This window comes from Nitrosomonas sp. (assembly GCF_019635155.1).
In the GTDB taxonomy this organism is placed as follows: domain Bacteria; phylum Pseudomonadota; class Gammaproteobacteria; order Burkholderiales; family Nitrosomonadaceae; genus Nitrosomonas.
Map to the genome: position 1 here is coordinate 1 of NZ_JAHBZY010000021.1, position 54,458 is coordinate 54,458.

Consider the following 54,458-nt stretch of genomic DNA (forward strand, 5'->3'; position numbering starts at 1 on the left):
TGTTGTTGCCATTTTATTTGCCTCCTATTAAAAAGCTCTGTTAATAGAAATCGATGTTTTGCGAGGAAAATTATTCCCTGCTTGATACATGGTTTTAGACAGGCTTTCAAGTAACGAAAGTTCCCGTCAATTCAACAAAACAATTGTGCAATGAGCAATTAATGATACGAATCATACCCATCGCTTTGATATTTTAAGAATTAATGAGCGTCACTTCAAGCGGTTAATCGATATTTCCAGTCGGTTAGCAACAGAGTTTTGTCACGTTTTTGTAAGAAAAATGTAATTGTCATAAATCTGTAACATTGCTGCCTTATAACGTTCGTCATCTTTATTGATTGTATTTTTTACTACGGATCAGAAACTGATGATGAAACCATACCGATTTATCTTGAAAGCTTTAGTTGCGGCCAATCTAGGCATGGTATCGAATACGCATGCTTTGGATTTATATGTTGATACGACCACCAAGCAAATTTATGCGGAACCGGGGCCGGGGCGTGTGCATATGGGAACTTTCGTGAAAGCCGACGCGCCTGCCAAAACCGAATCATCCAAAGTCGCGGAGACACCATTAAAAGCATCGTCCGATGCCGCGCAATTGGCTGAGGGTCAATCCGAGGAAATGAAAAGAAAATCTACGGAACGTCTTGCCAGAATCTCGGAAAAAGCCGAAAAGGCCCGGCTTGTCAATCAAGTATCAATCCTTGAAGAACGCGTGAAAGAAGTAGAAAAGATTCATGGTACTTTCGATGATCGCGGCTTGCATTGGGAAACCAAGGATGGCAATTTTTCCATGTCACTTAATGGACGAATACAGCCGGCTTCGCAATACAATTTCATTAACGAGCCTGATCCCGCTTTCGGGTCCAATACGCCGAACGAATTGAATAGCGGCATGAATGTTCGCCGCGCTCGTTTAGGTGCGGAAGGTACTTTTTACAAAATCTGGGATTATAAATTCGAGTTTGATTTTAGTCGTGGCAATGGTTCAGTGGCATCCGGAATTACTGATGCCTTCGTACGCCTTAATCACACGGATGCGCTGTCTTATAAAATCGGTTCTTTCAAAGAACCTTTCAGCTTGGAAGAAGCAGCCAGTAACCGCTATCTCACCTTTATCGAACGCCATATGTCGGTCAATTCCTTCGTGGATAACCCTAATACTTATAAAACAGGCATAGGCGTCAATTATGCAGTGAAACGATTCCAGACAGGATTGGCGTTCCAGACGGAACCGATCGGAGCTTGGTCAGCGGCTGCCACTTCGGTAAATGCCAATGGCAATCAAAGCCGTAATAACGGTTCTGGCGATACTGGTTGGGAAGGTATCGGCCGTGTCACAGGAAGACCGTGGATGGAGGATGATACGAAATTCCTGCACGTCGGTATTTCTGCAGGACATACCACTGTCAATACACAGTACCGAGCGGATGGAACAATGGTTGGCGAAGGCTCCAATGGTGGCGGTGGCGGGATGTCGTTCGTTGCATTCCCGGGCACGAATGTGGATCGCACGAATGTTCTCAACACCGGTAATTTAAGTAGCGGAGCGCTTGGTGATCCAAACCGTCGTCAGGTTACCAGTTATGACCGGTACGGTGCGGAAGGATGGTTTGTTTACGGTCCATTCTCTGCGCAAGGCGAATTTTTACGAACCAATATCAATGGCGTTGGTTATGATGGAGAACATCTAACCGGATATTATGGCTTTGCGAGCTACTTTCTAACCGGCGAATCCAAGGCGTATCACGTTAGAAACGGTGCTGCAAACCGGATTAAACCGAATCGTCCGTTTCAGTTTAACGGATCGGGCTGGGGCGCTTGGGAAGTCGCCGTCGGTTATGATTACATCAACATGAATTCGGGCGTTATTGCAGGCGGTAAAGCGGATATGATTAGATTCGGTTTAAACTGGTATCCGCATTCGAACGTGAAATTTCAGGCAAACGTTGTTCATGTGCTCGATATCAATACAGCGGGAACGCCCACCACCAATACCAATGGCTATTCCGGCGGTGCCGGCGCACGTACTCATGGATGGAATAACGCCGATTTCAGCGCATTCCTGACACAATGGACCATCGATTTTTAGTGGGAATTATTTTGAGTATGAATAGCAATCCTTACAAACGGGAGTACGAAATGCCAACGCTATACAATTTTAAGGGATTAATTTTTCTATTTGCATTGAGTATCTGGGGCGGTGTTACCGGCAATGTAAACGCGCAATCGATCATCAAAATCGACGGTTCCAGCACGGTTTATCCAATTACCCAAGCGATAGCCGATCAGTTTCAAGAAGTTAGGAAGGGGGAAGCCCAAGTGACGGTTGCTGTTTCAGGCAGCGGTGGCGGTTTCAGGAAGTTTTGCCGGGGAGAGATCGATATTGTCAATGCTTCTCGCCCGATCCTGAAAAGTGAAATGAAAGAATGCAAAAATGCCGGGGTGCAATATGTAGAAATACCAGTGGCGTTCGATGCGTTGACAGTAGCGATTCATCCCGACAATACCTGGAGCAGAATCATGACGGTTAAGCAGTTGAGAAAAATCTGGGAACCGGTTGCCGAAGGTAAAGTGATGCAGTGGAATCAAATCAACCCGATTTGGCCGGCGGAGACAATCAAGTTGTTTGGTCCGGCAAGGGATTCCGGCACTTACGATTATTTTACCAAGGCGATTGTTGGAAAATCGAAGTCAAGCCGTACAGATTTTACCAAATCCGATGATGATACCGGCTTGATGGAAGCTATAGCGGGCGATAAAAATAGCTTGGGCTTCCTGGGGTTTGCGTATTACATTGAAAACCAGGATAAAGTCACCGCGGTGGCGATTGACAGCGGCAATGGTCAGGGAGCGGTTCTGCCTTCGGTGGAGACTGTCGAAGACGGCAGTTATCAACCGTTATCCCGGCCCATGTTTATCTATGTCAGTCTCAAGGCCGCCGAGAAAACGGAAGTGAAAGGATTTGTCGAGTTTTATCTAAAAAATGCGTTGTTAATGGTGAAGAAAACACATTTTTTTCCATTGCCACCGCGAGCGTACTCAACCATGCTTGGACATTTCAATAAAAAAAGAGAGGGTACGGTTTTCAACGGTCTGCCGGTGATTGGTTTGACGATTGACGAATTGATCCGCCGTGAAGAGCGTTTACAATACGAGAACTATTAGCTTGGGAAATTTGTAATTAGTTTGGGTGTACACAGATCGCCGGAGAATTGTTTGCGTTGTTGTCGCAGTAAAGAAACAGTCGGGAAATATCCATTTATCGGGGATGAATCGAATTTCTCGTCTGTTTTTTTCTTGTACCGATTCACCTCATAATGTTTTTTCAAAAAGTCGTGGCATTCATTTATGATATGAACTGTTTTCGTAATTATTAAATTGATCCCACTGCGTCTTCGGTAATCGTTCAGATCATGCCTTTCAGCCCAATCATTCTATGGACAGACACGCTTATCTATTTGTTTGTCATAACAATATTCTTCTGGGTTTGGTATGTGCGCCGTAACGAGCATTTATTGATGCCGTGGAAGCGGGTTGGACACAGCGCCAGCGGGATGTCGGCGCTCACGGTGTTACTGTTTTTTCTTGTGGTTGGTTTGCTCGATACCGTCCATTTTCGGCCAGCGCTTGAACATAAGAATAATAAAGGCGAGACGATTTACAGCGTAGAGGTATTAAGCTTACTGGATTTAATTTTAACACCGCTTCGAACCAACATTGAGAAAACCTATTCCGCACCGCTCGCAACACATCTCTACGCAAAGGAAACAATCGAGTTGCCGGATGGGGAAAAAGTACGGGCTTTTGCACGCCTGGAATTTGGGGGGGCGCATTTGCGCGATCCTGAGAAAGAACATTTCTCGGATATTCTGGAACGGATTTTCAAAGGCCTGGCCTATGGTTTCTTGGCTTGGTTCGGCATAGCCTTCTTCTTAATAGTCTTTTTGTCTCGCCGCCATCAACAAAATTTCGCTCAAAGCATATCCGCCATTTGGCGGCGCACCGGCGAGATACCATGGTATGCGATCTTGATTACCTTATTGATTTTGCTGCTGCTCATCGGTTGCAGTGCAATGCTGGCAACGCACTATCATGTTTTGGGTACCGACAAAGTCGGTCAGGATGTGTTGTATCAATCGCTTAAAAGCATCCGCATCGCATTGGTGATTGGAACGTTGACCACGCTGATCATGCTGCCGTTTGCATTGCTGCTTGGCATCATGGCCGGGTATTTCCAGGGGTGGGTTGACGATGTCATTCAGTATATCTATACCACGTTGAATTCGATTCCCAGCGTGCTGTTAATTGCAGCGGCGGTGTTGATGATGCAGGTGTATATCGAAACCCATGCGGAGTTGTTTGAAACCGTTGCATCCCGCGCTGATTTGCGCTTATTGTTTTTGTGCATGATTCTCGGCGTGACCAGTTGGACAAGCTTATGCCGGTTGTTGCGCGGGGAGGCGCTGAAATTACGTGAAATGGAATACATTCAGGCGGCACATGCATTCGGGGTGTCACATTGGCGCATCATCAGCCGTCATATCTTGCCGAATGTGATGCATATTGTGTTAATTGCGACAGTCATGGATTTCAGTGGATTGGTGCTGGCCGAAGCGGTGTTGTCGTATGTCGGGGTCGGTGTCGATCCTTCAATGATCAGCTTTGGCACGATGATTAATGCCGCTCGGCTGGAAATGGCCCGGGAACCGATGGTGTGGTGGGCTTTGCTGGCAGCGTTCGGTTTCATGTTTACGCTGGTTCTGAGCGCCAACCTGTTTGCCGATGCGGTGCAAAACGCGTTGGATCCGCGCACCCGGACGCTGAAACTGAGCAGTCGCTTTTTTCAGCGGCATGGTAAAAGTGAAGTTCCTCCAAACAAAACTCCCGACGTCATGACTGCGACAGGTTTTCCTCATTCGAAATGAAAGCCGTGCTGGAAATAGAGAATCTGGCAACGGTACTCCATACCGGTAGCCTGCCGGTTCGGGCCGTCGATGGCCTATCGTTGAATATTTTGCAGGGAGAAACGTTCGCGCTATTAGGGGAATCCGGTTGTGGCAAGTCGATGACTGCTCTGTCGATTATGCGATTACTGCCGGATGTGGGCGAGATCGTTACCGGGCAAATCAAAATTCATGGCGTGGATCTGTTGCAATTACCCGAAGCGGCTATGCGCAAAGTGCGTGGTAAGCAGATCAGCATGATTTTTCAAGAACCCATGTTAAGTCTGAATCCGGTTTTGACGATCGCTGAGCAAATTGGAGAAGTATTAAGACAGCATCTTAGTCTGCCGCCTGCATATCAGCAGGCGCGCATTCAAGAATTGCTCGAGCAAGTCGGTATCCCGGATGCGCAGCGGCGCATGCACGAATATCCGTTTCAATTTTCCGGGGGTATGAAGCAACGCGCCATGATCGCTATGGCGTTAGCCGGTGAACCCGAACTGTTGATCGCCGATGAGCCGACGACTGCCTTGGATGTTACGATTCAAGCGCAAGTGCTCGATTTGATGCGGCAGATCCAGCAACGTACACGCATGTCGATATTGCTGATTACCCATGATCTGGGGGTGGTGGCGGAAATGGCGCAACGCGTGGCGGTCATGTATGCCGGAGAAATCGTCGAGCTGGCACCGCGAGCGGATTTTTTTCAGCAACCGGCGCATCCTTATTCGCAACAATTGTTTGCTTCGTTACCCGGCAAACATAAACGCGACCAAGCGTTGACGGTGATGAATGGCAATGTGCCGTCGTTATCACAGCAATTCAGCGGCTGCCGTTTTGCGGATCGTTGCAATCAAGTGATGGCGATTTGCCGTGATAGGGTTCCGCCATGGCATCGATTCAGTGACGATCATCGAGTACGCTGTCATTTGTATCAACCCGGCACCACGCATGCGATACCGGCAGTTATCGCAATTGGCGAACAAAAGGTGCAATCTGAAGCAAGCCGGACGGATGAGACGTTATTAAACGTGGCGGATCTCAGCGTGCATTTTCCGATTCGTAAGGGCTTGTTCAAACGCGTGGTCGGCCATATTAAAGCGGTCGATGGCGTGTCGTTACGGATCGCCTCTGGAAAAACATTGGCGCTGGTTGGGGAATCCGGTTGCGGTAAAACAACGATCGGCAAGAGTATCCTGCAGTTAATCCAGCCCACTGCGGGTAGCGTGCGGTTTAAAGGACAAGAGCTGGTGGGTTTGAAAAGAAGTCAGTTAAAACCGATACGTTCGCAGTTCCAAATTATTTTCCAAGATCCCTACTCATCATTGAATCCGCGCATGCGTATTAAGGAAATCTTACAGGAAGGCATGAGCGCATTGAAGGTTGGCGCCGTCAGCGGATCATCGAATGACGAATATTCGAACGTTAACTCAAGAGAGCGGGAAATCGATTCGTTATTGCAACGTGTTGGATTGCCTGCTGAGTTAAAATGGCGATATCCGCACGAATTCTCAGGTGGTCAGCGTCAGCGCATTGCCATTGCCCGTGCTTTGGCGGTGAATCCAAAATTATTGATTTGCGATGAGCCGACTAGCGCTTTGGATGTTTCGGTGCAAGCACAAATTCTGAATTTGTTGAAAACGCTGCAAAATGACCTAGGGCTTGCTTTTTTGTTTATTACCCACAATATTGCTGTTGTAGAATATTTAGCCGATGAGGTAGCTGTCATGTATCTCGGAAGGATCGTTGAACGCGGACAAATCGATGAAGTAATGAGGAACCCCAGACATCCCTATACGCAGGCATTGTTGTCGTCGGTTCCACAGATTTCCGCTGATGCCAGCCGGCAATTTGTACCTTTAAAAGGGGACTTGCCGTCACCGGCTACACCACCGGTTGGGTGTCATTTCCATCCGCGTTGCGAAAAAGCGATGGCGGTATGCCGGGAGCGCTACCCGTCGGCCAGTTCTTTTAGTGCAACGCATTCCGCTCATTGTTATCTTTATTCATCCGAACAGATCTCTTGAAATTATGAGTATTCAACACGAAGTGGCGCGTCGCCGCACATTCGCTATTATTTCGCATCCTGATGCCGGGAAAACCACGCTGACCGAGAAGTTGTTGATGTATGCCGGGGCGATTCATATTGCTGGTAGCGTTAAGGCACGTAAAGCCAGTCGTCATGCGACATCCGATTGGATGGAAATCGAAAAGCAGCGTGGGATCTCCGTGGCTAGTTCGGTCATGCAAATGGAATATCGCGATTGCATCATTAATTTGCTGGATACGCCGGGTCACCAGGATTTCTCGGAAGATACTTATCGCGTATTGACAGCGGTTGACGCCGCGCTCATGGTGATCGATGCCGCCAACGGTGTTGAAGCGCAAACCTTGCGGTTGCTGGAAGTTTGCCGCGCTCGCAATACACCGATCGTGACATTTGTTAATAAAATGGATCGCGAAGTGCGAGAACCGCTGGATCTGATCGATGAAATCGAACGTACGCTCGGTATGTCAACGATCCCATTTACCTGGCCGGTTGGTATGGGAAAGAATTTTCAAGGCGTGTGCGATTTGCAAAATAATTGCATGCGCGTTTTTCAGCCGGGATCCGACCGCGTTGACAGTAGCGGTGAGGTGATTGCGCAATTTGACGATCCGCAGATCCAGCAACGTTTTGGTATGGACTTAGATACCGCATTGCAGGAAATTGATTTAATCAAGGGCGCGTCTCCGGCTTTCGATCATGAAGCATTTCTAGCCGGCGAGCAAACACCGGTATTCTTCGGTTCGGCAATCAATAACTTCGGTGTGCGGGAGATTCTTGACGCTTTGGTGGATCTTGCGCCGCCGCCCGAGTCTCGTAACGCTATCCAGCGCGAAGTGCAACCGAATGAGAAAAAATTCTCCGGCATGGTATTCAAAATCCAAGCCAATATGAATCTGGCGCATCGTGATCGTATTGCGTTTGTGCGTGTTTGTTCCGGTCATTTCAAACGCGGCATGAATTTGAAAGTGGCGCGTAATGGCAAGGATATCCGCACCAGCACGGTGGTATCGTTTTTGTCGCAACGCCGCGATATTCTGGAAGAAGCTTATCCCGGTGATATTATCGGTATTCCCAATCATGGCACGCTGCAATTGGGGGACACGCTGACCGAAGGCGAAGTTCTGCAGTTTACGGGTCTGCCGTTCTTCGCTCCGGAGATTTTCCGGACGGTTGAAATTACCGATCCGTTACGCAGTAAGCAACTGAAACTAGGATTGGCGCAGCTTGGAGAAGAAGGTGCGATCCAGGTTTTTCGCCCTCATCTTGGTAATATGCTATTGCTCGGAGCAGTCGGTACGCTGCAGTTTGAGGTGGTCGCACACCGTTTGCAACACGAATACGGGGTCGCAGCTCGTATCGCTTCCGCTAAATACCAATTGGCGCGTTGGGTGACGTGCGATGATTCCCGTGAGCTGCAACGGTTTATTGAGGCCAATGCGCATCGTATTGCATACGATGCGGTTGATGCACCGACCTTTCTGGCTTCATACGGAGCGGAATTGAGTGTGGCTCAGGAAAATTGGCCGGCGATTCGTTTCCATAAACTGCGCGAACATGCTGGTTTGGTCTTCCAGAACCACATGAATGGATAATGCGAACCATGATGGTGTGGCAATGGCTTCTGGTATCGTGTTTGTTTCTGGTTTTGCCGTTGCGTGCAGGCGATGTGTTAATGTCAAGCAGTGCGAAAACCCGATTTGTTGTAATCGGCGACATGCCATACACCGATGCGGAATATGCATTGCTGGAACAGCCCGACGGTGCTCTCGCAAAAGCGATTAGGGCCGTAGATCCACCGGTTCTAATCCATTTAGGTGATTTTAAGAAGGGGCGGTTGAGTTGCAGTGACGAACTGTTGCAGGATCATTATCGCCAAATCGCGTTTCTAAATCCCCACAAAACGGTATACACCCCCGGTGATAACGATTGGACAGATTGTGACCGTTTTACCTTATCGGGCCGCTATGATGAACTGGAACGACTGAGTTTTCTTCGTCAACTTTTCTTTCATCTGGATCCATGGCAATTGACCAAGCATATTTCGGGTTTGACCCGCCAGGAAGGGTTTGTTGAAAATGTTCGCTGGCGCATCAATCAAGTTGTTTTTGTAACGTTGCACATTCCAGGAACTAATAATGGCCGCAGAGAGATTTTGCGGAGCAACTTGGATGATGCGTTAAATGAAGCGGACTTTCGTGATCAATCGAATAAGCAATGGCTAAATCAGTTATTCCTGGCAGCGGATACTGCACAAGCCGTTGTGATAGCATTTCATGCGGATATTTTTGATTTTGATTACGAGAAACCTGCATGTACTCCCGGTAATCGTACCGATTGCGATGGCTATCGCATGTTGCGCGATGAAATCAAGCATCACGCAGCACAGTTTAAAAAACCAGTTCTAGTGGTGCATGGGGATACACCCGCGTATTGCTTTCATCAACCCTATGCTGTAATTCCAAATTTATGGCGACTTAATGCACCTGGCGACTACAAATATATCGATGCCAGCCAAATCATATTTGATCCGGATAATGAAAATATGCCATTCGTTGTAACCGGTTTACTCGACCGTAAATCCGCGCCAGAAGTATGTAATGATGACATTTTTAGTCTTTCGGATTCTTCCGTGTTTACCTTTTTGGGAAATCTTTAACCATGATATTCAGCATGACCGGTTACGCTACTGTCCGCGAAGAAACATCTTACGGATCGTTTAACTTGGAAATTCGTTCGGTCAATAACCGTTTTCTTGATATCCAGCTTCGCTTGCCGGATGATTTCCGCCGATTGGAAACCGCGATGCGGGAGCTGCTGACCGCGCAACTAGGCCGTGGCAAAATCGAATGCCGGATGGTTTTTTCTCATGCGCATGCTGTAGAAATCGATCAGCAATTCGATCACGGCTTGTTGGAGCGATTGATGCGACTGGAGCAGACAATCAGAACACGTTATCCTTCCGCGGCTTCTTTAACTGTCGCAGAAATCTTAAGGTGGCCGGGCATACTTGAAAACGATACAACGCCAAATGAGGAATGGGATGAAGTCGGTATGAGATTGCTGCAAACGGCATTAAAAGATTTAAAAGCTGCAAGGATGCGCGAAGGGGATAAACTGAAATCCGTCTTGTTTGATCGCATTTCTCAAATGCGCCAATTGTTGCAAGCTGCATCACCGCGTATCCCGGCATTGATTGCTGCTTTCGAAGAAAAGCTGCGGATTCGGTTGGAAGAAATTCTCGGCGGCAACGAAGATGAACGTATTCACCAGGAAATTACACTTTTTGCCAGCAAAATTGATGTCGATGAAGAATTGTCGCGCTTGCAAGCGCATCTTGACGAAGTGGAACGTATTCTGAATCAAGGCGGTGCGGTTGGTAAAAGGCTGGATTTTATGATGCAAGAATTGCATCGCGAAGCCAACACGATTGGCTCGAAATCGGTTGATCTGGAAATTTCACGGATTGCCATGGAATTAAAAGTACTTGTCGAGCAGATGCGTGAACAAGTGCAGAATATTGAGTAATCGTTTTACTATATTAGACAAAAAATGAATCACCCCGGATCTTCTGGAGATTGTTTGCATTGAATCAAGTTGCATCAGCAGATTCTTTTAATTGGCGATAATATGCCATTTCAGATTCCGCTGGTGGAAGATTTTCAATCGATTACAACAATCGGTGATTATTAAACCAATCCACCTATTCCAGAGCGACAAGCTTCACTTCACGATCAGGTTAAAGCTGTGGTACTTGCTATGGTGGCAATAACTCGGTCGACGCCCGCCTACCCTCAATTGCTGTCAATGGAATACTTGATGAAGGACAGTTCATAGGCTGGATTTTTAAATCAAACAGGCTGCTGGATATTTGACAAGCTTTTCAACCATGATCTGATCCGGTTTCTCTGCGTAAACTGGTGTCATGATTCAACGGCAACTTTATCTGGTGGCTTACGATATATCCAGCAACCGGCGTTTGCGCAAAGCGCTGCATGTGCTGCGCGGTTATGCATCGGGTGGGCAGAAATCGGTATTCGAGTGTTATCTGACGCATGCCGAAAAATCCTGTTTGCTGAAGAGTATCAGCACGATCATCGATCCGAATGAGGATCGATTCATTGTGCTGAAGTTGAGCGGGGGAAGCCATATTCATACACTTGGCAAAGCAGTGCTTCCTCAGGATGGTTCTTTTTATTATGTCGGGTGATTGATGAACTGTTTGTATCTTGACCGGAAGAATCTGGAAATCAGATTGGATGGCCAGGCATTGGCTTTGTACGAAGAGGGTACAAGGAAAGGATCAGTGCCGCTGCATTTGCTGGAACGCGTCGTCATGCGCGGTAATGTGCAACTGGAAAGCCGGGTGCTCGGTGCGTTATCGGCGCGGAATATCGGCTTGTTGGTGCTTTCCGGGCGCAGTAGCGAGGCGACGGCCATATTGGCGGGAAGACCCCATAACGAGAGTTCCCGTAGGCTGGGACAATATCGCGTGAGCCTGGATGATGATTTGCGTGCTCCGCTGGCGCACTGGCTGGTGCTGGTAAAAGTGCGCGCGCAAAAGCGTCTGCTGCGTGAAGCTTTGCCGGTGCGTGCGGATTTGCGGCATGCGCTGACTATAGCAGTGCAGCGGCTGGACAACATCATGAATCAATTGCGAGCAGATTCCAGCATACCGTCACTATCAAGCCTGCGCGGTTTCGAAGGCGCTGCCGCATCCGCTTATTTCAGCGGTTTTACGCAATTATTTGCGCCATCTTTGGATTTTACAGGACGAAAAAAACGCCCCGCGCCCGATCCTGTAAATGCATGCTTGTCGCTGGGCTATACGCTTTTGCATCATGATGCCGTGTACGCCTGCCATATCGCCGGACTGGACACGATGCTGGGTTTTTATCATGACATCAGTTTTGGACGGGAATCGCTGCCCTGCGATCTTATGGAGCCATTGCGTCCGCTGATCGACCAGTGGGTGTGGTGGTTGTTTCGTGATCGCATCCTGCGGATAGAGCATTTTAGCGATGACAACGGGCGTTGCTTGCTGAATAAAGCCGGGCGCAAGCATTTTTACGGCTTTTACGAAGCGAATAGTGGGCCTGCCAGACGCTTGCTGCGGCGATACAGTCATGCGCTGGCCAAACGTTTCCAGTTAATACATGGCGGCGAATGATGCGGCCGCTGTATATCGATGGCGCTCTCGGCTGCCGGGTAACATGGGATGATCCTGCCCTGCGGATAATTGTGCCGGATCGGGCGGATCAGTTGTTTCCACTGTCGCGGATTTCACGAGTAGTTTGCAAAGGCAGCGTGGAGTGGTCTATGCAAGCGTTACTGGCCTGTGCTGATGCGGGTATTCAATTGCTGTTTCTGGGGAAAGACGGTGAAATTCGCGCGCGCTGGCTGGGTCAAAGTGGCGAACGGCAGCGGCTGACTCAAAGATTGATCGATTTGTTGTCACGCACCGACGGGCCGGTGCTATATGCAAACTGGCTACTGTCAATGGAAAAACTGGCGGCGCGCAGTTGTGGGCGACGAATTGGCCTGTGCGATTGGCGCGAACGTCCTGCGTTGGAACTGCACCGACAGATCAGGCAAACACTGGGTCATCATGGCAGGCATCGCGCAGCATTAATCCAAAACATCCTCTATAGTGAGTTGCTGGTTTGGCTGCCGGAATGCGGTTTTGAACGGGACAATGAAATGTTGCTGTCGATGGAGCTTGATCTAGCGACTGATCTGAGCCGGTTGTTGCTTTGGGATTACTATATCGCGCTCCTGGAACCGGACGCGGCAGAACGCGGCGGAAATGCCTTGCAAGTCATGGCGGAATTGTTTCAGCAGCGTCAAGAACGCTGTTACAAGCTGTTTCGAAGCAGCATCAACAAACTACATCAATTTTTACTGGGAGTGAGCTGATGGCAGACAGTCAGGGCAATTTATATCTGATGGCATACGATATTGCGGATCCCAAACGCCTTGCACGGATTCATCGTCTATTGAAGCAACAAGGATTGCCCGTGCAATATTCGGTGTTCACAGTAGTTCTCAAGCGCAAGGCTTTGCTGCGTCTTCTGGAACGAATCAATGCACTGATCAATCAGCGCGAGGATGACGTGCGCTGTTACCGCCTGCCGGAAAATAGACCCGCCGAGATACTCGGTCAGCAATATTTTCCCGACGATGTCATGCTGTTTACCGGTGGAGTCAATCGCATGTTGACGCGGCATTGATATTCGCAGCGGCGGTTCTGTTTTGACAAACCCAGCGGTATTGAATATAAACAATCAAAGGTAGCGGCGCACGATATCTACCGACTTTGATTGATACATGAAAAAAAGAAAATGACAACAATCAATAACCCTTCCATTCCACTCAACAGCTATCGTTTTTACTTTGATACGGATCATCCGCTACGCCTGCCGGATTATCCCGGTTCTGCCTGGCGCGGTGCATTTGGCCATGCCTTGAAAAAGACAGTCTGCGTCGTGCGCAATACGCCTTGTCAGCAGTGTTTGTTGAAACAGGCTTGCGCCTATAGTTATATTTTCGAGACGCCGCCGCCAGCCGATACCGAAAAAATGCGCAAATACACCGCCACGCCGCATCCGTTTGTTCTTCGCTTTGCCGTAGCAAAATCCGCAACGCAGGAATTGAGTATTGATATGAACCTGTTTGGTCATGGCCAGCGTTTTTTTCCCTATATTATTCACGCCATGCACATGGCGGGGCAGGATGGCGTCGGCGGAAACCGGCAGCCGTTCCGTTTGAACAGAGTCGACGCGATTGATTTTCAGGGTCAGCCTATCACGGTATATCAGGAAGCGGAATTACGCAGCCAGCCGCCGCTGCAAAGCCCGCCGTTGCCTGAAATGCCGGAAAAAATCAATATTACTTTTCATTCGCCGGTGCGTATCAAGCAGGATAATAAAAATCTTGCCGCTGCTCATTTCAGCTTTGGCGCATTGTTTGGTTCCTTACTGCGGCGTATTTCAATGATCTGCTACTTTCACACCGACACGCCATTGGAAACCGATTTTGTCGGACTAACCGCCGCTGCTCGAAACTTTCAATTCAGCGCGCAGAATCTTCATTGGTACGACTGGACGCGCTATTCCTCCCGCCAGCAAACCGAAATGCAAATGGGCGGATTGCTGGGCACTGTCAGCCTGAACATGCAGGGCTTGGAAGATTTCTGGCCCTATCTCTGGCTCGGCCAGTGGACGCATGTCGGCAAGGGCACCAGCATGGGCATGGGCGCATACACGATCGAACCGGCAAGCTTGCCGGATGCTTAATCCACAAGGCAACAGCTATACTGACGCAATGAATGCGCAATCCATTTTATTGGCCGTTACCGGACTGACTCCGCAGATTGTCACCGAAACACTGTTCGCCCTGCATGATCAGGGCGAACAACTGCCTTCAGCTGTTCATATCCTGACCACGGCGGAAGGCTGCCAGCGCGCCAGACTGACGCTGATCAACGATGGCTGGCTGGCGCGTTTCTGCCGCGATTATCATCTGAAGCAGCCGGATTTTACGGAAGCCAGTATTCATGTTCTGCGGCAAGCCAATGGCGAACCGTTGACCGACATTCGCACACAGGCTGACAATCAAGCCATGGCCGATGCCATTACCGAATGGATCAGGACTTTTACCGCCGACCCGTATACCGATTTACATGTATCGATTGCGGGTGGCCGAAAAACCATGGGTTTTTACGCGGGTTACGCCTTGTCACTGTACGGCCGCGCCAGAGACCGGCTCAGTCATGTACTGGTGTCGCCCGATTACGAATCGCACCCGCAGTTTTATTACCCGACGCCCTATTCGCACGTCATCTATGGCAACGACCCCAGCCGCAAGCCGCTGGACACGCAGAATGCAGAAGTCATGCTGGTCGACATCGCCTTCGTGCGCCTGCGGCATGGGCTCGATCAGGCTTTGCTGGAAGGTAAAGCCAGTTTCAGCCAGTCGGTGGCAGCCGCGCAACAGGCGCTTGGGCCGGCGCATCTGACCATCAACTTAAAAAACCGTCAGTGCATCGCGCACGGTAAACCGGTCAGACTCAGTCCCGCTGATTTGGCGTTTTATCTCTGGTTGTTGCAGCGGCAAACCGATGGACAACCATCGCCGCATTGCCCCAGCGACGGCGCACCGGATGACACTTACGCCAGTCAGTTTTTACAGCACTACCGCCGGATCAACGGCGAACTTGGCGGTGCCGACCGCACTATCGATACTTTGAAGGATGGCATGAGTAAAACCTTTTTCGAGCAGCGTAAATCAAGAATCAATAAAACGCTGACACAAACCCTGGCTTATGCGGCGCAACCGTATTTGATAACGCCGGAAGGGAAGCGGCCGAGGACGACATACCGAATCAATTTAAGTATTGAACAGATACAGATTATTCATTAAACCGGAAATATGGCATGAAAAAACACGATCACATTGTTTTAGGTTGCTTATTGCACGACATCGGTAAGTTTTTTGAACGTGCGGAAGTTTTGGATCAGTACCGTAAAAACGAAGAAAAACGCCAGGGCTATTGCCCAAAACACTCAGATGGTTATTACACGCATATTCATGTATTGAATACCTTGGCTTTTTGTGAGTTGCTTGCTGAGAAAGTGCCGCAAATTCAGCCCGAAGAGCATCAGACGACTGTAACTGCGGATCAAAACTGGATCAATCTGGCGGCCTACCATCATGCGCCATCCGAAAGACAGGAGGCTTATTTGGAAAAAGTTGTTCAGGCAGCCGATCATTTTGCAAGTGCGGAACGTGAGCAAGGCAGTTTTTATGAGCAAGGTATTCATAAAAAAACCCGGCTTGAATCTCTTCTTGGACGAATTCAGATTGGTGAAACCGCCAGGCAAAATGAACATTTTTTACCGCTTAATTTTTTGGAATTATCGGGAGAACACGTTTTTCCTAGGCAGGCTGCCACTTTTGGCATGGAAAGGAAAAGTGTCGCATGGCTGAGCCAAAGTAGTTTGGTTTCAGACTACCAAGCAGTGGCAAACCGTTTTCTATCCGAACTGGAGGGGTTGCAACAATTTCAAGCCAATATAGCCAAGGAGAAAATCCTCAAATCCGTCTTTCGCAGCTTGCTAAGTATCATGGAACGCTATTTGAGCCAAATACCGGCGGCAACGAACATACAACACCCGGATATCTCTCTTTTCGACCATCTTCGGATTACTGCGGCAATTGGCGAAGGCTTGTATCTGCATCATGAGGAAGCTGATCAGACCAGCGGATTCAGCGACCAAACAACGGTCAAATGGCAGTTAGTTTGCGGTGACTTCTCGGGCATTCAAAAATTTATTTACAAAATCACCAGTAAAGGTGCCGCCAAAGGCTTGCGAGGCCGTTCGTTTTTTATTCAATTGTTGTGCGACGCCGTTGCCGAGCGAATCATTCGCGATCTGGGACTTTACCCAACCGCGAGAATTTATTCCTCGGGTGGCAAATTTTACTTGCTGATCCCTGCGCACCTGAAAGATCAAGTCAAGCACATTGCCGACTCTGTCAATAAAGCTTTACTTGATGAATTTCAGGGTGAAGTGTTTTTAGGTGTGGGTTTTGCCGACATCTTTGGCGATGACTTCAGGGAAGGTAATATGGGCAAGCGCTGGCAGCAAGTGAACGAAGACTTGCAAAAGCAACGCTTACAACCCTTCAAAAGCCAGGTCAGCGGAGACATCGAATGTTTTTCCCAACAAACTCAACATGAACGCGGCGCGTGTAAGATTTGCGGACGTGATGATGCTCAGGCAGAAATCAACAATCAACAAAACTGCAAGCAATGTCACAACTTGGAACGACTGGGGCAAGTATTGGCTGATGCACGTTATTTGTTTTGGGTATGGGGCGAAAATCGGAAAACGGTGAAAAACAAAATCCAGGGTCACCCATTTTTTATGTCGTTGCCGGGCACCGATTGTGATCTATATTTTTTAAATGATGAACCACAGTTTAGCGAGCTGACCGACTTATCTGAATCACACCTTGAAGCCCTCAATGAATGGATTCCGTTAAGACCTAACCTACAAGGTTATTCGCAAGGCATTCGCTATGTCGGCAAGTGGCAGGATTATAAAGACAACGGAAGTCGCGATTTCAAGGACTTTGCAGATAATGCACTGGGTATCAGCCGCATGGGCGTGTTGAGGATGGACGTGGATAATCTGGGTGAAATATTCATTCGCGGCTTGAATTTCGGTAAAAAAGACGGCGATGGAAAACAAGCCAGTATGGGTTCGTTATCTCGTGTCGCGACGGTATCCAGACAATTACACTTGTTCTTTGCCGGCTATTTACACCGGATTCTCGACGATTACCCGCAATGCCAGATTATTTACGCCGGTGGGGATGACGTATTCATCATTGGCAGTTGGAACGAGTTACCGGATGTTGCGCAAAAAATCCGCAGCGAGTTCAGCCGCTATTGCGGCACTAATCCATGCTTTACCTTGTCCGGCGGCATTGCAATGGTCGGGGGCAGATACCCCATTTCACGCGCCGCAGAATTGGCCGGGCAAGCGGAAGAGCAAGCAAAACATTTACAACGCGGTCAAAAACAAAAAGAAAAAGATGCGTTGAGCTTTCTGGAAACCGCCATTGGCTGGGAAAGCTTTGACGAAGCGGTTCGATTGCGCGATATTTTGTTGAATATTATCAAAGAGACTGAGAGTCAAGCTATCATCGACCGTTTGCGGCAAGTCGTGATTGCCGTCGACGAAATCAAAGCGAGGGAAAAATCGGGTCAGTTTCAAGAAATGATTTATTGGGACAAATGGCGCTGGCGACTGGTTTACAACCTCAAACGAATGCAAAAACGTTACCCGGAAGTTGAGTCCCAACTCGAAAATTTACAGCAACAACTAATCACCCCGCAAACACCTTCAAACAAGCAGCCTGTGATGGAATGGCTGCAATTGCCGGTGCGTTGGGCGGAATTTTTAACGAGGAGCAAAGCAAATGACTGAAAATATCGAATCCTTTATAAGAAGAGATGATGCCGCGAGGGAAATGGTGAAATTCGCTGAAATCTTAGCTAAGAAGATTGTTGGTGATGTGACAACATCCCAAATCCGTAATGCCTATGGAACAGTTAAAAAATTGGAAATGCAAAATACTTTTACTGATAAGTCATATCGTGAGCTTTTGCTTTTAAAACCGAAACTCGCTTATGCCAGAGGTCGAGCTGAATCTAGAAAAAGAGATACTTTCAAACAATTGGAAGATGCTTTGGGTGCTGGAATTGATGCAGTTGATGTAAAGCAACCCGAGACCTTCAAACGATTTTGCAATTTCTTCGAAGCTATTCTGGCTTACCACAAAGCTAACGGCGGCAAATAAAAGGACACGAACATGAGCGAACAAACCAGCCCAAAACTGAAAAGCAAAATTTTCATCAAAGGCAAGATTACCGCATTAACCGGTTTGCATATCGGTGGCAATTCCATAGGCATGGCCATTGGTGGCGCGGATAAAGTCGTAGTCAGAAATCCATTGACCAATGAGCCCTATATTCCCGGTTCTTCATTGCGCGGAAAGATGCGTTCATTGCTGGAACGCGCGCGCGGCGACGAAAAGCATAACCCCGAGGAAGGCGGATTCAGCTTGAAAGAAGGTAAATTGGAAGCCCAAGCCGGCATCAACCCCGAAACCCTGCTCGGCAAACTCTTCGGTGTTTCTGCCGACAAAAATAACGGCCAGCCGACCCGCTTGATGGTGCGCGATGCGCATTTAACCCCAGCCAGTAAAGAACAACTGGAAAATGCGCCCAATACCGACATGCCGATGACCGAGGTCAAAACCGAAGTCAATATCGACCGTATCACCTCGGCGGCCAATCCACGCCAATTCGAACGCGTGCCTGCCGGAGCGGAGTTTAACTTTGAACTGGTTTTAACCCTTCTGGAAGGCGATGGCGAAAAGCAGTTTTTAAACCTGATCCGGGAAGGCCTGGAACTGGTGCAGCACGACAGCCTTGGAGGCCACGGTTCACGGGGTTACGGCGCAGTTGAATTCCGCATCGAAAGCTTGCAAGAGCGCACCATGCAGCACTATCAACAAGGTCAGGCGGCAAGCGATGTTAGCGACCAACTGGTTATACTATTCGCCAATTTACCATCAAATGCCGCCGCTGTCGCCGGAGCGTAATATGGATTGCTATCGGCTTAAGTTTACCGCACCGTTTCACGTCGATAGTCGCGGGAATGCTTTTTACGAGGAAAGCGGCAGTTTCATTCATTCGGATACCCTAAGCTCTGCGATTTTAGCGACATGGGCGTTGATTTGGCCGGAACAAATGAGCCAGCAAGCGCAAACACCCTCATTTCGTCTCAGTTCGGCGTTTCCGTTTTATCGGGATTGTTCTGATCGGTATTATTACTTTTTACCTCGACCTTTTAGGGAGTCGGTTTCTCCTCCGGATGGGTGGGATATGAAAAATAATAAGAAAATAAAAAAAATCCAATGGTTGGATGTTGATCAATGGAGAGCCTTTTGGACTGACAATAATTGGGAATATCGCATCAACCTGAAAGAAGATATTCAACAAGGTATTTTTGCCTGCCGGAATAAATATCTACCAGAAAAACTCTGGCTGGAAGAAGAGCGTCCGCGTCTGGCGATTGACCGGAATGACAACCAGGCCGCCGAAAGCCAAATATTTAATTTCAGTCGAATCTGGTTAGACCCAAACGGTGGTTTATACTTTTTGGCGGTATTCGACGATGAGGCGAGTCGGCAACAATTTGAAACCGCGCTAAGAGTATTGGGCGATAGCGGCATCGGCGCGGATCGCACCAGCGGCAATGGCTGCTTTACCCCGAGCAAAGGACAGATACCGGAATTGCAACTAGCCGAACATGGCCAAGCCGTAGCGTTATCGTTGGTCAATCCAGCCCCCAGCGATTGCCAGACTGGCTGGCTCGAAGGCTCTGCTTATAAGCTGGTATCGCGCGGCGGCTGGATCGGCGGCAGCGGCATACGCAAGCAGCGTGTGCGCATGTTTGCCGAAGGTAGCGTGTTTAACCAGCCATTGACGGGGCGGATGATCGATGTTTCGGTCGATCATCTGCCGCATAAAGTCTTTCGCGACGGACGCGGTTTTTTTGTCAAAGCGGGATGAGGTGAACATGAAAGGTATCAACCACACGGTCAAATTGGGACTTGAAATCATCACGCCGACGCAGTCCGGCTCCGGCACTGAATTGTTTAAAGAACTTGATTACATCGAACGTAACCAAATGGCTTTTATCGTTGATCAACAGGCCAGTTTTCAGGCGATAGCCTCCGGCAATCTGGCATTGGACGCACAGTTGTTGGCAGGTAATCGTTTGAGCGATTGGGTCAATGCGGCAGGACAGGATTTTGGTTATCGTCTGCCTTGGCTCGGCAGTACCGCAAAAGTGCCGGAGAAATTCCGTGAGCAACTCAAGGATGCCATGAACCGGCCGTACCTGCCTGGGTCAGCGATTAAGGGCGCGATTCGGACTGCTTTGATTGCTGACTGGTTGAGGTCGGCGAATAAAGCGAATATCGATTTGAGTCGGCAATTTCCGAAGAGAGATAAAAACGGAAGAGCACCAAATCCCAAATCGGCAGCAAAATATTTGCTCGAAGGACTTACAGGCAAAGACGCCAAACAAGACATCTTCCGTTCCTTTAAAGTCAAAGACACATTGTTCGCTAATTCAGAATTGCGCTTGACTGATATTCGCTGGTTGAACGAAACGCGTTGGCGCAGTATGAGTCAGCGCAAAAGCTTCGAAGGTTGGCAGCAAGCCGACGGCATTTATGCCGAAGTATTGCAACCGGAGGCATTGGGTATGTTGATCTTGCAGTGGGACGGCTTTTTGCTGAGCGATATCAGCACATGGCAACAAAACGGAACGGTTTCTGCAATCGCACCAAAGGATTTTGGCGATTTGAGGCAACGCCTCAATCGACACGCCGAGTACCGTTTACAGCGGGAAATCCAGTTTTACAAAGAACAAGGTAAGCCTGCACCAGAACAGGAATGTCAGCGTATTTTGAACATGATGAAAGCGGATCAGCAATCGGCTTACCTGCAAATATCCTGGGGTAGCGGTTGGCGCGGCATGACCGGCGATTGGGCGTCCGATGAACAAGTAAAAACCTTCAGAGAGCTATTCAATCTTGGCCGTACTGGCAAGCCTTTCCCCAAGACCCGCCGCTTGGTGGTTTCCGGTGAACCGAAACTGCCGATGGGCTGGGTAAGATTCTTGCCATACGAACTGGTCGCAGAAAAGTTGGAAACACAGCAAACCCGGCAACAAGCCAATAACGCACAGTCTGCCTGGGTGAATCAAAAACTCGCGCAAATCGCCCAACAAAATCGCAGCCCGGAAAAAGAGGCGTTGCGCGGCAAAACGCTCGCGGAAGCCTGGCAAGCCCTGCCGGAGGGGGAAGAAAGACAGGTTGCATTGGCGGATATAAAAGCACGCTGGCAAGCGGAAGGTTGGTGGGAGCAGCCTGGTGGTAAATCGGCTAAGCAAGCTAAAGCTATTTATGAGGAGTAGTAACAGCGGGGATTTGGCAATGACTATTCAAAATATCCAGTATCCAAATATCCGTTCAAAAGACATGCACGAATCAACCGACGCCAACGGTTGGCCAACCGGTTTTCTTGAAGAAACCTATGGTTGTTTGCAGAGAGTGCTGCCAGATCGAGAACCGCAAGGCGAATATGAACAGCGGCTGGAATTGAACGACAATCAATCAGAAAGCATGGACTGAAACATTATGCCCCAAATCCTCATCTGTACCGTCGGCGGAAGTCATCAGCCTATCGTTAGCGCGATCAACGATCTGCGACCGGATTTCGTGGTGTTTATCTGTACCGACAAAGACCAGGCGACCAATCAGCCCGGTTCCCGCGTACAAATCGAAGGTAAGGGTAACTGCATTAAAGCGCACAACGGCGATGCCAATCCCACTTTGCCCAACATTCCAACCCAAATCGGCCTTGCGTCAGAACAGTACGAAACGGTGCTGACCCTTTCCGACAATCTTGACCGCATTTATGTGGATTGTATTACCGCGATTGATGCCATCAGCCGCCGCTTTCCGGATGCCCGGATAGTAGCCGATTATACCGGCGGCACCAAGTCGATGAGCGCGGGGCTGGTGATGGCTGTAATGGAAAGTCCCGGCATTGACTTGCAGCTTGTTACCGGCAGCCGCGCTGATTTGATCAAGGTGCAGGATGGTTCACAGTTTTCCGGCAAAGCGGATTGCGAACAGGTGCGTTACCGGCGGTTAACCGAACCTTACCGGCGGGCATGGCAGCGCTATGCCTACAGCGAAGCGGTGGCGGGGCTGGCCGGACTCAAGCCGCCCGGCGGCTTGCGGGATGAATACACGCGCTTTCGTGAATTGAGCCGCGCCTTCGCCGAATGGGATAATTTCAATCATGCGCAGGCATTATCAATCCTGAAAACTTATGCGCCCAGCCTGCCGGATCATTTGAAGAAATATCTCAGCACCGCAAACCAACTGAATGACAACAATCAAGATAAATGCGATGCCGCCCGGTTGCTCGACCTCTATCGCAACGCCGAGCGCCGTGCTGCCCAGGGTCGCTATGACGATGCTGTAGCCCGCATTTACCGGCTTATCGAATGGAGCGCGCAATGGTTATTGAAAGTACAGGCCGGTATCGAGACCGGCGATGTCAGGCCGGAGCAAATTCCCGATCATCTAACCCTGACACAAAACCGTAAAGGCCAGTGGCAAGCGGGGCTGTTCAACGCCTGGCAATTGGTCAAGCATCACACAAAAGGGCCTGCGGCGGCTTTTATCACTGAGCAGGAAAACACCCTGCGCAGCCACATCGAAGCGCGCAATGCCTCGATACTAGCGCATGGTTTTAAGCCCATCCAAAATAGCCAATGGCAACCCATTTATGCATGGTTTGAAAGTCAATTCATTCCAATGCTCCTGGAAGAAACCGCAAAGTCCGGCATCAAAACCTTGCCGGCACAGCTCCCGGATGATTATCCCGGTTAAACCGGCAACCTGTGGAGTACCGCAAATCTGATGAAACTCAATACCCACCTCATCCTCGTCTCCGCCCAGCCCATTCCCAACATCACCCCCATGCTGGACGATGCTGTCAAGCCGAAGAAAGTCATCATGCTGGTCAGTCCGGATATGCAGGAACGGGCGCGGGCGCTGGAGAATATTTTCAAGCCGCGCGGCATCGGTGTTGAATCCCGCGCCATCGCGGACCCGTGGGATGCGGAGCAAGTCAGCGATACAGTGCTCGACATTCTCTGTCATTATCCGGATGGCGATATTGCGCTCAACGCCACCGGCGGCACCAAGCTGATGAGCATTGCCGCGTGCGAAGCGTTTCGCTCGGCGAATGCGCCGGTTTATTATGTGCACCCCCGGCATGACCGGCTGTTGTGGCTGTCGCCGAAACTGCCGCCGCACGAGCTGGCCGATCGTTTGAGACTGAAGGATTATCTGATGGCCTATGGTGCTGATCAGGTCGATATTCCTGCAGAAACGCAAAGCGTGCCGCCAGCGATTCAGGAACTGACACGCCAATTACTGGCCGGTATCGACCGTTACGCGGATGAACTCGGCGCGCTGAATTATCTGGCGTATCAGGCGAATAATCCGCGATTGAGCGCCAGAATCGATCACACCCGTCAGGCCCGGCCGGTGTTATGGGAATTGCTTGAATTATTCGAGAACGCCGGTATCTGCCGCCTCGAACACCGGCTGATCAGTTTCCCCGATGAGCCGGCGCGATTCATCGCAAATGGCGGCTGGCTGGAAATGCACGCGTATGCCGCCTGTTTTCAGTTGAAACAAAAATGCGGCATCCAGGATGTGGCGTGCAACATTACCATTCAGCGTCATCCGGCGGGCAAAACCGCGGTAAAAAATGAAATCGATGTCGGCCTGATTCATGCCAACCACCTGCATCTGATCGAATGTAAAACGAAACACTTTGAAAAGGATGCGGATATGCTGTATAAACTCGACAGCCTGCGCGACCTGATGGGCGGCCTGCAAGGCCGCGCGATGCTGGTCAGTTTCAATAACCTCGATAAAACCAGCCGCGCCCGCGCCAGGGAGCTCAATATTGCGTTATGCTGCCATTCCGATTTGAAACATTTGCAGCAGCATCTGGCCAATTGGCTTATCGCGTCAAGCTAACTTTCAAGAAATGAAATTTTCTGTCAATCCCATTTTTAAGCCTATGAAGATAAATGAGAAAACAGAACGAGCAGTTTGAACTAAAGACCTGATTAATAAGGGATTAAGACCTTTCACGTCAAGCGGATATGTAACGTTGCTCTGTTTGAACTAAAGACCTGATTAATAAGGGATTAAGACTATATCCTTACGACATACTCTTCGTTGTTCCAGGTTTGAACTAAAGACCCGATTAATAAGGGATTAAGACACAGGCAAAGTAAGCGCCTTAGCGATTTCTTCTTGGGTTTGAACTAAAGACCTGATTAATAAGGGGTTAAGATAAGTATCGTCAAGGCAATTGCCAATTATTTCCCGCTTGAATTAAAAACCTGCTCAAAAGGAATTAGCATTCCGGCTGAAGGATGTCCGGTTCACATGGATATTGATGATCAAACTTCAAGTTATAAGTTTATAAACAGGATTGACTGTCAGTGCTGTGCAAGTAGATGTCAGTTCCTGGAAAATACGTCAGCAAACTGTTCGCGAGTTTGATTTGACGTTGCAACGCTATGTTCGTGATGTCAGTTGTTTATTAATAATGCGACCGACCACTACTCGATGGAGTTCCTGTAAGATGATTTTGTAGAAACGCTCGCAAATTCGTTGGTTTGTGTAATGATTGGCTCGTTTTGGAATGCGCATTGTCATCGAACGTCAAATAGGGCTGGTAATCGTAACTTTCCGGCTTGTTGCAATATTCACAGTATCGCGGTTGATGGGATTCGGATGATATTTATACTTTTTGATTGATTCGGTTTTGCAATATCGCAACCCTCAGATGCTTGTTCCAATCGAATTAATAATGTGAATTAACATTTCCAGAATACCACTGACATTCAATCTCATTCTAATTAAATAAAATTCTCAATAGATAAGCTATCAGAGAGTTTTAGGTTTGTAGGATATATCCTAAGTAATTACATTACTTATTCCTTCTTTATAAGAAGAATAAGCCGACATAATATATTGCCTAATATTCCGTAATAGTTGTTTCATTCTTACATGTGATTTTCAATAATAAGACTGTAAAAAGTAAGAAAATCTCAGTAATCCAGTAATCAATCGCCTCGTGCAACGATTCCAATCGGAGTTAAAATTTTTTTTTATGATGCCTTTATGATTAGAAAAGGAGTGTAATCCATGTCGTTAGAACAGATGACTTCGGTAGTAGTCGGTTCGGGTCATTCAAAAATTGGTGGGATTTCAGATGAATTCCTTACTTTTCGTTTAGGGAAAGAGGAGTATGGGATAGAGATTCTGAAGGTTCAGGAGATTCGTGGTTATGAGGCCATCACGCAAATAGCCAATGCTCCGGACTTTATAAAAGGCGTAGTGAATTTGCGCGGGATCATAGTGCCGATCATTGACATGCGGATCAAGTTTCACATGGAGAATGTTGACTATGATCAATTTACCGTGGTGATTATTTTAAATGTTGCGGGCAGGGTGATGGGTATCGTCGTGGATGGAGTATCGGACGTGATCAATCTGACGTCCGAACAACTGAGACCGGCGCCTGGACTGGGATCGGTCATAGATACGGAATACATCATGGGACTGGGAACCATAGATAATCGCATGCTGATATTAATTGACATTGAAAAGATGATGAGCAGCAGTGATATGGGATTGATCGAGCAGAACCTGAATTAATTGATTGTTTTCTTGAATATGAAGCCATAAGGAGGATTTAATGTTTAATAACATGACGATAAAGTCGAGTTTAGCGCTGGTGATAGGTCTGCTATCGATATTGCTATTGGGTATAGGCAGTTTGGGGATGATGGGTCTGAATCAAACGAATGACTCATTCAAAGGCGTATACGAAGACCGCGCCGTTCCGTTGGGAGATCTTGCATTAGTATTGGACCGCATGCAGCGGGCGCGTCTCAATGCGGCAATCTCCGCATATTCCAAGAACGCGGAAACGGTAAAAGAACGCCAAACGATGACGGTTCAGCGAGACGCGGAAATCGCCGAAATGTGGAAAAAATATATGGCGACCAATCTCACCCCTGAAGAAGCTGCGTTAGCTGATAATTTTAACCAGCAATGGCAAACCTATGCGGAATCGCGCAATCGCACAATGAGTTTGGCGATTGCAGGGAATTTTGATGCCTCCGTTGATAACATGGTAAATGACGCCGGTCCGAAATTTGATGCAGTACATGGAACCATGATAAAGCTACTCGAACTGCAGCGTGATGAAGCGATGAAAGAATATACTGCCGCGCAAAGTAATTATGAAACGATATTTATGGTTACCATAACGACGGTTGCACTTGGAATTCTATTTGCGGGCATTATTGGATTACTGCTGATTCGTGCCGTGATAGGTCCGCTCAATGAAGCGGTAGCGGTTGCCAATGCAGTCGCATCCGGCGATCTGACCAGCCGCATTGAAGTGAGCTCGAATAATGAAACAGGCCGCTTGCTGCAAGCACTGAAAGCCATGAATGACAATCTGGTGGACCTGGTTGGCAAGGTACGGATGGGTACCGACCAGATAACGACGGCATCGGGTGAGATAGCCTCCGGCAACTCGGATTTGAGTCAGCGGACCGAAGAACAAGCATCGAGCCTGGAAGAGACAGCCTCCTCGATGGAAGAACTGACATCGACAGTGAAGCAGAATGCCGATAATGCGCGCCAAGCGAATCAACTGGCGGCGGGTGCATCGGAAGTCGCGGTCAAGGGTGGCGCGGTAGTAGGTCAAGTGGTGCAGACCATGAGTTCGATCAATGAAAGCTCCAAGAAGATTGTCGACATCATCAGCGTCATAGACGGGATCGCGTTCCAGACCAACATTTTGGCATTGAATGCGGCAGTGGAAGCGGCGCGTGCTGGAGAACAAGGACGTGGATTTGCGGTTGTGGCAACGGAAGTTCGAACCCTGGCGCAACGTTCAGCGGCGGCGGCGAAAGAAATCAAGGAACTGATCAGCGACTCGGTGGCGAAAGTGGAAGATGGGACGCGCCTGGTTGACGAAGCGGGGACGACGATGGACGAGATCGTAAGTGCGGTGAAACGCGTTACGGACATCATGAGTGAAATATCGGCGGCATCGCAAGAGCAAAGCTCGGGAATTGAACAGGTAAACCAAGCGGTCACGCAGATGGACGAAGTGACGCAGCAAAACGCGGCGTTGGTGGAAGAATCGGCGGCTGCGGCTGAATCGATGCAAGAACAAGCGCAATCGCTATCGCAAGCGGTCAGCATATTCAAGTTATCGGGTGGTGGTTATGGATCGTCCACACCGGTTAAGAGAAGTAATCGTCCGACGGCGGTAGCCAAGTTACCGAACCGCGGCCCGGCGACCAAGAAAGCGCTTGCAAGACCTGAAGCGGGATCATCGAGTGTACCGGCACAGCCTCGCAAGATTGCATCCGGTGGCGGTGGCGATGAGTGGGAAGAGTTTTAAGCAAAAATAACGTGACGTGAAAAAGCCCGAGTTCCACCTGGAACTCGGGCTTTTGTGTTTTAAAAAATAATAAATCAGGATCTTATATGTCTTTATGAATTTTTTTGTGGCTATGTAGTTACTTGAAAAAATTAAGTTGATTTGTAAATCGTTACAGCAGAAAAATAGTCGCTAATCCCAAGAAAATAAAGAAACCGCCACTATCGGTTACAGCGGTAATCATGACACTGGAACCAAGCGCGGGATCACGGCCGAATTTACGCAAAGTAAGTGGAATTAATACACCCAACGACGCTGCCAATAGCAGGTTGAGCATCATGGCCAAAGTCATTACCAATCCCAATTCCACATTATGATAAATGGCGAATGTAAATAAACCGACGATGGTGCCCCATACAAGACCGTTGACCAAACTAACGCCAATTTCTTTACTCAGTAATTTCCAAGTGCTGCTCGTGTTAATTTGATCAAGCGCCAGCGCACGAACGATCATGGTAATCGTTTGATTGCCTGAATTGCCGCCTATACCTGCAACAATCGGCATCAAAGCGGCCAACGCCACCAATTTTTCAATGGAGTCTTCAAATAATCCAATAACCCGGGATGCGATAAAAGCGGTAATCAGATTAATTGCCAGCCATCCCCAGCGGTTTTTGACACTTTTAAGAATGGGGGCAAAAAGATCTTCGTCTTCGCTTAGCCCGGCTAAGTTTAAAGCTTCGTTTTCGGCCTTGTCGCGAATAAAATCAATGACAGTGTCGACGGTAACGCGTCCGAGTAATTTGTCGCTTTCATCAACTACCGATGCAGAGACCAAATCATAGCGTTCAAATGCATTGGCAGCTTGTTGAGCGACGTCGCCGGGCTGCAGCTTAATTATTTCTTTGGTCATCACGTCAGCGACCAAGGTGTCCAGGTCGCTAACCAGCAAGCGATTGATTAATAAAACGCCCTTTAGGTTTTCATTCCTGTCGACAACGAACAATTGATCGGTGTGATCCGGCATTTCTTCAAGCCGACGTAAGTAACGTAATACAACTTCCAGGCGCACATCTTCACGAATGGTGATGATGTCAAAATCCATCAGCGCACCTACAGAGTCCTCCGGATAGGACATGGCTGCACGCAACTGTTCGCGTTCTTCAATCGGCAAGGAACGAAAAACATCTTCCATGACTTCTTGAGGTAAGTTGGGCGCGAGGTCGGCAATTTCGTCAGCGTCCAGATATTCTGTTGCGGCGACCAGTTCTTGAGTACCCATGTCAGTGATCAGTGTTGCTCTGACCGCTTCGGAAGTTTCGAGCAATATTTCACCGTCTCGATCGGATTTGATCATGCTCCAGATTAGTAATCTGTCTTCCAGCGGCAGTGCTTCAAGGATATGCGCAATATCCGCGGGATGCAGTTGGTCTAAAAGAGTTTGTAACTCGGAGAGGTTGTTTTTCTGAACTACAGATTCGCCCAACGATAGATCTGGAGAGTCCTGTAAATTCACCAAGCCTTCGACTAATTTGTATTTCCGCAATAAGAATGTGATCTGTTGGAGCGGGGTTTGTAAGTTTTCTTGGTCGTTATTATTGGTTTCGGTCATGGTTGGTTGGTGCCAGCAAGCCAGCTTGATTTTAGATATGTTTGCGTGATCTATACTCTAAACAGTTTGCAGTTGGATGACAGAAAAGTATAACCTTCAGCGCTGTATCGATACCAATACTATTTAGCAATACCGATCAATTGGATCGGTGAGTGTATCTATTCATTCTTGATGCACGGCGCCGCTCTGTGATTGTAAATTTTATAAGCTGTCATCTTGAATGAAATGCAGCTATTAGATCTTCATCTGCAAGATGCTTGGTTTGAAGACTCGAATTCAACGAACGTAATTTTAAAGTTCGCGATGAAAATATTTGTAAGTTAACCGATCGCCCAATAAGCTAAATTTTATTGGTTGATTTCAGCATCGCAATGACCGGTTTTGTTAGAGGTTTTACATTGCGCCAAACAAAAAAAGATTCGGCTGCTTGTTCGACCAACATGCCAATGCCATCCGCGAGTTGTCGTGCGCCGTGTTGCTGAGCGAATTTAAGGAAAGGCGTGAGTGCTTCTTGATTATACATCATGTCATAGGCCAGTTCGGCATGGGTGAAGATGTGTGGGGGCAGATCGGGTAATTCGTTGTGAAGACTGGCGGAGGTGGCATTGATGATGATGTCGAATTTTTCTTCGGAGAATTGCCTAAAATCGCCTGCAACAATCTTACCATACGGTATGAATTGTTCTTGAAGGATCTCGGCTTTATTAATCGTACGGTTTGCAATAGCCAGAAGTGCCGGTTCCTTTTGCAGCAGCGGCAAAATAACGCCCCGCGCGGCACCTCCGGCGCCGAGTAGCAAAACTCGTTTCGCTGCGATCGGGATCAGGAGGTTTGATTCGATATCACGAACCAATCCGGCGCCATCCGTGTTGTCCCCCGATATCTCATTGCCTTCAAATTTAAGAGTATTAACGGCCTGTGCAATCCTTGCTCGTTCCGTCAGGCGGGTCGACAATTGATAGGCTTCCAGCTTGAAAGGCACCGTCACATTTAATCCCCGGCCACCCTGTTGCCGGAAATTTTCTACAGCGGCTTTAAAACCGTCGATAGGAGCCAGGAGGGTGGTGTACTCCATGGTTTGATTGGTTTGTAGAGCAAAAGCGGAATGTATTGCCGGTGATTTACTATGTGAAACGGGGTTGCCAATTACTGCATACAAGTCAAGCATAAGCGGGCACGTGTTAATTTTTTTAAAAAATATTTGTTGATTTGAATAGAGTGACCTATTGACTTAGCAGCATATCCGTTGAGGCAAAGACCCAAGTGCGCGTAATGTGCAGGATGTCGGTATCCTGACTGATGTCAGGAGGAAAAGGCGCAAATCCGTTCTGACCGGCAAGTTTAACGATATTGATGGCAGCTTCATCGAGAACCTTTTGGCCGGAAGACCGGTTGATTTCGATCGATTCCAAGCTGCCGTCAGCACGGATTCCGACGGTTAGTTGCAGATTGCCATAAAGCTTTTCTTTTCTGGCGACTTCCGGATAATTTAAATTACCAATGCGTTCGACCTTCAAGCGCCAGTCTTCTACATAGCGTGCAAAACGGTATTCTTTGGTGCGGGCGCCGACAAATTTTCGTTTAGGGCGTTTCTGATAAGTCTCGTGGTCTTGATCGATTTGCGCTCTTAGCCGAACGATGTCAAGGCTTCGTAGCAATAGTTCGGTTGTATCCGATGGATTAATCGGTTTTGCTTCATCTTCATTACGCGATTCGCTTGAGAGTTCGATTTGCGGTGTTTCGCTCACAGCAGCCATCAATTTCTTCGCTTGCTGCTCCAATTCTTTGATTTTTTGTTGTGCAATCTTGTCATCAATAATCGGCTTGCTTTTTGGTAGGACCGGGAAAGGTGTTTTTGCCTTGCGGTTATCATCCGTGTTGCCTCCGCCGTCGAGATTGTCCTGTGCGAGCAACTTGCTTTCTCTGGGGACTGTTGGTGTTTTACTGTTAACCAGCACCACCTCAATCGAGGATGCAATTTTGTCGAATTTAGGTTGCGGAAACTGAAAAGTAATTCCAAAAAAGATAATACCGTGCAACAGCAAAGACACAGCCATCGCAATGGATAGACGATTGGTCTGCAGGGATTGATAGCTATCCTGATTTAAGGGTGAAGCTCCAAGTGTTTGAGTGATCACAGCTATTCGGTTTTACCTTGAAAGTTGAATCTAACCTGTAAATAAAGATGCGTTATTGTAGGCAACTACTTTTTTCTTGTCACATATTCCTGTCAGAGTGTGTCAGCGGCGTTTTTATATCTCTTGTTTTTGTAAGAATTCCGCATGGAATGTGCGATCCAGCAGGTCGATTCCGGATAATTTAAGTCTGACATAAGTGCCAGGTGCTATTTCCGGCAACGATGGAACTCTTGTGACAAGTGGAATTCGATCCAGTTTAACTAAATTTTCCTTGATAACTTGCGCATCGGTTACCTGAATTTTCTCTTGCAACAGCCAACGAAGGCACCAATAACGTTCCATGGATCGCTGAAATTCGCCGTAAACACCATAGGCAGTTTCAAAGTCGCGCATCGCAATGAACAAACTGTTGCTGTCTTTGGTATAAGGCGGGGATTCATTGCGAAGCAGCGCGATAATTTGCCGTTGATTAATCAGATCAACATAACGTCTCATCGGGGAACTGCTCCAAGCGTACTGAGAAACGCCGAGCCCTTGGTGAGGGGCGGGTGAAGTGCTCATTTTCACCTTACCATTCGCTTGGCTGCGGAAGATGCCGGTGATGCCTCCGTCGGTTAATTGTTTGCCCCATTCCGTGTTGACGTAAATCATTAGTTCTGAAACGACTTTATCGATTGGCGAACCTCGGCGGCGTTCAATTATTGAGACATGTTCACCGTTGATTTCGAAGCTGTAATCGACTTTGTCATTGTTGGCGTCATTTGACTTTCCACGTAGACTTTCCAGCTTACAAGCAAAATTCCATAAAAAAGTTAACTCCTGACTGAGAGGGTGCGGGAAGTGACCCTTACATAAAGTATCCTCATTAAAATGTTGCTCCAATTCTTTATTGCGCAAGTTCGCTGTAATTTTTATTTGCTCTATTTTGCTTTCTGTTTTGGTAACGGTGTAGTCGTCCGATACATCAAGGTACAGAGAAACTACCGGGCAGATTGTTTGTTCGGCCAGAGTAAAACGATTGATCACGCCGGTGGGCAGCATGGTAATCTTGTTACCAGGTAAATAGACTGTAGATAAACGAGAAGCAGCAGATTGATCGAGTGCTGATTCGAAGGGGATTCCTAAAGCAGGCGCGGCGATATGGATGCCGATGCGAAAACTTCCGAAAGATAACGGTGTGACAGAAAATGCATCATCAATTTCGGTGGTGGATGCGTCATCAATGCTGAAGGCGGCAACATCCGCATACGGCAGATCAGAAAAGTTGTCAGGGATCGGTTGTGATTCCAGTTCACCAAACCCGATACCGGACGGGAAAAATTCCCAGATAAATTGATTGAGATGATAATCGTGCGAGGATGGAATGGCACCGCACTTTTCCATTAGTTTCACAGTGGAAAGCTTCTTATCGGTACAGACGGCTTCAAGTGCTTTCCATTCAGTGGAATTTTTATCCGGTTTGTAGAGTAACTGCGAAAGATGTGGCTTAAACTCTTCGGGTAGCATGAATTGGTTCAACTGCTCGACATAGCGGGCTTGTTGTTCGGCCTGCAGTCGTTTCTTTTCCTGACTTGCCAATGCTGCTTTGAGTGCATCGGGAGGGGCGGCTTTGTAGCGGCCTTGTCCCTTTTTATAAAAATACATAGGCGCATTTTGCAAGAGCAACAAAGTCGCAGCAGCTTCTACCGGGCTCGGTGAGTGTCCAAAATAATCGGTTGCAAGCGCATCACTCGCGAATTCGGATTCCTGCGTGCAGCATTCCCAGAGGAAATTTGGATCCAGTTCTTCAGTAATTTTTTGTACATGGCCCATAAATTCGGCCAATGGTGGCGTATCGAACCGGAACAGCACCGAAGATGCCTTGATCTTTGATCGCTTGCCATGCACCGCTTCGATCTGCAATGAAGTATTGTTGTCAGCCAGAATGGAGCCTATTTTAAAGGCTCCGGCTTCTTCGTAAAAAACATTCATGTCGGTTTTTAGGTCGGTCGGATAAATCAGAATCAAGGATATGAGCGAGGATGAAGAATCGTCCATGCATAGATATTATTAGCATACAATTAATTAGGAATGATTGTCCTAAAAATTCAGCATATGGCTTTGTATTATATACCGAGGTGCTAAATGAAAATAAGAATGGAGCGAATATCTGTTAGCATGAATAGTGCCGGTACGGGCTAAATAACGTGCGTTTGTTGGTTGCTATCAAACATTCGAACTGGAACTGCAAATGGAATAATAAAAATTTGCGGGGATGGGATACGCCAGGATCATTTTAGCGATTGTAATGGTTTTTTATGGTTGCTTGCTCGTCTGCAAGAAGTTCTGCAATTTTGGAATCAAACGATATGATCGAGAGAGGATTGCTGGCTGATTTAGGTGGGTATCATCAAATAATCACTACATGGAATCCATTGGTACACAATAATATTCTGTGGACGGGATGATGATTTTTTATTCGATAGGCGTTTAAAAAAATGATGAAAAAATTGATGCGTGGCGTAATTTTTTTCTGCTTGATTTTAGTAACTCAGGGATGTGAATCCAATGGGGCGATCAAGCCCGTAAGTTGCGGCGGGATACAAGGCAAACAGTGTCCAAACGTCAATCAATACTGTGATTTCGATGTAGGGCAATGCAATGCTCCGGATAGTGAAGGGGTGTGCAGAGATAAACCTAAAGTTTGTACCAGACAATATGCGCCGGTTTGTGGCTGCGATGGTAAGACGTATGGTAATGCTTGTGATGCTGCATCTGCGGGAGTTTCGCTTAAATATAAAGGGGAATGCAATCCATCATAGTGCTTCGTTTGTGTTGATGATTCGAAAATCACATAACTTCTGATCTCGATTTATGCCGAATTGTTCGGGAATATGTAAGATCTTATTACAGATAAAGCATCAAGCGTTTTGTAGATAGCGATTGGGCGCTTTATGTGATTTCTTGCTTTTTTAGAAGTGAATGAATGGCGTCTCTTAATTCAGAGTCTGGCAAAGTGGCGGCCAATTGATTGAAACACTCTTTTCCAGTTACACTTAGTTTTGGTTTTGTTTTATCTCTATGTTTTTCATAATATTTTGAGTTTGTGGCCGAGTTTTGCGCTTGCACCAATATTTGAAATGAAGTAACTTCCCATCCATATTGTTGCAGTTTGCAAAGCAGCGATGGTGATAGTTGCTTAAGCTTTGCTGCAATAGCGCCATTTTCAGCCAATATGGTTAATTTGCCATTCGTAATCCGACTAAGGCTGCAGTATTGAGTCAACTGGACCGGAATTAGTTTGTGGAAGATTGACTGGTCTATAGATAATTGACGAGCTGTTGATAGTAAGCTTTCATATTCAGGTGCTTTGCCTAGAAGATTAAGATAAGAATCGACTTTATGAGGAGGCATGGTTATTTAATAAATACCCAACGAAAAGAAGTATGAATATTATTTTGATAGCGAATAATTCTGAGCGCGCGCGCAAGCTGGCATTAACCAGAACGAATATCATTTTAGCAATGGCTGTATTTTCAGTCATTATCATAACATTGGCTTTAGTCCTCAATTTCGTTTCTTTGCGGTATGCTGACCGTATAGATGCACCTTTCTTAAGAGCAATACTGGTCAATCCCCAGGAAGAAAGGCATCAGAAAATTCAAATGCATTTGCAAGATAACTTAAACATCATGGCCAGCAAGTTGGGGCAAATGCAAGCGCAGTTGTTGCGATTGGATGCATTGGGAGAACGCTTGGCGGAGTCTACCGGGATTCAAAGCAGAGGTTTATTATTCAAAGATATTCCGGGGCAAGGCGGCGCACTGAGTGATGCTTTGTCCGAAGAGTTAACTTTTGGTGAGTTTAATCAGAAACTTCAGGAGTTATCCAACATATTGGATGAAAGAGCGGACAAGCTCGGTGCGCTCGATTCTTTGCTTCGTTATGGCAGAGTGACCAAATTTGTTTTGCCTTCTGAAATGCCGGTTGAAACCGATTGGTATTCTTCCGGTTTTGGATACCGCATTGATCCGTTTACTGGCAGGAAAGCTTTTCATGAAGGGGTGGATTTTGTAGCGGAAACCGGAACGTCGATAAAAGCGGCGGCGGGGGGTGTGGTGATCTATTCAGATCGTCATCCTGAATATGGTAATATGGTCGAGATCGATCATGGAGATGATCTCGTAAGCCGGTATGCACATGCTTCAAAATTAATGGTGGGGCTTGGTGAAGTTGTATTGCAAGGTCAGAAAATCGGCGAGGTCGGTAGTACCGGCCGCTCAACGGGACCGCATTTACATTTTGAAATTCGGCATAAAGATAAACCACAGAATCCATCTAAATTTTTAAAAAAACCGAGTTAAATTGAATTCACATAGAACATACAACTTATCAGGGGTGAGCGCTTGACTCACCCTTTGTTTTTTTTATAAATTATTCAAACATACATAATCATTAAGGACTTATGCTAGGCAATTTACTCAAGAAAATTTTTGGTAGCCGCAATGATCGGATGATCAAACAATATTCTGAAATCGTGCGCGCCATTAATGAGATGGAACCGGCAATTGGGGCTTTATCGGATGCTGATTTGCGCGCTAAGACGGATGAATTTAAGCAACGTGTGCAGCAGGGAGAAACGCTGGATGCAATCCTACCAGATGCGTTTGCCGTAGTGCGTGAAACAGGTAAGCGAATATTGCAGATGCGTCATTTTGACGTGCAGCTCATCGGGGGCATGGTACTGCACGAGGGTAAGATTGCCGAAATGCGGACTGGCGAAGGTAAAACCTTGATGGCAACTTTACCGGCTTATCTGAATGCGCTATCGGGCCATGGTGTGCATGTTGTTACGGTGAACGATTATTTGGCCAAGCGTGATGCGGAATGGATGGGGAAAATTTATCGTGCGCTCGGAATGGAGGTGGGCGTTATTTATGCCCACATGCCGCATGATGAAAAACAAGCTGCATATGCAGCTGATATTACCTATGGCACCAATAACGAATACGGTTTTGATTATTTGCGTGACAATATGGTGACACATGCAAATGAGCGTGTTCAACGGGTGCTGAATTTTGCGATTGTGGACGAAGTTGACTCAATCCTGATTGACGAAGCGCGGACGCCACTGATTATTTCAGGGCAGGCTGAGGGCGATACTGAGATCTATGTGCGTATTAATGTATTGGTTCCAAAGCTGACGAAACAGGAAACCGAAGAGAGCCCCGGTGATTATAGTGTTGACGAGAAATCTCATCAAGTGACTATGAGCGAGGCCGGTTTTGAGCATGCCGAAAAATTGCTGGCATCGGCCGGCCTGTTGGCATCAGGCACCAGTCTTTATGATCCCGCTAACATCAATCTGATTCATCATTTAAATGCGGGTTTGCGTGCGCATAATTTATTCTTTAAGGATCAGCATTACGTTGTCCAGAACGGTGAAGTCATCATTGTCGATGAATTTACCGGGCGGCTAATGGCTGGTCGGCGTTGGTCCGATGGGTTGCATCAAGCGGTTGAGGCGAAAGAAGGCGTTGCCATTCAGAAAGAGAATCAGACACTTGCTTCGATTACCTTTCAGAATTACTTTCGTATGTATCACAAATTGTCCGGTATGACGGGTACTGCTGATACGGAAGCTGCTGAATTTCAGCAGATCTACGGTTTGGAAACAATTATTATTCCAACACATAGACCTATGATCCGCGAAGATCGCATGGACTTGGTTTATCGCACCACTAAAGAAAAGAATGATGCCATCATTCAGGAAATCAAGCAGTGTTACGAACATGGCCAGCCGGTTCTGGTGGGTACGACTTCTATAGAAAATAATGAATTGCTATCCAAGTTGCTTGATCGAGAAAAATTACCGCACCAAGTTTTGAATGCTAAGCAGCATGCGAGCGAAGCATTGATTGTTACGCAAGCAGGGCGGCCTAAAATGATTACGATCGCAACCAATATGGCAGGCCGAGGCACTGATATCGTATTGGGCGGTAATCCGGAACCGGAAATTGAGCGGATACGTCATGATGAGAAATTGAGCGAAGCAGAGAAAGAAAAACGTATACAGGAAGTGAGTGCACAATGGAAGGTTGTGCACGAAGAGGTTTTAGCAAAAGGCGGTTTGCATATTGTGGGTACGGAACGTCACGAATCTCGTCGCGTAGACAACCAGTTACGCGGGCGTTCCGGTAGGCAGGGTGACCCCGGTTCCAGTCGTTTTTTTCTTTCACTGGAAGATCCGCTGTTACGCATTTTTGCTTCTGATCGTGTAGCCAATATCATGACTCGACTGAAAATGCCGGAAGGGGAAGCAATTGAGCACCCTTGGGTTACCCGGGCAATAGAGAATGCACAACGTAAAGTTGAAGCACGAAATTTTGATATGCGTAAGCAGTTGTTGGAATACGATGATGTGGCCAATGATCAACGCAATGTTATCTACCAGCAGCGAAACGAATTGCTTGAAGCAAGCCATGATATCTCGGAAACCATTGCAGCAATTCGAGAAAGTGTTTTAAGCAATTTATTTTATTCCCATATTCCGCCACAAAGCGTCGAAGAGCAATGGGATGTGGCAGGATTGGAAAAAGCGCTTGCAGCCGATTATCAATTACATTATCCGATACAACAGTGGCTTGAAAAAGAACCCGAATTGCATGATGAGAATTTGCTTGAGCGTATTCTCAGCTCGACCGAGGAAATTTATCAAACCAAAATGCAGCTCGTTGGCGCCGAAATTTTGCATCATTATGAGCGAGTGGTAATGCTGCAAATACTTGATTCGCATTGGCGAGAGCACCTGGCCGCATTGGATCATTTACGTCAAGGCATCCATTTACGTGGCTACGCGCAGAAGAATCCGAAACAGGAGTATAAACGGGAAGCTTTCGAGCTCTTTACCAATATGCTTGAAGAGGTCAAGAATGAGGTTACAAGAATACTGCTTACTGTTCAGATAAAAAATGAGCAACAAGTTGATGCCGCAACAGAAACATTGCGTTCTCCTGAGAAAATTGAACTTCACCATGGTACTGCCGGATCTTTTGATGAGGACTCGACGGATGAGAAAATTGAGAATGATAAAGCTCAGCCGTTTGTACGCTCAAACGAAAAAGTGGGTCGCAATCAACCTTGTCCATGCGGATCGGGTAAGAAATATAAACAATGCCACGGGAAGATTAAATAATTGCCGCAATGTGCGGAGGACGATGTAAGGAAAAGAAGATTCTTTTTGTCCTTGAAGCGATTATGGTATACTGCGCGCTTTTGTGGTTGGCGCGTAAAAATAGTTAGCGAGAGCAGTCGGATATTTTCTAATAATATCCTTTGTTTTTAGATAGTTACCTGAGATAATTACTGATGGAATGATTTAATATGATGGCAGATAGTTTCAGCATCAATGATAAGATGAGCGGCAGGAGAAAATTTTTAGTCGCTGCAACTTCTGTAGCGGGTGGTATAGCAGGCGCTGCGATTGCAACGCCTTTTTTATTAAGTATGATGCCAAGCGAAAGAGCAAAAGCAGCGGGAGCACCGGTGGAAGTGGATATCTCTAAACTTGAGCCGGGTATGCTTATGATGGTTGAGTGGCGCGGGAGAGTCGTGTGGGTATTGAATCGCACACCAGAAATGCTTGAGACCCTTCCAAAATTGGAAGACCAATTAGCTGATCCGAATTCGGAAAAAAATCAACAGCCTGAGTATGCGAAAAATCTTACACGTTCTATTAAACCGGCGATACTCGTTATCGAAGGCGTTTGTACACACCTGGGTTGTTCGCCCGTATTCAGAAAAGATGTGGCGCCGGAGGATTTGGGCCCTGATTGGTTGGGTGGGTTTTTCTGCCCTTGTCATGGCTCCAAATTTGATTTGGCAGGGCGAGTATATAAGAGTGTACCGGCTCCGACGAATATGGTTGTGCCACCGCATGTTTATCTGAGTGATAGTCGTCTTTTAATTGGATCTGAAAGTGAGGGATCTGCGTAAATGAGTAATATGTTTAATTCCATGATTGAATGGATTGATAAGCGTTTCCCATTAACATCGAATTGGAAAGCGCATCTTTCCGAATACTACGCACCAAAGAATTTTAATTTCTGGTATTTCTTTGGTTCTCTGGCCTTATTGGTCTTGGTTAATCAGCTGATAACCGGTATTTTTCTGACGATGAATTATAAACCTGATGCTAGCCAGGCTTTTGCATCGGTTGAATATATCATGCGGGATGTTGATTACGGCTGGTTGATAAGATATATGCACTCAACAGGTGCATCCATGTTTTTTGTGGTTGTTTATCTGCATATGTTCCGGGGGATGATGTATGGTTCATACCGGAAACCACGAGAACTTTTGTGGTTGGTTGGAATGTGCATATTCTTCGTTCTGATGAGCTTGGCTTTTACTGGCTATATTTTGCCGTGGGGGCAAATGTCATATTGGGGAGCACAGGTAATTGTGAGCATGTTCGGAGCGATACCGGCTGTCGGCGATACACTCCAACAATGGCTTCTAGGTGATTTCACCCTATCGGATGCGGCGCTTAATCGTTTCTTCGCTTATCACGTGGTGACATTACCGCTGGTATTACTAGTGCTGGTATTTGTACACATCTTAGCTTTACATGAAACCGGGTCAAATAATCCGGATGGTATTGAGATAAAAGAGAATAAGAACCCAACGACGGGTATTCCGGTAGATGGCATCCCATTTCATCCCTATTACTCAGTTAAAGATATTGTCGGGGTGGTGGTTTTCTTGATTGTATTCTGCGGGATTATTTTCTTCGCTCCTGAAATGGGTGGATATTTCCTGGAGTACAACAATTTCATTCCTGCAAACACATTACAAACTCCTGATCATATTGCGCCTGTTTGGTATTTCACACCTTATTATTCAATGTTGAGGGCTGTAACTGTTAACTTCCTTGGAATCGATGCAAAACTGTGGGGGGTCATACTGATGGCAGGATCGGTAGTTATTTTCTGCTTCTTGCCATGGCTGGATAGGAGTCCTGTTAAATCGATACGCTATAAAGGACCTTATTTTAAGATCGCGTTAACGTTATTTGTTATTAGCTTTTTCGTATTGGGTTGGCTTGGAACAAAATCGCCTACACCTATGTATACGCTGCTAGCGCAGATCTTTACCGTGATATATTTTGCATTCTTTATCTTGATGCCGTGGTATAGCAAAATAGATAAAACAAAACCAGAGCCCAAAAGACTACAAGAGTAAAAAAATGATGAAATTAACGATCGCTTTATTAATTTTATGTATGGCTCCATTTAGTAATGCTTTTGCTGCCGAATCGAGTGTACCGTTAGATCGCGCACCGGTAGACATTACTGATAATGCTTCTCTACAACGTGGAGCGGAAAGCTTTGTGAATTATTGCTTGACGTGTCATGGTGCAAGTTATATGCGCTATAACCGTCACCGTGATATTGGACTTACGAATGAAGAAATCCTTGGGAAATTAGTTTTCACTGGGCAGAAAGTGGGTGATTTAATGCAATCCGCTATGCGCAAGAAAGAAGGACAGGAATGGTTTGGTATGGTGCCGCCTGATTTGTCTGTTATAGCGCGTTCTAGAGGAGCAGACTGGTTGTATACATATTTGCGGACATTCTATCGTGATGACGATACCGCGACAGGATGGAATAACTTGGTATTTGATCGTGTCGCGATGCCGCATGTTCTGTATCAACTACAAGGTGAGCAAAGATTGGTGGCGAAAGGCGACCAGAAGAGCCTAGTGCTTGATAAACCAGGTCAAATGTCTGGAGCTGATTTTGATAAATTTGCTGGTGATCTAGTTAATTATTTGGTTTATTTAGGTGAACCACATGCTAATGCCCGAAAAGAATTAGGAATTCAGGTGATGATCTTTTTACTGGGCATGTTAGCTTTATCATATGCGTTGAAGAAAGAGTATTGGAAAGATATTCATTAAGGCTTCGAACTTGCTGATTATGCAGGTGGTTTAGTCAGAGATTGAAGTTATGATGACGCTATATTCAACAATTACATGTCCATTCAGTCATCGGTGCAGAATTGTACTGCACGAGAAGGATATGGACTTTCAAGTAATTGATGTTGATCCTAATAATAAATCAGAAGACTTGGCGGTAATGAGTCCGTATGGTAAGGCTCCTGTACTTGTGGAACGCGACCTCGTTTTATATGAATCGAATATTATTAATGAATATATCGATGATCGTTTTCCACATCCGCAGTTGATGCCCGCGGACCCCGTAATGCGTGCACGTGCCAGACTATTGCTATTTCGCTTTGAACAGGAATTATTCTGTCACATTGATGCCTTTGATGAAGCTGATCAAAAAGCGATAGACAAGGCTCGTACTGTAATTGCAGAGAATTTAACGATGATCTCTCCCGTTTTTGAGAAACAGAAATTTATGTTGGGGGATGAGTTTTCGATGCTCGATGTTGCTATCGCACCATTATTATGGCGTTTAGAGTATTTTGGAATTAAACTTCCCAAGCAAGCAGCCCCCTTGTTGAAGTATTCCGAAAGACTATTTAGTCGACCATTGTTCATTGATGCATTATCGGCGTCGGAAAAAGTGATGCGCAAATGATTACTCAATCGACGAAGCCTTATTTAATTCGTTCTATCTATGATTGGTGCAGCGATAGCGGTCTTACCCCTTATATTTCTGTAGCAGTCTTTAATGGGTTGGATATTCCAAAAGAATATGTGAAAAATAACGAGATAATACTCAATATCGGTGCGACTGCCGTGCAAGAACTGAACATTGGTAATGATTGTTTGAGTTTCACGGCTAGGTTTAACGGCATTGCTAAAAAGCTAAATATCCCTCTAGATGCAATCAAAGGAATATTTGCTAAAGAAGTTAACCAAGGAATTACTTTTTCTTCAGATAACATCGAAAATAGAAACGATATAGATAATTCAGAAAATAGTGGTTTCAATGAGAGCATTCAAATCTCTGAAGAAAAGAAAACGCGAAAACCCAAACTTAGAATAATCAAATAAATATATCAGATTATTCTTGTCAAATTGCCGGCATAGCTCAGATGGTAGAGCAGCTGATTTGTAATCAGAAGGTCCCGAGTTCGATTCTTGGTGTCGGCACCATAAAATTAATGGCTTGCAATTTTCATCCAAGCCATTTTTGTTTCAGGGGTTACGCTGGGGTTACATTGCGGCAATCTAGCAACCATTTCTAGGACACTCTTTTACTTTCTTTCCAAGCGATCAAATCAGATATTTTGTACCTGACCTTGCTACCTATTTTGTAGAAAGGGATAGTTTCTTTCTTTGTGCAGCGCCATGAAGCAAGCGTATTTATTTTTACTCCGATAATTTGTGCGGCCACCACTGGATCAACCTCTTCCGTGTTTTTGCTGGACTCAATTATTTTGCTTAGGGTTAAGTTTTTTTCGTTCATCTATCTAGCTCCAATACTTTTCAAATTTACGTGAACTCTTTCCGCTCAATTAATGGCTTCGTTGTTACATACTTTGCGCGCTCGAACTATATTGTTTTTTTAAATTAAAATTTTTGTTGTTAACTCAAGATCACTAGAATCAATACCGCCGAAACCAATACCAGAGCTGCAGCAAATAAATTCATAATGGCCGCCTGTCTGGAAATTCTGACCAGTTCACGGATATCATGATTAATAGCGATTATGAATTTTTCACTGATTAACTGCATGCTTTGGTCTATTAATTGATCGTTGTTTTTGCTGAAATTGTTTTGTTGTGCATTAATCAGTGCATTGGCTTTTTTGCTGGCGACTGTTTGCCACTGATTAAAACTCTCTTCCAACATCGCCTGATAATTGCTTAGCAGTTCAGCATGGGCTTCTTTATTTTGCTCCAGCAATACTTCGTTGAGCGTATGCATCATCAATACGGGATCATCCTGTGACAGAACAATGCCGTGTTCTGACGCTACTCTTTTAATGAGCGCATCTAATTTGTCATTACTCATGTTAAAACAGCAGCTACATTTTCGATGTTGGTGAAGAGCTGCCTGCGGATAATCGCTAACCTTTGGCGTACCATCACCGGCAAAGAACTATTCTTCAGCGCTTCATCGAAGGTAAATTTTGATTGCAGGATTTCGCTCAAATCCTTGCCGAAAGTCTCGGGCTTATAGTGCGGAATTCGGATAATGGCGGATACCCGTGCTTTGTTATCCACATACGCTTTCATTTCCTCAAACTGCTTGCCATTCATGCTGATTTCTCCCCAGTAAGGATTCAACCAAACGACAAACAATGCTTCCTTAGGAAACTGTTTAATCAGATGTACAAAACCATTGAGCGTATCGAGCAAAGCTTGACTACCCGTGATGACAGTATGCACAACCAGTTCATGCCCCATATCCAGAAGTAAGGCGGGTATCTGGTTGCTGATGAGATAATGCGACATCGGTACAAAGGTACTGGCACCATTGTCAATAATGACGTCATTTTCAGCTTTGGCGATGAATTCAATCAAATCATCAAACTTTCTCGGATCAATCTCATCATTGTTCATCACATTAATCTGCTTAACATTGAGCTTTTTAAAACCATAAAAAGTGGCATTAACCGGATCTGTATCAATGCATAAAGGATTGCCGCCTTTGGCAACCTTATGTTGCGCAAGCGTGGATGATATGAATGACTTCCCAACCCCACCCTTTCCTTGCAAAATCATATGTATCTTAGCCATCAAATTAACTCCTCTTTTTCAGTTGCAGAATTAAAACGAAATCCTTCATGATTACTCCCAGCTGACTTTTCTTGATCAATGCGCGGATGCTGCTTTCTGTCCTCACCAATATGTCGATTGACCAATGTTCGGAACCATTGATATGAACATTTGATTTTTTCTTCCTGGTGCAAAATGTTCCAGATCTGCCGAATCGTCCAGCCATCCTTGAGTGCCTGCTCAATATCAGGCTTCAATGCGATGAACGCCGGTAAAAATTGCTTACCGGTACTTTTGTTTTTATCCGCATAAAGTGCGATTCGATCTGATAAGGATTTAGTCATCACACAATTCCCACAAAAATATGTATCTTGGCGTCCAAACAATTCCTTTGTTTCTATTGCTTTCTTTTTTGTTGTTTTCGACTTTTTCTAATTGCTTATCCTTTATTTTTGTTTCTAAGAGACTGTTATTTAGTTGAATAAAGCTTGTTTTAAGTATTTTTATACTGTTTGAAATTATGATATAACGAAAATAAACTATTTGCAAACATCGATTATAGTGTTAGTATATTTCTTAAAACTCACACAACCGGGCAAGATATGTGGAGATGGCCATCTCCACCACAACTTATTCGCACAGTGTGCTCAACGTTGATCTTGCTCTTCGAGGAAAACTGAAATGATTGACAAAAATAACCTTAAGACAATCAAAAAAGAAAGAAGAGAGAAGAAGCTCAGGGTGCCTGTTTTGCCAATCGAGGAAGCTGAAATAAAGAGTAAAGCAATGGATACCGGATTAACCGTTGCCGAGTACCTGCGCAATCTGGGCCTGGGTTATCAAGTGCCCAGTGTTATAGATAATCGGAAAGTGGATGCCTTGTTAAAAATCAATGCGGATCTTGGCAGATTGGGTGGGTTGATCAAACTTTGGCTTACCAACGACAAGCGCACAAAATTAATTGGCAAGTCACAATTGCATATGACCTTGGACAGTATCCGGAATACGCAAAGCATCATGCTCAATGAAATTATGAAGCTTAAAAAATAACTTTCGGAATAGTCCTATTAGACTTAAGCAGCTTAAATACGATGATCGCTAAAATCATACCCATCAAAACAGTGCGCAAAAGCAACTATTCTGCGCTGATACAGTACCTGACCGATCCTCAAGGCAAAAGTGAGCGTATCAGTCAGATCAAGGTTTCGAACTGTTATTCAGACGATCAGACAGCAGCACTGATAGAAATACAAAACACACAGGAAATGAACACTCGCGCCAAATCAGATAAAACCTGTCATTTGGTACTGAGCTTCCCTGAAGGGGAACGTTTATCCTTTTCTGACCTGAATGCCATTGAAGAGCGATTTTGCGAGGCTCTGGGTTTTGGTGGCCATCAACGCATCAGCGTTGTGCATGATGATACCAATAACCTACATGTGCATATTGCACTCAATAAGATTCACCCCAGAGCCCTCACAATCCATAGCCCCTACTATGACTACAAAAAAGTAGCCAATCTTTGCGAGCTAATCGAACAGGAATATGGTTTAACACAGATTAATCATGAAACCGTGAGCGATAAAGCCTCCAGAGTAGCGCAGGAAATTGAAACCAGAACCGGTGTGGAGAGCTTGCTGGGCTGGATCAGGCGTGAGTGCTTGGATGAATTGAAGCAGTCGGACAACTGGCAGGATTTGCATCAGGTTCTAGCTAGACATGGCCTTGAAATCAAGGAGCGCGGCAATGGTTTTGTGTTGCTTGCCAACAATGGCGTGGCCGTTAAAGCCAGTTCAGTGGATCGATCTTTATCCAAAGGCAATTTGACCCAAAGACTGGGTGCTTTTGTACAGAATGAACATTCTACACAATCGTCACAACAGAGCACTAAAGAATACCAGCCAAGGCCATTGCAGAATCGAATCGATACTTCAGAGCTTTATGCGCGATACCAGCAAGAGCAAGCGAATAGCGTCAGACAGCGTTCAAGCCAGTGGGCAATATTGCGACAAAGCAGAGATCAACTCATTGAACGCGCCAAGCTAGAAGCAAAACTCAAGCGCAACCTCATTAAAAGCATCAAAGCCGGGAGATTAGCTAAAAAAGCGCTGTATGCAACCGCTCATCAGCAATTCAAAACGACTATCGAAGTCATTAAAAGCGATTACCAGAAAGACTATCAAAGTTCTAAAAACCGTCATTCCAGAATGGGGTGGCTGGATTGGTTAGCAAAAGAAGCAAAAAATGGCAATTCTGAAGCATTGGCTGTTTTGCGATCCAGAAGAGTGGGTCAATTTAAGGGCAATCAGATAACGACTAAGCAGAGCAATGTTGGTTTCAGCACTAATAGTCACTTTAAGGATGGCTTGGTGGAATCTATCACCAGAATCGGCACAGTTACTTATCAAGCAGGATCAACCACCATCCGCGATGACGGTAAACGGCTCATCGTCCTGCCGGATACATCGCGCGAAGCCTTGGCGGATATTTTGCAAGTGGCCATGAAGAAGTACGGCAGCCACCTGGCGATCAATGGAACTGAATCGTTTCGTCTTGAGATAGCACAGGTTGCAGCACAAAACCAAATGCACATCACTTTTGATGACAGGCGACTTGAACAGTACCGTCAGCAGTTGATGAAACAGTACAAAGTATCCAGAGCACAATCGGCAGGTGGAATACGATCCACAACATAAACTCCCAGAAGGAGTCTTTAATGAATAAGAACAGTTTTTTATCTCAAAACAATAGGAATTCTAAGAAGGATACACTCATCATTAGGCTATTGTCTGTTGTGTGTCTTGTTGGCGGATTCCAAGTCGCAACCCAGTATTTTGCGCAACAATTCAACTATCAGCCGCAATTAGGCACGCACTTCTTTAACATCTATGAACCCTGGGCAATTCTGATATGGGCAAATAAATGGTATGACGAATATTCGGGCAACTTCGATCTGGCGGCAGGTTTTGGTATTTTATTTTCTAGCATCGGTTTGATACTGGTGCTGGTCATTAAAATGGTACTGGCTAATTCATCCCGGACCAATCAAGGATTGCATGGCTCGGCCAGATGGGCGGATAAGCAGGACATTGTAGCCGCAGGACTGCTTTCAACAGGCAAGAATAATCATAATGATGCAGTTTATGTCGGCGGCTGGCGGGATAATTCCGGCAAAACCCACTATCTGAAACACAGTGGCCCGGAACATGTATTGTGTTATGCCCCAACCCGCTCTGGCAAGGGTGTCAGTCTCGTCATACCGACTCTGCTTTCCTGGACTCAGAGTGCAGTCATTACTGATCTCAAAGGCGAGTTATGGGCATTGACCTCCGGTTGGAGAAAACATCATGCCAAAAACAAGGTGCTGCGCTTTGACCCGGCATCAACCAGTAGCGCACACTGGAATCCTCTGGATGAAATCCAGATTGGCAGCGGTATGGAAGTCGCCGATGTGCAAAACCTGACCACCTTAATCGTCGATCCGGATGGCAAGGGATTGCAAACGCATTGGCAGAAAACCAGCCAGGCATTGCTGGTAGGTGTCATTTTGCATGTTTTGTACAAATCGCAGCGAGAAGGAACTCCTGCCACATTATCGACTGTCGATGCAATGCTCTCTGATCCAGATCGCGATATCAGGGAATTGTGGATGGAAATGGCCATGCAGGATTATTTGGATGGTAAATGTCATCCCGTGATTGCAGCAAGTGCGCGCGACATGCTGGATCGTCCTGAAGAAGAAGCCGGTTCTGTACTATCAACCGCGAAATCCTATTTATCCCTGTATCGCGATCCGATAGTCACGAGCAATATCAGCGCATCGGATTTTAAAATACGCGACCTCATGCACCATGAGAATCCAGTCAGTTTGTATATTGTTTCGCACCCCAATGATAAATCCCGGTTGCGTCCTTTAATCCGCATTCTGATCAATATGATCATCAGAAAGCTGGCCGATAGAATAACGTTTAAAGGCGGCCAACCGAGCGCGCATTACAAACACAAATTGCTATTAATGCTGGATGAATTCCCAAGCTTAGGAAAACTCGAAATCTTTCAGGAATCCCTAGCATTTATCGCAGGCTATGGCATGAAAGCCTATCTGATCTGCCAGGATTTAAATCAACTCAAAAGTCGCGAGACCGGCTACGGGCATGATGAAGCGATCACCTCCAACTGTCATATCCAGACCGCATTTGCACCCAATCGTATTGAAACAGCGGAACACTTATCCAAACTGACCGGACAGACCACGGTCATCAAAGAGCAAATTACCACCAGCGGGCGCAGGTCATCGATGATGCATGGGCATGTGACACGTACCCTGCAAGAGACGCAGCGCGCATTATTAACACCGGATGAATGTATGCGACTGCCCGGCCCGATGAAAGATACTGATGGCAAGATCACCAAGCCAGGCGACATGATTATTTATGTGGCCGGGTTCCCGGCCATTTATGGCACGCAGCCTTTGTATTTCCAGGATGAAACCTTTACGGCACGGGCACAAGTAAATCCCCCGAGCTTCAGCGATAAATTAACCGGATTGTGAGATACCTCGAACGCATGAAAGTCAACCTCATGAAAAAAACCATCAAAATCCTGATTGTTTTGATTCTGATTATGAGCGCTAGCCTATTTGTACTGAGTATTGGTGCACGAATCAGCGGGATTTATATCAATACCACACCCAGCTTGCCGGTGGGTTTTTACAAAGTTGTTGATGAACCGATTGTAAACGACGCTTATGTCGCTTTCTGCCCGCCACAGAATGCGGTTTTTGATATGGCCAGGGATCGATCCTACATCAATCGAGGGAATTGTCTGGGCGGTTATGGTTTGTTGTTAAAACGAGTGTTTGCACAATCCGGAGATACGGTTTCCATCGATCAGGCTGGCATCTTTGTGAATGGCAAACACTTACCCAACAGCGCTCAGCTCACAGCCGATGCTGAAGGTCAACCATTGCCGCAATATCGGCTTCAAGCTGTGGTGAATGATTCTGAATACCTACTGCTATCCGATGTGAACCCACAATCCTTTGATGCGCGCTATTTCGGATTGATTGTGCGTGATCAGATTCAACAGGTTGTACGTCCGGTTTTTACCTGGAGTCATTAATTAAAAGGAGGCAAAACCATGCATAGACCACCGATTGATGCTGAAACCAATAATCCTGACATAACAGAAATCATTCAGGAAAAGCTACTCGATGCTGAGATACCGGGCTTCCAGGCTGAATTTGATCCCTTGGAGGCGGAAAGGCTGGGCGCATTCAAAGAAGATGCTTTGAGTGAGGAAGATGCGCTGGATAGCACAATTGATCATACAGCGGAGGTTCAAGATGAAAGAGGCTAAGAAGGCTTTTCATGAACAAGTCGCCGAGAATCTGATTGAGCAACTCAAAAAAGGTGTTGCGCCCTGGCAAAAGCCGTGGAAACCCGGTGATCTGCTTACCATATTACCCATGAATCCCACATCCGGTAAACGTTACCGTGGCATTAATAGCTTGAACCTGATGGGCCGTGCGTATACGGATCCGCGTTGGCTGACGTACAAGCAAGCGGTAAGTCTTGGCGCACAGGTGCGCAAAGGTGAAAAAAGCACGCTCGTGCAATACTGGAAATTTACCGAGGAGCACATCAAAAAAGACGATAGCGGGAATCCTGTACTAAATAGCGAAGGTAAACCCATTAAAGAACAGGTCAGGCTTGAGCGCCCCAGAGTGTTTTATGCCGCCGTATTTAATGCTGAACAAGTGGATAATCTGCCAGAACTTGACATTAAAGCCCCCGACTGGGACCCGCTGGAACGGGCTGAACAGATATTACAGGCATCCAATGCCGTGATTCGTCATGGCGAGGCAGACAATGCGTTTTACCGGCCATCAACCGACAGTATCCACTTGCCCCACAAGCACCAGTTTCCGACACCCGATCGCTATTACGCAACAGCCCTGCATGAACTGGGTCACTGGACAGGCCATGAGTCGCGCTTAAGTCGTGACCTATCGCATCCATTCGGTAGCGAGGGCTACGGCCGCGAAGAATTGCGCGCTGAGATAGCCAGCATGCTGCTCAGCGGCGAGCTCGGGATTGGTCATGACCCAGGACAGCATGTGGCTTATGTGAATTCATGGATCAAAGCACTACAGGAAGACCCAACCGAAATTTTTCGTGCTGCTGCGGATGCTGAAAAGATCCAGGATTATGTACTGGCGTTGTCACAACAACAGGAAATTGGACAGAAAATTGCACAGGAAGTTAATGCGCAGGAGGTAATCAAGATGGATCAAATCAAGCAAAACACCGCTACTTATTTACAGAATCTCTCCCCTGATCTGGCAACCATCGCGTCCCACAACATCAAACTGTTGAATGATCTAACTCAGGACATGCCTAACAAGGATCAAGATGCCATCATTCTGGTAGCCGATGCACTCAAATTTTTGAGGGGCGGCGGCATTGACAATCTGGAGTTTGAAGAGATCGCAGAGGGTAAATTGGGTTTTCGAATTCCGGCTGACTGGAATGGACAGATCCAGGTACAGGGTAATGCGATTCAAACCGATGAAAATGGTATTGAGTCTGTGGTATCCGCTCATTCACAGAATACCGAGCCGCAATTTTGGGGCGTGTATATGCAGCGTGATAATCAGACTTTTCAATGGGTGAAAGACTGTGAATCCAAACAAGAAGCGCAAGATTTAACCAATCTGCTTGTACTCATAGATGTCGCTGCAGAAAAGAATGAACATGAAAAGGCCGCCAAGCTTGCCCACATCCATGAAAATCGCATTCGAAATGATCCAAATACCACTGATGTATCGATATTAGGAGCCAAGACCGAGCAAAACGATGAAAATGCTCGTGAATATTTGATTGTTCCTTATACGGAAAAAGATTTGGCAAAGGCTGCTGGAGCTCGTTGGGACAAAACCGCCCGTGCCTGGTACGTAGGTTCAGAAGCAGATATTCAAACATTACAGCGTTGGCTACCGGAGAATGTTGCCAATCAACAGGAACCTGCGATAGATCCTCACGTGGAATTTGCTGAATTGCTGCGCGCAAATAGTTGTCTGGTTGATGGCAATCATCCGGTGATGGATGGCAGCAAACACAGAATTAAAGTTATCGGTGACAAATCCGGTGAGAAGTCAGGTTTTTATGTGGCGCACCTGGATGGTCATCCAGCTGGATATTTCAAGAATAATCGAACCGGTATAGAGACTCGCTGGAAAGCCAAAGGGTATTCATTAACGGATGAGCAAAAAGCAGAATTGATCGCCCATGCCGCTATCAAGCAGCAAAACAGAAAAGCCGAACAACATGCGCAGCAAATTAAAGTTGCTGATGCCCTTCAAGAATTGCTGGCGATCGCACCGGTTGCCGGTCCAGATCATCCTTACTTACTGGATAAGCATGCCCGACCAGGCGATTTGAGAATAGTGCCGCAGAATGTGCATGATTTGCCAACCGATTCAATCATCAAAATTGGTCAGAACTGGCAGGAAGTCAGGCTACTACGTGAGGAAAATCCAGACAGTATTGTACTGACTGCCGGTGATTTATTGCTGGCTGTACAAGATATTCATGGTCAGATCTGGAGTGCGCAAACGATACAACCCAGTGGTGCAAAGCTTTTTGCAGCGGGTAGCAAGAAAGAGAATAACTTTCATGTGGCGGGTAATGCAGGTCAGGGATTGGATGCAGCAATTAACAAATTACCTGCCATTGTAATTGCTGAAGGTTATGCCACCGCAGATACATTATCTCAGGGGCTGAATTATCCTGTCATAGCTGCATTTGATTCAGGTAACTTGCCCACAGTTGCGCAGGATTTACATCATAAATACCCGCACAAGCCAATCGTTATCGCAGGCGACGATGATTATCATCTGGAATCCACCCTTGGCAAAAATCCCGGCAAGGAAAAAGCGCTGGAAGCAGCAAGTTTAGTTGATGGTGTGGCAGTATTTCCAGTTTTTGCGCCGGGTGAGCGAGACTCAAAGAAATTAAATGATTTTAATGATCTCGCCAATAAAAGCGCGCTAGGTATTGAGGCGGTTAAACGTCAGGTCGGATCGGTTGTTGAAAAAGTATCTCAGCTGGCTAAACAGGACAGCTTATTGAAGTTACAAGTCCCTATTGAACCTAAGCAGCGGGAAATCAAGCAAAAACGGGCATTGGTCAAGTAATCTTATAAAGGAGGCCGCAAGATGCGCGATACTATGCGGAAGATTCCAGGAATCCCATCCAGTTCTGATGAAGGTGATCTTTATGAAAAAATTGAGACTCGTCCCGGTACAACCGATAAGCAAAAGGAAGCGGGGCGATGCGCCTATACAGAACTGCTTGAGGCTCATGCTCGATGGGCAGGTGGCACCTTACTGGGTTGTAATTTCCCGAAAGACTTCCGAGAAAAGGGAGGAACCACCTTCCTGAATCAGTCTGTCAAATCAGGTCATGATCTGGCAGTGATGGCGCAAATACTGCGTGATCCGCGTTATGAGACGCTAAGAATCTTCTATACCCGTATGAATCGCATCATTCATCATACAGCTGTGAGTTCCAGGCTGCCGGGTGCGATTTACTTGGAGAAGATCGGACATGCCAATCATGATCTGGGTATTTTGGTAGAAAAAACAAAACGCCAGGTTAAGGCAGATGGTTACTGGTTATTGCATAACCATCCATCGGGTAATGCTACGCCATCGAGTCAGGATGTCAGACTCACAGAGATACTGGCATCAACTGTTCCGAGTTTCAAAGGCCATGTGGTAATCAATACCAGTCAATACAGTGTCATTGATAAAGACGGTCATGTCGATTTTGTGGCTTGGATGGGTGATCAGGCAGGAGGTTATCAGAATAATCATTATAAAAGTCATGAGCTGCTTTTGGAGAAAATAGCCTCACCGGAGGATCTGGCAAAGATAGGTCATGCTTTAAAAAAGCGGGATCAGTTTTTTAACTTCATAGGACTCAGTGCAACAGGTTTTGTATTGTCGTTAAGTGAGTTACCCCTATCTGTATTGGAGCGTCCTCAAAATCTGCTTCTGGCACGACTACAAAATTTTGCACGCAATTCTGGCGTCAATACGGTATTTGCCATCACGAACACCAATGATTACAGACACCCGGTATTATCCAAAGCCTGTGAAGCTGGCATCTTAAAAGATGTGCTAACCGTAGAGGGCTCTGATTATCGTTCATTGCGGGAAGAAGGATTATTTGCGTCAATGCCCGGTGAAATAAGCGCCATTCTTAGAAAGCCCAGATCCTTTGTGAAGGAAGATGGCGGATTAACCAAGTTAAGGGGCAAAGGACGCAATAGGTAGCGGACTGGATGACTATTTGTGGCGGTATTGAATTCAATTAGAAAAGCTTTAGTTGTGTTTGCTGTGCAAAAACTGAAAGTGATATTTCTAGATCCCCTTTTTTTCTAATTGTGGTGATTTCCGCACTTATGGTTTTATCTCCAATAAAAAATTGCGGTGTTTCGCTCTTCCATGAGTCAAGTACAATTGGTGCTGTAACTTTTAATAAAATTTCCTTAGTTGCCGCATGTTCTCTTTTATCAGTCCATTTATTTATTCTAGTTTCGGAACGACGATAAGGTGCATAATTAGAGACACTCTGAAATTCGTTTAGAGGCAGTGAATTTTGAGAAGAATCTAAATTGTATTTTGTAGAAGGCAATGGATTTGTGGTTTTTACGAGAACAACACCATCCTTAAATCCACCAACTTTATTTAGTTTTCTTTCCTTTGCTTTTGTGACTTCGGACATGTCTGCTTTTAAACTATTTAATATCCCATCTATAACTTCTTGGACATCTGATAATTCTTCGATTATTGAGTCATGATCTTTCGCATCTAAAACTTCAAGAGATTCTTCTACCAGTTTTTCACATAAAGCTCTTAATAGGTCATCACCTATTAAACGTTCAGCTTTTACAAGTTCTCCACCCGATTCAATTTTTTGAGGGATCTTGTCTCTAACTAACTTATTAAATACCTGCTGCTCATTATCACCTTTAAATGTAGTACCTGCTTCTACATTTGCGCCCGTTTGAAGAAGTTGATAATAAGCATGAGAAAGAGTAGCCCCTTCTAGAAAAATAACAGCATCAATTTTTTTAACTAGCCCACCAATTTTTTGTAATGCATTTCTATCACGTAACAATATTTCATCTTGAGGTTTTACAAGCACTCTTCTAATACTCTTGTCATTCGAATCTACAAGTGCTTCTAGTTTTGCAATATCTTCAAAATTTTTAATTTCAAATATTTTATCAAAATGCGTTTTATTTCTATGACCATGACTTCTTTGTATTTTTTTTAAGTCATATTCTTCATGATACCAAGGTAAAA

48 protein-coding genes and 1 tRNA gene are annotated in these 54,458 nt (G+C 46.2%); 39 read left to right on the forward strand and 10 right to left on the reverse strand.

The window, feature by feature from the left end; translation table 11 throughout:
* The first annotated feature begins 370 nt into the window (after window positions 1-370).
* The 23 genes from KF839_RS12870 (at window position 371) to KF839_RS12980 (ending at window position 27,676) form a co-directional block, all read left to right on the forward strand.
* Complete coding sequence (locus KF839_RS12870) at window positions 371-2,095, forward strand: OprO/OprP family phosphate-selective porin (protein ID WP_416362372.1); 1,725 nt, start codon at window positions 371-373, stop codon at window positions 2,093-2,095.
* A gap of 50 nt (window positions 2,096-2,145) precedes the next feature.
* Window positions 2,146-3,171, forward strand: coding sequence for a PstS family phosphate ABC transporter substrate-binding protein (locus tag KF839_RS12875; protein WP_292918251.1), 1,026 nt, complete (start codon window positions 2,146-2,148; stop codon window positions 3,169-3,171).
* Between the two features lie 248 nt (window positions 3,172-3,419).
* Complete coding sequence (locus KF839_RS12880) at window positions 3,420-4,931, forward strand: ABC transporter permease (protein ID WP_292918252.1); 1,512 nt, start codon at window positions 3,420-3,422, stop codon at window positions 4,929-4,931.
* Window positions 4,928-6,976 (forward strand): ABC transporter ATP-binding protein, encoded by a 2,049-nt coding sequence (locus KF839_RS12885; protein WP_292918253.1) that lies wholly within the window; start codon window positions 4,928-4,930, stop codon window positions 6,974-6,976. Before KF839_RS12880 ends, KF839_RS12885 begins: the two co-directional genes overlap by 4 nt.
* A 4-nt stretch (window positions 6,977-6,980) precedes the next feature.
* Window positions 6,981-8,591: a peptide chain release factor 3 gene (locus KF839_RS12890; protein WP_292918254.1), complete on the forward strand. Its 1,611-nt coding sequence runs from the start codon at window positions 6,981-6,983 to the stop codon at window positions 8,589-8,591.
* Between the two features lie 8 nt (window positions 8,592-8,599).
* Window positions 8,600-9,655 carry a metallophosphoesterase gene (locus KF839_RS12895; protein ID WP_292918255.1) on the forward strand — a complete coding sequence of 352 codons (1,056 nt, stop codon included), beginning with the start codon at window positions 8,600-8,602 and terminating at the stop codon, window positions 9,653-9,655.
* A gap of 2 nt (window positions 9,656-9,657) precedes the next feature.
* Window positions 9,658-10,524, forward strand: a complete 867-nt coding sequence (locus KF839_RS12900; RefSeq protein ID WP_292918256.1) for a YicC/YloC family endoribonuclease — start codon at window positions 9,658-9,660, stop codon at window positions 10,522-10,524.
* Window positions 10,525-10,921: 397 nt separating this feature from the next.
* On the forward strand, window positions 10,922-11,206 hold the full coding sequence (gene cas2 / locus KF839_RS12905; RefSeq protein WP_292918257.1) for a CRISPR-associated endonuclease Cas2: 285 nt from the start codon (window positions 10,922-10,924) through the stop codon (window positions 11,204-11,206).
* Window positions 11,207-11,209: 3 nt separating this feature from the next.
* Entirely contained in the window at window positions 11,210-12,166 is a 957-nt protein-coding gene (cas1, locus tag KF839_RS12910) for a CRISPR-associated endonuclease Cas1 (RefSeq protein WP_292918258.1), read from the forward strand.
* Entirely contained in the window at window positions 12,166-12,912 is a 747-nt protein-coding gene (locus KF839_RS12915) for a CRISPR-associated endonuclease Cas1 (RefSeq protein ID WP_292918259.1), read from the forward strand. Before cas1 ends, KF839_RS12915 begins: the two co-directional genes overlap by 1 nt.
* Complete coding sequence (cas2, locus tag KF839_RS12920) at window positions 12,912-13,226, forward strand: CRISPR-associated endonuclease Cas2 (protein WP_292918260.1); 315 nt, start codon at window positions 12,912-12,914, stop codon at window positions 13,224-13,226. Before KF839_RS12915 ends, cas2 (KF839_RS12920) begins: the two co-directional genes overlap by 1 nt.
* A 111-nt stretch (window positions 13,227-13,337) precedes the next feature.
* Window positions 13,338-14,291, forward strand: a complete 954-nt coding sequence (cas6, locus tag KF839_RS12925) for a CRISPR system precrRNA processing endoribonuclease RAMP protein Cas6 (RefSeq protein ID WP_292918261.1) — start codon at window positions 13,338-13,340, stop codon at window positions 14,289-14,291.
* Complete coding sequence (csm6, locus tag KF839_RS12930; RefSeq protein WP_292918262.1) at window positions 14,284-15,417, forward strand: CRISPR-associated ring nuclease Csm6; 1,134 nt, start codon at window positions 14,284-14,286, stop codon at window positions 15,415-15,417. Before cas6 ends, csm6 begins: the two co-directional genes overlap by 8 nt.
* Before the next feature lie 14 nt (window positions 15,418-15,431).
* Window positions 15,432-17,993 carry a type III-A CRISPR-associated protein Cas10/Csm1 gene (gene cas10 / locus KF839_RS12935; protein WP_292918263.1) on the forward strand — a complete coding sequence of 854 codons (2,562 nt, stop codon included), beginning with the start codon at window positions 15,432-15,434 and terminating at the stop codon, window positions 17,991-17,993.
* Entirely contained in the window at window positions 17,986-18,366 is a 381-nt protein-coding gene (gene csm2, locus KF839_RS12940; protein WP_292918264.1) for a type III-A CRISPR-associated protein Csm2, read from the forward strand. The genes cas10 and csm2 overlap by 8 nt, the downstream gene beginning before the upstream one ends.
* A 12-nt stretch (window positions 18,367-18,378) precedes the next feature.
* Window positions 18,379-19,173 (forward strand): type III-A CRISPR-associated RAMP protein Csm3, encoded by a 795-nt coding sequence (gene csm3, locus KF839_RS12945; RefSeq protein ID WP_292918265.1) that lies wholly within the window; start codon window positions 18,379-18,381, stop codon window positions 19,171-19,173.
* Window positions 19,103-20,146, forward strand: a complete 1,044-nt coding sequence (csm4, locus tag KF839_RS12950) for a type III-A CRISPR-associated RAMP protein Csm4 (RefSeq protein ID WP_292918266.1) — start codon at window positions 19,103-19,105, stop codon at window positions 20,144-20,146. The genes csm3 and csm4 overlap by 71 nt, the downstream gene beginning before the upstream one ends.
* 7 nt (window positions 20,147-20,153) lie before the next feature.
* Window positions 20,154-21,560: a type III-A CRISPR-associated RAMP protein Csm5 gene (gene csm5 / locus KF839_RS12955; protein ID WP_292918267.1), complete on the forward strand. Its 1,407-nt coding sequence runs from the start codon at window positions 20,154-20,156 to the stop codon at window positions 21,558-21,560.
* A 19-nt stretch (window positions 21,561-21,579) separates the two neighbouring features.
* Window positions 21,580-21,777 (forward strand): hypothetical protein, encoded by a 198-nt coding sequence (locus KF839_RS12960; protein ID WP_292918268.1) that lies wholly within the window; start codon window positions 21,580-21,582, stop codon window positions 21,775-21,777.
* Window positions 21,778-21,783: 6 nt separating this feature from the next.
* Entirely contained in the window at window positions 21,784-23,049 is a 1,266-nt protein-coding gene (locus KF839_RS12965) for a TIGR02710 family CRISPR-associated CARF protein (RefSeq protein WP_292918269.1), read from the forward strand.
* A gap of 30 nt (window positions 23,050-23,079) precedes the next feature.
* Window positions 23,080-24,213, forward strand: a complete 1,134-nt coding sequence (locus KF839_RS12970; protein ID WP_292918270.1) for a Card1-like endonuclease domain-containing protein — start codon at window positions 23,080-23,082, stop codon at window positions 24,211-24,213.
* Window positions 24,214-25,395: 1,182 nt separating this feature from the next.
* On the forward strand, window positions 25,396-25,908 hold the full coding sequence (locus KF839_RS12975) for a chemotaxis protein CheW (protein WP_416362371.1): 513 nt from the start codon (window positions 25,396-25,398) through the stop codon (window positions 25,906-25,908).
* Between the two features lie 40 nt (window positions 25,909-25,948).
* A complete protein-coding gene (locus KF839_RS12980; protein WP_292918271.1) occupies window positions 25,949-27,676 on the forward strand; it encodes a methyl-accepting chemotaxis protein in 1,728 nt (575 codons plus the stop codon).
* Between the two features lie 151 nt (window positions 27,677-27,827).
* On the opposite strand, the gene mgtE is transcribed toward KF839_RS12980, so the two are convergent.
* The 4 genes from mgtE to KF839_RS13000 all read right to left on the reverse strand — a co-directional run bounded on the left by mgtE (window position 27,828) and on the right by KF839_RS13000 (window position 33,376).
* Window positions 27,828-29,267: a magnesium transporter gene (gene mgtE / locus KF839_RS12985; protein ID WP_292918272.1), complete on the reverse strand. Its 1,440-nt coding sequence runs from the start codon at window positions 29,265-29,267 to the stop codon at window positions 27,828-27,830.
* 340 nt (window positions 29,268-29,607) lie between these two features.
* On the reverse strand, window positions 29,608-30,435 hold the full coding sequence (gene aroE / locus KF839_RS12990) for a shikimate dehydrogenase (RefSeq protein WP_292918273.1): 828 nt from the start codon (window positions 30,433-30,435) through the stop codon (window positions 29,608-29,610).
* A 55-nt stretch (window positions 30,436-30,490) separates the two neighbouring features.
* Window positions 30,491-31,405 (reverse strand): energy transducer TonB, encoded by a 915-nt coding sequence (locus tag KF839_RS12995; protein WP_292918274.1) that lies wholly within the window; start codon window positions 31,403-31,405, stop codon window positions 30,491-30,493.
* Between the two features lie 114 nt (window positions 31,406-31,519).
* Window positions 31,520-33,376 carry a ribonuclease catalytic domain-containing protein gene (locus KF839_RS13000; protein WP_292918296.1) on the reverse strand — a complete coding sequence of 619 codons (1,857 nt, stop codon included), beginning with the start codon at window positions 33,374-33,376 and terminating at the stop codon, window positions 31,520-31,522.
* 506 nt (window positions 33,377-33,882) lie between these two features.
* Here KF839_RS13000 and KF839_RS13005 point away from each other — a divergent pair.
* Window positions 33,883-34,206 carry a Kazal-type serine protease inhibitor family protein gene (locus KF839_RS13005; protein WP_292918275.1) on the forward strand — a complete coding sequence of 108 codons (324 nt, stop codon included), beginning with the start codon at window positions 33,883-33,885 and terminating at the stop codon, window positions 34,204-34,206.
* A gap of 130 nt (window positions 34,207-34,336) precedes the next feature.
* On the opposite strand, the gene KF839_RS13010 is transcribed toward KF839_RS13005, so the two are convergent.
* On the reverse strand, window positions 34,337-34,798 hold the full coding sequence (locus tag KF839_RS13010) for a DciA family protein (RefSeq protein ID WP_292918276.1): 462 nt from the start codon (window positions 34,796-34,798) through the stop codon (window positions 34,337-34,339).
* A 32-nt stretch (window positions 34,799-34,830) separates the two neighbouring features.
* On the opposite strand from KF839_RS13010, the gene KF839_RS13015 reads away from it, so the two are divergent.
* The 8 genes from KF839_RS13015 to KF839_RS13050 all read left to right on the forward strand — a co-directional run bounded on the left by KF839_RS13015 (window position 34,831) and on the right by KF839_RS13050 (window position 42,515).
* Entirely contained in the window at window positions 34,831-35,748 is a 918-nt protein-coding gene (locus KF839_RS13015; RefSeq protein WP_292918277.1) for a M23 family metallopeptidase, read from the forward strand.
* 101 nt (window positions 35,749-35,849) lie between these two features.
* A complete protein-coding gene (secA, locus tag KF839_RS13020) occupies window positions 35,850-38,579 on the forward strand; it encodes a preprotein translocase subunit SecA (RefSeq protein WP_292918278.1) in 2,730 nt (909 codons plus the stop codon).
* A 191-nt stretch (window positions 38,580-38,770) separates the two neighbouring features.
* A complete protein-coding gene (gene petA, locus KF839_RS13025; RefSeq protein ID WP_416362373.1) occupies window positions 38,771-39,379 on the forward strand; it encodes a ubiquinol-cytochrome c reductase iron-sulfur subunit in 609 nt (202 codons plus the stop codon).
* Window positions 39,380-40,627, forward strand: a complete 1,248-nt coding sequence (locus KF839_RS13030; protein ID WP_292918280.1) for a cytochrome b — start codon at window positions 39,380-39,382, stop codon at window positions 40,625-40,627.
* Window positions 40,628-40,631: 4 nt separating this feature from the next.
* Window positions 40,632-41,345 carry a cytochrome c1 gene (locus KF839_RS13035; protein WP_292918281.1) on the forward strand — a complete coding sequence of 238 codons (714 nt, stop codon included), beginning with the start codon at window positions 40,632-40,634 and terminating at the stop codon, window positions 41,343-41,345.
* Window positions 41,346-41,394: 49 nt separating this feature from the next.
* Window positions 41,395-41,994, forward strand: a complete 600-nt coding sequence (locus KF839_RS13040; protein ID WP_292918282.1) for a glutathione S-transferase N-terminal domain-containing protein — start codon at window positions 41,395-41,397, stop codon at window positions 41,992-41,994.
* Entirely contained in the window at window positions 41,991-42,413 is a 423-nt protein-coding gene (locus KF839_RS13045; RefSeq protein WP_292918283.1) for a ClpXP protease specificity-enhancing factor, read from the forward strand. The genes KF839_RS13040 and KF839_RS13045 overlap by 4 nt, the downstream gene beginning before the upstream one ends.
* A 26-nt stretch (window positions 42,414-42,439) precedes the next feature.
* Window positions 42,440-42,515, forward strand: a tRNA-Thr gene (locus KF839_RS13050).
* Between the two features lie 88 nt (window positions 42,516-42,603).
* Here KF839_RS13050 and KF839_RS13055 read toward each other — a convergent pair.
* The 4 genes from KF839_RS13055 to KF839_RS13070 form a co-directional block, all read right to left on the reverse strand.
* The gene (locus tag KF839_RS13055) at window positions 42,604-42,828 is read right to left on the reverse strand and encodes a helix-turn-helix domain-containing protein (protein ID WP_292918284.1); all 225 of its coding nucleotides are present in this window, start codon (window positions 42,826-42,828) and stop codon (window positions 42,604-42,606) included.
* 119 nt (window positions 42,829-42,947) lie between these two features.
* Window positions 42,948-43,376: a conjugal transfer protein TraM gene (locus tag KF839_RS13060; RefSeq protein WP_292918285.1), complete on the reverse strand. Its 429-nt coding sequence runs from the start codon at window positions 43,374-43,376 to the stop codon at window positions 42,948-42,950.
* Window positions 43,373-44,104: a nucleotide-binding protein gene (locus KF839_RS13065; protein WP_292918286.1), complete on the reverse strand. Its 732-nt coding sequence runs from the start codon at window positions 44,102-44,104 to the stop codon at window positions 43,373-43,375. The genes KF839_RS13060 and KF839_RS13065 overlap by 4 nt, the downstream gene beginning before the upstream one ends.
* Window positions 44,104-44,427 carry a TraK family protein gene (locus KF839_RS13070; protein WP_292918287.1) on the reverse strand — a complete coding sequence of 108 codons (324 nt, stop codon included), beginning with the start codon at window positions 44,425-44,427 and terminating at the stop codon, window positions 44,104-44,106. The genes KF839_RS13065 and KF839_RS13070 overlap by 1 nt, the downstream gene beginning before the upstream one ends.
* A gap of 337 nt (window positions 44,428-44,764) precedes the next feature.
* Between KF839_RS13070 and KF839_RS13075 the strand changes: the two genes are divergently transcribed.
* From KF839_RS13075 to KF839_RS13105, 7 genes are read left to right on the forward strand one after another with little or no spacing between them, the layout of a single operon-like run.
* Window positions 44,765-45,133: a plasmid mobilization protein gene (locus KF839_RS13075; protein ID WP_292918288.1), complete on the forward strand. Its 369-nt coding sequence runs from the start codon at window positions 44,765-44,767 to the stop codon at window positions 45,131-45,133.
* A gap of 41 nt (window positions 45,134-45,174) precedes the next feature.
* On the forward strand, window positions 45,175-46,779 hold the full coding sequence (traI, locus tag KF839_RS13080; protein WP_292918289.1) for a TraI/MobA(P) family conjugative relaxase: 1,605 nt from the start codon (window positions 45,175-45,177) through the stop codon (window positions 46,777-46,779).
* A 20-nt stretch (window positions 46,780-46,799) separates the two neighbouring features.
* Window positions 46,800-48,635 (forward strand): type IV secretory system conjugative DNA transfer family protein, encoded by a 1,836-nt coding sequence (locus KF839_RS13085; protein ID WP_292918290.1) that lies wholly within the window; start codon window positions 46,800-46,802, stop codon window positions 48,633-48,635.
* Window positions 48,636-48,664: 29 nt separating this feature from the next.
* Window positions 48,665-49,204, forward strand: a complete 540-nt coding sequence (traF, locus tag KF839_RS13090; protein WP_292918291.1) for a conjugative transfer signal peptidase TraF — start codon at window positions 48,665-48,667, stop codon at window positions 49,202-49,204.
* A gap of 18 nt (window positions 49,205-49,222) precedes the next feature.
* The gene (locus KF839_RS13095; RefSeq protein WP_108697957.1) at window positions 49,223-49,441 is read left to right on the forward strand and encodes a conjugal transfer protein TraD; all 219 of its coding nucleotides are present in this window, start codon (window positions 49,223-49,225) and stop codon (window positions 49,439-49,441) included.
* Window positions 49,428-52,280, forward strand: a complete 2,853-nt coding sequence (locus tag KF839_RS13100) for a zincin-like metallopeptidase domain-containing protein (RefSeq protein WP_292918292.1) — start codon at window positions 49,428-49,430, stop codon at window positions 52,278-52,280. Before KF839_RS13095 ends, KF839_RS13100 begins: the two co-directional genes overlap by 14 nt.
* Window positions 52,281-52,301: 21 nt before the next feature.
* Complete coding sequence (locus KF839_RS13105; protein ID WP_292918293.1) at window positions 52,302-53,423, forward strand: JAB domain-containing protein; 1,122 nt, start codon at window positions 52,302-52,304, stop codon at window positions 53,421-53,423.
* Between the two features lie 37 nt (window positions 53,424-53,460).
* Here KF839_RS13105 and KF839_RS13110 read toward each other — a convergent pair.
* A partial coding sequence (locus KF839_RS13110; RefSeq protein ID WP_292918294.1) for a nucleoside triphosphate pyrophosphohydrolase occupies window positions 53,461-54,458 on the reverse strand: 998 nt, incomplete at its 5' end.

Excerpts from the sequence above, each read along its gene's own strand:
- KF839_RS12870 (WP_416362372.1), top strand. The coding sequence starts at position 371 with ATGAAACCATACCGATTTATCTTGAAAGCTTTAGTTGCGGCCAATCTA.
- KF839_RS12875 (WP_292918251.1), top strand. The coding sequence starts at position 2,146 with ATGCCAACGCTATACAATTTTAAGGGATTAATTTTTCTATTTGCATTG.
- KF839_RS12880 (WP_292918252.1), top strand. The coding sequence starts at position 3,420 with ATGCCTTTCAGCCCAATCATTCTATGGACAGACACGCTTATCTATTTG.
- KF839_RS12885 (WP_292918253.1), top strand. The coding sequence starts at position 4,928 with ATGAAAGCCGTGCTGGAAATAGAGAATCTGGCAACGGTACTCCATACC.
- KF839_RS12890 (WP_292918254.1), top strand. The coding sequence starts at position 6,981 with ATGAGTATTCAACACGAAGTGGCGCGTCGCCGCACATTCGCTATTATT.
- KF839_RS12895 (WP_292918255.1), top strand. The coding sequence starts at position 8,600 with ATGATGGTGTGGCAATGGCTTCTGGTATCGTGTTTGTTTCTGGTTTTG.
- KF839_RS12900 (WP_292918256.1), top strand. The coding sequence starts at position 9,658 with ATGATATTCAGCATGACCGGTTACGCTACTGTCCGCGAAGAAACATCT.
- cas2 (WP_292918257.1), top strand. The coding sequence starts at position 10,922 with ATGATTCAACGGCAACTTTATCTGGTGGCTTACGATATATCCAGCAAC.
- cas1 (WP_292918258.1), top strand. The coding sequence starts at position 11,210 with ATGAACTGTTTGTATCTTGACCGGAAGAATCTGGAAATCAGATTGGAT.
- KF839_RS12915 (WP_292918259.1), top strand. The coding sequence starts at position 12,166 with ATGCGGCCGCTGTATATCGATGGCGCTCTCGGCTGCCGGGTAACATGG.
- cas2 (WP_292918260.1), top strand. The coding sequence starts at position 12,912 with ATGGCAGACAGTCAGGGCAATTTATATCTGATGGCATACGATATTGCG.
- cas6 (WP_292918261.1), top strand. The coding sequence starts at position 13,338 with ATGACAACAATCAATAACCCTTCCATTCCACTCAACAGCTATCGTTTT.
- csm6 (WP_292918262.1), top strand. The coding sequence starts at position 14,284 with ATGCTTAATCCACAAGGCAACAGCTATACTGACGCAATGAATGCGCAA.
- cas10 (WP_292918263.1), top strand. The coding sequence starts at position 15,432 with ATGAAAAAACACGATCACATTGTTTTAGGTTGCTTATTGCACGACATC.
- csm2 (WP_292918264.1), top strand. The coding sequence starts at position 17,986 with ATGACTGAAAATATCGAATCCTTTATAAGAAGAGATGATGCCGCGAGG.
- csm3 (WP_292918265.1), top strand. The coding sequence starts at position 18,379 with ATGAGCGAACAAACCAGCCCAAAACTGAAAAGCAAAATTTTCATCAAA.
- csm4 (WP_292918266.1), top strand. The coding sequence starts at position 19,103 with ATGTTAGCGACCAACTGGTTATACTATTCGCCAATTTACCATCAAATG.
- csm5 (WP_292918267.1), top strand. The coding sequence starts at position 20,154 with ATGAAAGGTATCAACCACACGGTCAAATTGGGACTTGAAATCATCACG.
- KF839_RS12960 (WP_292918268.1), top strand. The coding sequence starts at position 21,580 with ATGACTATTCAAAATATCCAGTATCCAAATATCCGTTCAAAAGACATG.
- KF839_RS12965 (WP_292918269.1), top strand. The coding sequence starts at position 21,784 with ATGCCCCAAATCCTCATCTGTACCGTCGGCGGAAGTCATCAGCCTATC.
- KF839_RS12970 (WP_292918270.1), top strand. The coding sequence starts at position 23,080 with ATGAAACTCAATACCCACCTCATCCTCGTCTCCGCCCAGCCCATTCCC.
- KF839_RS12975 (WP_416362371.1), top strand. The coding sequence starts at position 25,396 with ATGTCGTTAGAACAGATGACTTCGGTAGTAGTCGGTTCGGGTCATTCA.
- KF839_RS12980 (WP_292918271.1), top strand. The coding sequence starts at position 25,949 with ATGTTTAATAACATGACGATAAAGTCGAGTTTAGCGCTGGTGATAGGT.
- mgtE (WP_292918272.1), bottom strand. The coding sequence starts at position 29,267 with ATGACCGAAACCAATAATAACGACCAAGAAAACTTACAAACCCCGCTC.
- aroE (WP_292918273.1), bottom strand. The coding sequence starts at position 30,435 with ATGCTTGACTTGTATGCAGTAATTGGCAACCCCGTTTCACATAGTAAA.
- KF839_RS13000 (WP_292918296.1), bottom strand. The coding sequence starts at position 33,376 with ATGAATGTTTTTTACGAAGAAGCCGGAGCCTTTAAAATAGGCTCCATT.
- KF839_RS13005 (WP_292918275.1), top strand. The coding sequence starts at position 33,883 with ATGATGAAAAAATTGATGCGTGGCGTAATTTTTTTCTGCTTGATTTTA.
- KF839_RS13010 (WP_292918276.1), bottom strand. The coding sequence starts at position 34,798 with ATGCCTCCTCATAAAGTCGATTCTTATCTTAATCTTCTAGGCAAAGCA.
- KF839_RS13015 (WP_292918277.1), top strand. The coding sequence starts at position 34,831 with ATGAATATTATTTTGATAGCGAATAATTCTGAGCGCGCGCGCAAGCTG.
- secA (WP_292918278.1), top strand. The coding sequence starts at position 35,850 with ATGCTAGGCAATTTACTCAAGAAAATTTTTGGTAGCCGCAATGATCGG.
- petA (WP_416362373.1), top strand. The coding sequence starts at position 38,771 with ATGGCAGATAGTTTCAGCATCAATGATAAGATGAGCGGCAGGAGAAAA.
- KF839_RS13030 (WP_292918280.1), top strand. The coding sequence starts at position 39,380 with ATGAGTAATATGTTTAATTCCATGATTGAATGGATTGATAAGCGTTTC.
- KF839_RS13035 (WP_292918281.1), top strand. The coding sequence starts at position 40,632 with ATGATGAAATTAACGATCGCTTTATTAATTTTATGTATGGCTCCATTT.
- KF839_RS13040 (WP_292918282.1), top strand. The coding sequence starts at position 41,395 with ATGATGACGCTATATTCAACAATTACATGTCCATTCAGTCATCGGTGC.
- KF839_RS13045 (WP_292918283.1), top strand. The coding sequence starts at position 41,991 with ATGATTACTCAATCGACGAAGCCTTATTTAATTCGTTCTATCTATGAT.
- KF839_RS13055 (WP_292918284.1), bottom strand. The coding sequence starts at position 42,828 with ATGAACGAAAAAAACTTAACCCTAAGCAAAATAATTGAGTCCAGCAAA.
- KF839_RS13060 (WP_292918285.1), bottom strand. The coding sequence starts at position 43,376 with ATGAGTAATGACAAATTAGATGCGCTCATTAAAAGAGTAGCGTCAGAA.
- KF839_RS13065 (WP_292918286.1), bottom strand. The coding sequence starts at position 44,104 with ATGGCTAAGATACATATGATTTTGCAAGGAAAGGGTGGGGTTGGGAAG.
- KF839_RS13070 (WP_292918287.1), bottom strand. The coding sequence starts at position 44,427 with ATGACTAAATCCTTATCAGATCGAATCGCACTTTATGCGGATAAAAAC.
- KF839_RS13075 (WP_292918288.1), top strand. The coding sequence starts at position 44,765 with ATGATTGACAAAAATAACCTTAAGACAATCAAAAAAGAAAGAAGAGAG.
- traI (WP_292918289.1), top strand. The coding sequence starts at position 45,175 with ATGATCGCTAAAATCATACCCATCAAAACAGTGCGCAAAAGCAACTAT.
- KF839_RS13085 (WP_292918290.1), top strand. The coding sequence starts at position 46,800 with ATGAATAAGAACAGTTTTTTATCTCAAAACAATAGGAATTCTAAGAAG.
- traF (WP_292918291.1), top strand. The coding sequence starts at position 48,665 with ATGAAAAAAACCATCAAAATCCTGATTGTTTTGATTCTGATTATGAGC.
- KF839_RS13095 (WP_108697957.1), top strand. The coding sequence starts at position 49,223 with ATGCATAGACCACCGATTGATGCTGAAACCAATAATCCTGACATAACA.
- KF839_RS13100 (WP_292918292.1), top strand. The coding sequence starts at position 49,428 with ATGAAAGAGGCTAAGAAGGCTTTTCATGAACAAGTCGCCGAGAATCTG.
- KF839_RS13105 (WP_292918293.1), top strand. The coding sequence starts at position 52,302 with ATGCGCGATACTATGCGGAAGATTCCAGGAATCCCATCCAGTTCTGAT.